Genomic DNA, 48763 nt, shown 5'->3' on the forward strand with positions numbered 1-48763 from the left:
CCCTAACAACAGAGCTTTACGATCCGAAAACCTTCATCACTCACGCGGCGTTGCTCCGTCAGACTTTCGTCCATTGCGGAAGATTCCCTACTGCTGCCTCCCGTAGGAGTCTGGGCCGTGTCTCAGTCCCAGTGTGGCCGATCACCCTCTCAGGTCGGCTACGCATCGTTGCCTTGGTGAGCCGTTACCTCACCAACTAGCTAATGCGCCGCGGGTCCATCTGTAAGTGGCAGCCGAAGCCGCCTTTCCACTTTTCCTCATGCGAGGAAAAGAACTATCCGGTATTAGCCCCGGTTTCCCGGAGTTATCCCAGTCTTACAGGCAGGTTACCCACGTGTTACTCACCCGTCCGCCGCTGATTTCAGGGAGCAAGCTCCCATCAATCCGCTCGACTTGCATGTATTAGGCACGCCGCCAGCGTTCGTCCTGAGCCAGGATCAAACTCTCCGAAAGAAGTTTGACTTGCTCATTTGCTAATTTTAAAGTGTTAGCAACTTTGTAAGAACAATGTTCTTACTAGATTTACGTTGACGTTTTGTTTGTTTTGTTCAGTTTTCAAGGTTCAATCAACCAGAAGTCTATCATACCATGACGTTTCGTCACTGTCAACTTCTGCGAAATTCATTTTTCATCGCTCCGTCTGAAGCAACTTTTATATCTTATCATCATCCGCATACTCTGTCAACAAGTTATTTTAACTTTTTAAGAGCTGCTTAAGCCGCTGTGTTTCCTGCGACGGTCTAAACAGTATAACAAGTTATTATATATGAGTCAACCGTCTTTATTAAATTTATTTCCCCTCTTATTTATCCCGTAATTACACACCAAAAAACCGGACCCTTTAATAGGATCCGGTTTCTTTTTCATTAATCAATAGAGATGATATTCTCATCTTTAGCGTTTATCTTACCTTCTTTTTCAATCGTAACAGTCTTGCCCTCTTTCAGGTTGGTAAAGATGATCGGTGTAATAATAGAAGGAGCATTATTCCGGATGTAGTCGAGGTCCACTTTCAATAGCGGCTGGCCTGCTTCGACTTTGTCTCCTTCTTTTATCAGAGACTCAAATCCTTTTCCTTCTAATTTAACAGTATCAATACCAACATGGATCAGCACTTCTTTTCCACCTTTGGATTCAAGGCCGATTGCATGCTTCGTCGGGAAGACATTGACTACCTTACCGTCTACTGGAGATACGATCAGGCCATCAGTTGGCAGGATGGCAAATCCATCTCCCATCATTTTTTGCGAGAAAACCTGGTCAGGTACTTCAGAGAGATCTTTGAGTTCCCCTGTGATAGGAGAAACAAATTTTTCGTTTTCAAAGTCTTCCTCATTTTGAAGAGCATCAGGATTGACTTCTTCAATTTGCTGTTCGACTTCCTCATCAGCATTTGTTTCTGCTTTTCGAGGCGTTTTGCCCATCATGATATCTTTGATCTGTGATTTCAGGGTATCTGACTTAGGACCGAAAATCGCCTGGATGCTGTTTCCTACTTCAAGCACTCCTGAGGCTCCTAATTTCTTCAACCTGTTTTTATCAACTTGCTTCTCATCATTTACTGATACACGAAGACGGGTGATACATGCATCCAGGTGAGCGATGTTCTCTTTTCCGCCCAGTGCTCCTAGTACATCGTTCGCCAGGTCAGAACCTGTTGAAGGCGTTCCGTCCTCGTCTTCTTCTTCATCTTCACGGCCTGGAGTAGCCAGGTTGAATTTGCGGATGGCGAATCGGAAACCGAAGTAATAGATGACCGCGAATACCAACCCTACTGGAATGACAAGCCACCAGTTTGTCTGTGGATTGATAACACCGAAAAGGATGTAGTCGATCAGCCCCCCGGAGAATGTCATACCGATTTTTACATCAAGCAAATGCATAGTCATAAACGAGAGTCCGGCAAAGACTGCATGGATCCCGAAAAGAACTGGAGCTACGAAAAGGAATGAAAATTCAAGCGGTTCTGTAATACCCGTAAGGAAAGAAGTCAGAGCAGCAGACCCCATGATCCCCGCAACAATTTTCTTTCTTTCAGGTCGTGCTTCATGGTAAATAGCCAGCGCTGCTGCTGGAAGTCCGAACATCATGAATGGGTACTTACCCGTCATGAACGTTCCGGCAGTTAATTCCTGGACGTTATCCTGGATTTGTTTCATGAAGATCGCCTGGTCACCACGGACAACATTTCCTGCTTCCGTAGTATATGAACCGAATTCGAACCAGAATGGTGAATAGAAGATATGATGCAGACCGAACGGAATCAATGATCGTTCCACAATCCCGAAGATTAATGCTGCAAATGTTCTATTTTCATTCAGCATAAAATTGGAGAATGTATTCAAACCTGACTGTACAGGCGGCCACACTATGAGCATCAATAAACCAACAATTACGGCTGATGCGGCTGTGGCTATCGGCACAAAACGTTTACCGGCAAAGAAACCTAAGTAAGACGCCAATTCTATGTTAAAGAAGCGATTGTACATATAGGCCGACAGAATACCGATAATTATCCCGCCAAACACACCTGTCTGCAGAGTCGGGATTCCCAGCACACTTGCGTATGCCGTATTATCTGCGACTTCTTCTGCTGTAATGCCCAGGGCAGCTCCCATTGTGGCATTCATAATTAAGTAACCTACAATCGCTGCAAGGCCGGCGACTCCTTCGCCACCCGCGAGACCGATTGCGACACCTACTGCAAATAGAAGCGCGAGATTGTCAAAGATAATACCGCCGGCTTGTTTCATGACAGCTGCCACATTGGCCACCCATCCCGTTTCAAGGAAAGGGGCGATGTCGAGCAGCGTCGGGTTTTCAAGTGCCGATCCAAGGGCTAGTAAAATACCGGCTGCAGGAAGAATCGCTACTGGCAGCATTAACGCTTTACCTACTTTTTGCAAAACACCGAATGCTTTTTTAAACAAAGTAATAACCTCCCAAAATTGTTTTTGATGGACAAAATAATAGCGGCAAACACAAAAAAGGCATGAGTAAAAGAGACATTGATTGTGTATAGAGATAGATTACCCCAAAATACACAAATCAATTATCTTCTTTACTCATGCCTGATCGTATCAGTAACACGTGAAGAGATAAGTTCATTATTTAACTTTATTCTGTATCCGCTGCAGATGCATCGTCAGATAGACAGCTTCCGCATCGTCCACTGGTTTTTTCAGTGTTTGCTGCATTATCTTGATTAATTTCCACGACAGATTATAGCACAACGGATATTCTTCTTTCAATAATAAAGCAATTTTTTCTGGTTCCTGTACACGTTCCCGCCTCAATACCCGCTCAATCGTGTATCTAAGATGGCGGACAAGCCTCATATATGGAACACTCTCCTTATCGATGTGAACCTGGAGGGTCTCTTCAATCATCGAAGTCAAAGTTCCTATCAGTTGAGAATGCCGGTTGACCAGCGCAAGATCTTTGTTCATCATCGCACTGTGGATATGCAGAGCAATGAACCCGATTTCACCTTCCGGCAGTTCGACGTTGGTTTCTTCATTTAAAAGAGTGATAACATCTTTGGCCACTTCATATTCAAACGGGTAGAGAGCTTTGGTTTCCATGAGGAAAGGATTGCGTATCGCCATGCCCTTCATCAGCCTGTTCATCGCAAACAATATATGGTCTGTGAGAGCGACATGGATATGTTCATTGAGAAAAGAGTTTGTTCTGTTTCTGATCAGTTCTATCGCAGAGATGATGGTATCCAGCATATCTTCCTCCAGATACGGCAGCAGCATCTTGTACTGCTCCTGCTCTTTCTGTCCTTTTAAAACAAACATCTTCTCGACGATATCATTTTCAATACGGTCTCCCTTTTTTGCTGTGAAACCAATCCCCTTTCCGATAAGCACCACTTCATCATAGCTTTCATGCTTGGCAATCAGGACATTATTGTTGAGTACTTTCTTTACTTCTATATGAACCATGCAGCTTTCCCTCTTTTTCAGGTTAGACTCTAGTATCTTATTGATTCTAACGAAAGCGCATTCTCTTTTCAATCATTGTTGTCCACAAAAGCGTAAGCGCCTTGATCAGCCCCGACAGGCAAATGTTCCAAAGAGAAAAAAAGGCGGGCTTTCCTTTTATTCTCTTTGGGTTATTTGACCCCGAGGGGCTAGGCGCTGGAGCTGGACGGATCAAAAGCGGAAGCGCCTTGATCAGCCCCTGTCAACCAAGATTAATTCAATTATTTCTTAACAATAAAAAAACAGCCCCTCCAAAAGAGATGCTGCTGTGATTTTAAACCAAGAAGATAAAATATAGAACAAAGATGGCAAACAGAAGGTACATGATCGGGTGGATCTCTTTTCCACGGCCCTTCATGAGCATCGTGATTGGATAGAAGATGAACCCGACCGCAATTCCTGTTGCGATACTGTACGTCAACGGCATCGCGATAACCGTCAAGAAAGCAGGTACGGCAATTTCGAATTTGTTCCAGTCAATCTTTCCTATCGCTGAAACCATCAGAACCCCAACGATGATTAACGCCGGCGCTGTTACCGGTGCTGTGATTACTTCAAGCAGCGGGAAGAAGAACAGTGAAAGCAAGAAGAATCCGGCTGTCACTACAGATGCAAACCCTGACCTCGCTCCTGCTGCAACCCCTGCAGAAGATTCAATGTAAGAAGTTGTTGTCGAAGTCCCTAATACCGCTCCAACCACTGTCGCACATGAATCTGCAAAAAGAGCCTTGCCCGCTCTTGGAAGTTTGTTGTCCTTCATCAGGTTTGCTTGGTTCGCTACCGCCACAAGAGTTCCAGCTGTATCAAAGAAATCTACGAATAAAAATGTTAATACAACCACCAGCATTTGAATGGTGAAAACACTTGATATGTCATTGAAAAGCGGATTGAGAGCAGCACCGAAAGTCGGCTCCAAGCTTGGAATCGCACCGAAAATCTGGTTTGGAAGTTCAACAAGACCAAAGATCATACCAACGATCGCTGTTGCGACCATTCCGAAGAAAATTCCGCCCTTGATTCCTCTTGTCATCAGAATGACTGTGATGAAGATACCGAACACAGCCAAAAGTGTAGTGCCGCTTGCCAAATCACCAAGACCCACGAGTGTAGCATCATTATTCGTAATGATTCCTGCATTTTGAAAGCCAACGAATGTAATGAAAAGTCCAATACCTGCTCCAACCGCGAATTTCAATTCTGCAGGTATGGAATTAATGATTTTTTCACGGAGACCTGTCAATGTCAGAACAATGAAGATCAATCCTGAAATCAAAACTCCTGTTAAAGCCGCTTGCCAAGTAATGCCCATTGTTAACACAACGGTGTATGCAAAGAATGCGTTCAGTCCCATACCCGGTGCCAGAGCAATCGGATATTTGGCTATCAGTCCCATAATGAGAGAACCGATTGCCGCTGCCAAAGCTGTTGCGACGAATACCGCGCCATAATCCATTCTCATACTGTCCGGCAGGTCCGGTACAGATTGTAAAGACAGCGTGATTGGGTTGACGACCAGGATATAGGCCATCGACAAGAATGTTGTTAATCCGCCTATGAATTCACGACTGTAGGTGGTGCCAAGCTCATCAAATTGGAAAAACTTTTTCATTTTCCTTACCTCCTCTAAAATGTCCGCCGTTTTGGTTAAGGTGTTCCGCCTGGACAGAAAAACGCCCTGAACGACCGTCGTTCAGGGCATGACATACTGGTATGGTAAGAAAAACTAGTTTCAAAGAATAAATGATAGCATGAATCATAGACTAGTCTTCACAAACCATCACCTCGTAGTCAAGCCATTTACGGTAGCTCGGTAGAAACTGCTGGGCCTTATCCCCAAAATTATACGACGTAATGTTAGTTATCTAATTAAGTTCATTGTTATTGTAACAAGGTGAACCGTACTAGTCAATATGAAACACGAACATTTTGATATTAATTTTTATTAACGTTCGTAAAAGGTTTTATTCCCACTCAATCGTTGCCGGCGGCTTGCTCGTAATATCATAAACCACCCGGTTGATGTGATCGACTTCATTGACAATCCTTGTGGAGATCAACTCAAGTACATCCCAAGGAATCCTTGCCCAATCCGAAGTCATTCCATCGATCGATGTAACTGCTCTGATGCCGATTGTGTAGTCATACGTGCGGGCATCTCCCATAACACCGACGCTGCGGATATCAGGAAGAACAGTGAAGTACTGCCAGATATCACGGTCAAGACCGGCTTTTTTGATCTCTTCACGAAGAATATGATCGGACTCTCTCACAATTTCAAGCTTCTCTTCGGATATTTCACCCAGCACGCGAATGCCAAGGCCAGGTCCCGGGAACGGCTGGCGCCAGACGATTTCATCAGGGATCCCCATTTCACTGCCGAGCGCACGGACCTCATCCTTGAAAAGGGTATTCAAAGGTTCGATCAGCTGGAACTGCATATCTTCCGGAAGGCCGCCGACATTATGGTGAGACTTGATTGTCTGCGCAGTCGCGGTTCCGCTCTCAATGATGTCTGTATAGAGCGTTCCTTGAGCCAGGTAATCAATTCCTTCGAGCTTTGTGGCTTCATCATCGAAAACATAAATAAATTCATTTCCGATAATCTTGCGCTTCTGCTCAGGATCAGAAACACCTTTCAATTTATTCATGAAGCGTTCCTTCGCATCCACTTTGATCACATTCATATTGAAGCCTTCGGAGAATGTCTTCATGACACCTTCTGCTTCATCTTTCCTCAACAATCCATGATCAACAAAGATACATGTCAGCTGATCGCCGATGGCTTTATGGATCAATACTGCTACCACAGAAGAATCTACACCGCCGCTAAGAGCACAAAGGACTTTTTTATCTCCGACTGTCTGGCGGATTTTCTCCATTTCAATTTCAATAAAGTTCTCCATGGACCAATCATCTGTACATCCGCAAATATCAAAGACAAAATTCTTCAGCAAGTCATTTCCGTATTGAGAATGACGGACTTCCGGGTGGAATTGAACAGCATATAAGCCTCTACCCTCATCGCTCATTGACGCAATCGGACAAGACGGGTTAGTCCCATCCACTGTGAAACCTTCAGGAGCTTCCACAACCAGATCACCGTGGCTCATCCAGACGATCTGCTCCTCAGGCAGGCTGCCGAACAATTTTGAAGAGTGCTCTACAGTCAGCTTGGCTTTTCCATATTCTCGGTGCTTAGCTCTTTCCACTTTCCCGCCAAAGTGCATCGTCATTAACTGCATGCCGTAGCAGATTCCCAAAATCGGGACATCCAAATCAAAGATCCTTTCGTCACAACGGAAAGCATCCTCTCCGTAAACACTGTTAGGACCGCCGGAGAAGATGATGCCGCTTGGATTCATCTCTTTAATTTCTTCCACTGTAATCGTGTGCGGGTGAAGTTCACTGTACACACCAAACTCACGAATCCTTCTCGTGATCAACTGATTATACTGACTGCCGAAATCCAAAACGACAATCATTTCCTGATTATGCAATTCCGCTTTTCCCGTCATCCTGTTCACCTCATAGAGTTATTTCGTTCATTTATTACACTATTTTGCCCAAAAAAGGGTTAACTGTGCAAGTGCCCTTATCGTTTAACAAACTCAAAGGCCCAGGCACTACAGCCGTATTCAGCTATCTCAACCGAATCCTGAAACGGCAAACCTCTTAAAAACATTTTCTCCCATCGAAAAAAAACCAGAATCCAGCCTTATATAAAGGCAGAATTCTGGTTTTGATCCCTCACGCTTATATCACATCAAAATGAATACTGCCTTCATAGTCAGATCATTTACGGTGACCCGGTAGAGACTTTCGAACCATATCTTCGAGGATATATGAAGGTTTGCAAACCGTATTTATTTACATTTCGACATCATTTTATAACGGGAAGGAGCGATGGTCAACCTGTTGTCCTTTTAATTAAATTTTCCCACAATTCCTGGAGCTGATTCCAATCATGCTCCGTAAGCTTTTGACCGTAAAGCGTTCGTTCATATTTGTCAGTGAGGGACGTCATCTCCCTGCTGCCAAAGAAAGAATCCACATAACGCGAATAAGCTCTAAGGGTCTGTCCTTCATCCATTTCCAGACCATAGCGCTTCAACTGATCCAGCAGCGCCAGGTAGGCTTTCGGGAAGGTATCTTCATCCTTTTTGAACTTATAATATGGGATTAGGATGTAAGGCAGCCAGCGCCTTCTCACCAGGAAAACCCCATAACCGATTATAGTAATCGCAAGGATAACCAGCAGGATTTTTTCCCAATGATCCTTAACGCTGTTCACAGTATCCTCCCACAAACCAGCGAGGGAAAAGCTTGATGAATTGCTGCCGGAAGCCTCTTCATCTTCCGGTGTCATATCCTTCTCAGGTGTCTCAGGTTCCGGTGCAGGCACTGCCGCTGTTTCATCCGTTTCAGGAAGTTCATAATCATAGTTTACGATCGTGCTTCCGGTAAAACCGACAGTAGGCTCGAACTGGACCCAGCCTTCTCCAGGGAAATACACTTCTACCCAGGAGTGGGCGTTATTGTTCGTTACTTTATACGTCTTATATTGGGTATCGACCGTTCGTTGATACTCCCCTTCTGTATAACCCTTGACCCATCTCGCAGGAATGCCAAGCGCTCGCACTAGAACAACCATGGAAGTGGAGTAGTTATCACAGTATCCCATCTGTGTTTCAAACAAGAACTGATCGACATAGTCCTGCCCTTCTTCAGGGACAGGCACTTCCGTCTGTTCATACACGAAGCCTTCCTCACTGAAATACCCTTCGATCGCTCTCACTTTTTGATACCAGTTTTCCTCATCTGCCGTGATGGTTTCCGCCAGTTCCCTTACCCTCTCCGGCAGTTCTTCCGGAAGCTGGGTATATTTTTCAAGAAACGGCTGTGTTTCTTCTGAGAACGATTCTTCCGAAACAGATTCCAATCCTTTCAGAGAGTATACAGGATTGCGGTATTGAACACTGTATTCTTCAAGCTTCACTTTTTCCTGATCTCTCAGAGTTGTGATTTTTGTAGTATCCTCACTGATGGAGAATGTCCCCTCTTCATTTCCTTGAAAAGAACTGACACCATAAGGATAAACCACATGAGAATAGGGTTCCCTTACTTTTAGTACTTCTGAATCAGGCTCCCTTTCCGGGTCAGCTTCAGTTAAATTGAGCGGCACTTCTTCCCCCGAAGCGAACGTGGCACTCTCTTCTGACTCCTCAGTACCCGTTCGCTCCCAGCCTTGGCCGGTATAGATATCCTTACTCTCGATTCTCCAATAGTGTTCCCTGACCACATCCGCATCGAACACCGTCTTCGGGTCACCCCGGAACGGACCGCCAAGACGGCTGTCATCTGTTCCATAACCGAGCTTGGAAACACCACTGCCGACACCATCATTATCATCGGCAAATGCCTTCAGGTACGGAACCGGGTCCGGCCAGACAGGATCAATCTTAGGTCCAGCAAAAGCCAGCACCGAACTTACCCCGATCATAATCACCAGCGGAATCATCCATCTCCCTGCACCCAGCCTGGAACCCCGCAGGCTCTCCTGGTCCTTCAAGCGAAGAAGGGCCAGCATTCCGAGAAGCAGGAATCCAAGAATAATGACCCGGATGATTGCGCCTTTCGCATCAAACGATGTAAAAGTATCAAGCAAACTGATATAGATGATGGTCATGATATAAAACAAGAGCATACTTTTTCTGACAGACAGCCAATAATGAATCAAATATGTCATCAGCCACAGCAGAATGAAAAACAAAAGGCTGCGGTACATATCCGAAAGCATTGACCACTCTCTGCCTATTGTTAATCCAATATTGTCCCAAAGTTCTCTTATCATTTCTTCTGCAGGATGAAGAAAAGTATCCTTTGAATATAGATGATAAAGCGAAAACAAAATAAAAATCGTTTTGATGGAAAACGACAGGAATTTATTCATATTGAAGTAATACAGTACCATCGACAGGAAGATGAATGCGACAAAATATTCTATGTTCCCTGTATCCGTAACTTCATTCAGCGGCCGTAACCATTCCCATAACAAAATGAATGCGAGACCATATAGAAGGACCCGCTGGAACTTCATGGGCTGTGCTCCGTTATTCATGCGTTCTTCACCTCCGAAAACGCAGAATCGAATTCACCTTCATAACTAACCTTCAGCCAGATACCCCTTCCGGCAGCCATTGCTTTCAAGGCTTTCTCCTCATCTGTGAGGTATGCCCCTTTTTCCTTAATTAAAAAGATGACTACTGACGAATTCCGTTTGGCATACGATCTCACCGTCGATATCAATTTTTTTGAAATGGAACTCGTAATGAACATGACTGCAGCAGATTGCTGATAATTGATCCCCTCTCCCTCAAGGACCTTGGAAAGATCATACTTGCCATCAGCCTTCACTTTCGCCAAATGATGATAAAGCTGGCGCTGGTGCTCCTCGCCCCCTCTGATTGGGAAGGAAACATGGTCTTCCCCAATGGAAAGCAAGCCTGCCTGGGCACCTTTTCTCAAAATGGCTTTTAAAATCGAAGCTGCAAAAGTGACCATCGGTTCGAAAGCCTGTGAAGATTCACGGTCAAGTACCACCAGCACGTCGTGTGACTGCCTCTCTTCAAATTCTTTGGTCATCAACTCATTTGTACGGGCAAAGGATTTCCAGTGGATCCAGGAAAAACGGTCCCCTGGCTGATATTCCTTGATTCCCGTCGCCATCGTGGTATCCTTCTGGATCTTCACATTGGAAGAAGTCATCCCCTGATCATACCGGCTTTCCATCGGGCGGTAGACCACATCAACAAAGGAAGGGTACACAAGAAGGGTGTTGGAACTCGTTACCGTCGTCTCTTTTTCAAATATCCCTAAGAAGTCACCTGTCTTTAACCGGACTGCAGAGAAATGATGCTCTCCCCGCGGCAGTTCATCGATGGTGTATCTCAAATGAATTTCCCTCCTGAAACCAGGGTAAATGATGGATTTAGCTTTTTGAAAAGAAGATCGGTAAAAAATCGAAGGAGATACGATATCGTCCGCAACCAGATAAAACAATGGAAACGGAAATTTCCTCCTGATGCGGAGTGACACTTCCATCGATTCCCCCGCTTTAAAATCGTTTGATTTAAACGTACGTTCCACTTCGAAATTGGACAGCGGGTACATCGAAACCATCAGGGAAAACAAGGCAAAAGGAACAAAGCTGTAGAACAGGAACCAGCTGACGAACCCCCCTTGAAACAATGCGTAAACAAGTGTCACTGCCCATAGAACAATGAGCAGCAGCAGCTTGCCTATCACCTTTAAAAGCTGTAATCTCTTCTTCATCTATCTCACAAGCCTTTGAACAGGCACAGGAATCCGGGCAATGACACGTTCCACTACATCCTCAGCAGTAATGCCTTCATATTTAGCTTCTGATTTCAAAATGATCCGGTGCGAGAAGACGAATGGAGCAAGATACTGAACGTCATCCGGAATTACATAATCCCTATTTTTCAAGTAGGCATACGCCTGGCAAGCCCTCATCAACGCAATCGATCCACGCGGGCTCGCTCCCAGATACACCTGGGCATGAAGTCTTGTTCTGTGGGCAATTTCCACGATATATTTTTTCAGGGTATCATCCACTATAATTTCTTTAACTTCCTCCTGAAGCATGCGAAGCTCTTCCAGCGAAATGACCGCATCCAAATCCTCTATCGGCGGATTTTTCTGAGCACGGTGAAGAATTTCCATTTCTTCCTCCATCTCGGGATAACCCATTTTCATCTTAAGAAGAAAACGGTCCAATTGCGCTTCCGGAAGAGGATATGTACCTTCATACTCAATCGGGTTCTGTGTCGCCATTACGAAGAACGGCTTATCAAGCTTACGGGTAACACCGTCAATCGTCACACTGTGCTCTTCCATTCCCTCAAGCAGCGCGGACTGTGTCTTTGGCGATGTACGGTTAATCTCATCGGCAAGGATGATGTTTCCCATGATCGGCCCCGGCCTGAAATGGAACTCACTGTCTCTCGGATTATAAATCGAAACACCGATTACATCTGAGGGCAGCAGGTCAGGCGTAAACTGGATCCGCTTGAACGATGCTCCCACCGACTTCGCGAGAGCACGGACCATCATCGTTTTCCCCACACCCGGTACGTCTTCAAGAAGCACGTGCCCATTCGCTAAAAGCGCCACCAGGCTCAATTCAGCGACGGTCCTCTTTCCGATCATCACTTTCTCAATATTATCTATCACATTCTGTAACTTTGGATTCATAACGTTTGTCGTCATTCTTTTCCCTCCTGAGGCTCTGACTGACATATACCTGTCTATTTACTTATTACATTCTCGGGAAGGGGGTGAAAACCCTTCAGAATATTTTAATAATATAGAGAATCTTTAGGTATTTTGTCTAATCTTTGATATTAATCTTTTCTTTTAGACTTCTTTACTAGGGCCCTTCTCTCATGGTTTACTGACGGATTAACAATCTGAATTTTCTGTTACAATTATATAACAAAATACATTATTTTGATATGGTGATGGGTTTGGGAATTTTTTGGTGGATAATTGATTGCTTGCAATTCTAACTGCATCTATTAGTCTTTCTGGCGGTTTGATGCTGTTAAAAGGCTCTCCTTACTACATCAAATTCCTTTTCTGACGGTTTGATGCTGTTTAAATGCTCTCTTTACTGCATTAGATTCTTTTTCTGGCGGTTTGATGCTGTTAAAAGGCTCTCTTTACTACATCAGGTTCCCTTTTTGGTGGTTTGATGCTGTTAAAAGGCTCTCTTTACTACATCAGATTCCTTTTCTGGAGGTTTGATGATGTTTAAACGCTCTCTTTACTGCATCAGGTTCCCTTTCTGGCGGTTTGATGATGTTAAAAGGCTCTCTTTACTACATCAGATTCCTTTTCTGGCGGTTTGATGATGTATAACCGCTCTCTTTACTGCATTAGATTCCTTTTCTGACGGTTTGATGCTGTTTAAACGCTCTCTTTACTACATCAGATTCCTTTTCTGGCGGTTTGATGCTGTTTAAACGCTCTCTTTACTACATCARATTCCTTTTCTGACGGTTTGATGCTGTTTAAACGCTCTCTTTACTACATCAGATTCCTTTTCTGGCGGTTTGATGCTGTTTAAACGCTCTCTTTACTACATCAGATTCCTTTTCTGGCGGTTTGATGCTGTTAAAAGGCTCTCTTTACTACATCAGGTTCTTTTTCTGACGGTTTGATGATGTTAAAAGGCTCTCTTTACTACATCAGGTTCTTTTTCTGACGGTTTGATGATGTTTACACACTCTCTTTACTGCATTAGTTTCTTTTTCTGGTCAGGTCCTTTCAATTAACTATTAAATATAATAGGAAGATCTTTTATTCCCTATCAACTGAAGATTTGCTCTCAGTACCCTCTGTATGGTTCTTTCATCTTTTATTACTCCACACCAGTCAAAAATATTTTTAGTGGTAACTTTAACATCAGGAAACAAAAACCTAAACTCCTCCACACTCCGCAATATAGCATCAGGGCTGTACTCCTTCCCTCCGCAAAACCCGCAGCAAAGGACTCTTTTAAACTCCGCATAAAACTCACCGCACCCAGGACAAACCATTCCTTTGCGCAACTCATCAAAGCGGTACTTCGGCACACTACTATAGTTAGACTCTCCAATATTGAGAGCTAATAGTTTCTCGGCTGCGCGGATATCGGCATTTCTGATTTTCGAAGAGTTGTGCAGGAGGCTATTCCGAAAGCGGTTCATTTGAGCTGGATAGACGATGGGCAGATTGGACGGGACATTGTAGAGGTGGAATTCGGGATTGATTAAAATGAGGTGAGACTTTACAGTGAGGGGGATACTGTGGTTATTGATTAGTTGGTTTAATAGGGTTTCTGTTTTATCAACTTGAATTAGGGGGTTTTTAACAGGGTTTCCTAATGGAGAAACCCATTTCCCTTTGTCTATGGAGTAGTCGCCTTCGAGGTTTTTGACTTCAAAATGATGGAGGGTGCCCGAGGAGAATCCGAATGAGTCGACTTGGAAATGGTTATTGTTTTGATTAAGATTTACGTCATTCAGGAAAATCATTTTTTCCGATACCGACAGCGGCACTGCCCACTTATCGAAGTTCATTTCCCCTTCGTATCCTTTTTCTTTGTAGAGGTAATAGCTTTCTTCACTTTCGCTGAAATTCATCCTTGGCCGAAGACCTCTTAATATTATCAGCTCCCGGGGTACACCCCGCTCTTTCATGATCAAGCAGCATCATTCCTTCCCTTCAGATATGTTAATTTTATACAATAACCTTCGGGGCGTCCACCTTTAGCTGTCGGTCATTAACACGCAATGAACCGCCGGTCTTTCCCTTGCATAACAAAAGGTCGGTAACGCCTATTTTGCCGTTATCTGGCGCAAAAAAATTTACGGAAAGAGCTTAAGCACAAAGACCGGCAAGGTATTCACCAGCCGGTCTCTTCAAAATTAAATTATTCCTTCCACCAATCATCAAACACGCTGATTGGCAGTTCGCGTTTGTGCCTTGTTTTGAGGAAGTGGCCGCTGATGATTTTAGCAGCGTGTTCTGATACTTCTTTTCCTTCAAGGTAGTCGTCAATTTCGTTATAGGTTACTCCCAATGCGTCTTCGTCAGCAAGAAGCGGGCGGTCATCTTCCAGGTCGGCTGTTGGGATTTTAGTGTATAGATGCTCAGGGGCACCTAGTTCCATAAGAAGCTCTCGGCCCTGACGCTTGTTCAAGCGGAAAATCGGCACAAGGTCTGCAGCTCCGTCACCGTGTTTGGTATAGAAGCCTGTTACCGCTTCGGCGGAGTGATCCGTCCCGAGAACCACACCATTACTCATGGCAGCCATGCTGTACTGAACCTTCATGCGTTCTCTTGCTTTTTCGTTGCCTTTGGTAAAGTCTGAGAGCGGGACTCCAGCTTCCTTCATAGCCGTTGCGCTTGCGTCGACGGCTCCTTTGATGTTGACTGTGTAGGATTTGCTTGGTTGGATGAACTCGATCGCATCCAGGGCATCTTGTTCGTCATTTTGTTTTCCATAAGGAAGGCGGACAGCGACAAATTGGTATTCATCCGTACCGTTCTCTTCGTTCAGTTCATTCACCGCTTGCTGTGCCAGCTTCCCGACTAGTGTGGAATCCTGGCCCCCTGAGATGCCGAGTACAAGGCTTTTCAGAAAGGGATACTTTTTTAAGTAATTTTTCATCAAGTCGACACTTCTTCTGATTTCTTCTTTAGGGTCGATTTCCGGTTTCACTTTCATTTCTTCAACAATTTGTTTTTGCAAAGAATCCATCTTGTGATTTCACTCTCCTGACAGGATTTTTTAACTATTCTACTATTATAATACCTTTGCACGAGAGGCTACAAACATGGAACCCTTAGCTCTTGGCGCTGTCCTGGTATTCCTGGACCTTCTGTTTGACATTCTCGATATTGCGCATTTTGTTGTTCCAGCACTTTTCACTTAAGTCCACCGGATAATCCTCGGGGTTCATCAGACGCTTATACTCATCCCAAAGGAGATCAATGCTTTCCTCTAAATAGGCCCGGATTTCCTGCAGAGACGGCAGCTTATAGACAAGCTGTCCATCCTTGAACACATCGGTATGAAGGTCTTTCGCTTCAAAATTGGTGACAAACTTACTGATGAACGTATGGACGGGATGGAACATTTTGATCCGGTCCTGCTCCTGCGGTTTTTCCTCTTCCAGAGTGATGTAGTCTCCTTCTGACTTGCCGCTCGTTCTGTTGATGATTCTGTAGACATTCTTCAAGCCGGGAGTGGACACTTTTTCGGCATTGCTAGAAATTTTAATTGTATCAGTCATTTCACCTTTTTCGTTCTCGATCGACACCAGCTTGTAAACTGCTCCAAGTGCAGGCTGATCATAGCCGGTGATGAGCTTGGTTCCGATTCCCCAGGTATCAATTTTAGCTCCCTGGGCTTTCAAGTTCATGATCGTGTACTCGTCAAGATCATTCGAGGCAACGATCCCGGCATCATGGAAGCCCGCTTCATCCAGCATCACCCTTGCTCTTTTTGATAAGTAAGCCATGTCGCCGCTGTCCAGGCGGATTCCTTTAAAATTGATCCGGTCTCCCATCTCCTTCGCAACCTGGATTGCGGCCGGCACTCCTGATTTCAACGTATCATAGGTATCGACCAGGAACACACAGTCCTTGTGGGATTCAGCATATTTTTTAAAAGAAGTATAGTCATCGCGATAGGCCTGTACCATTGAATGGGCATGAGTCCCAGCGACCGGGATGCCAAACAGCTTGCCTGCGCGGACATTGCTTGTCGCATTGAAGCCTCCAATGAATGCTGCCCTCGTTCCCCAAATGGCGGCATCCATCTCCTGGGCCCGCCTTGTACCGAACTCCATCACGACCTCATCTTGAACGACTTCCCTGATCCTTGCCGCTTTCGTCGCAATCAAGGTTTGGAAATTCACAATATTGAGAAGGGCTGTTTCCAGTAGCTGTGCTTGTGCCAGGGGAGCTTCCACCCTGATCAACGGCTCGTTTCCGAATGCCAGCTCCCCTTCCTTCATCGAACGGACACTTCCCGTAAAACGAAGTTCCTTCAAATACTGTAAAAATGCCTCATCGTAGCCAACTTCCTCCCGCAGGAATTCAATATCCGATTCACTGAAATGAAAGTTTTCAATATAGCGTATGACCCTTTCCAGGCCGGCGAACACCGCGTACCCGTTTCCAAAAGGCAGTTTCCGGAAAAATAGTTCAAACACCGCTTTTTTATCATGGATCCCATCTTCCCAATAGGTCTTGGCCATATTGATTTGATACAAGTCTGTATGTAAAGCCAGGCTGTCATCAGAATACTTATACATCCACCTTCACTCCTTCGAGTTGCGATTCTTGTTATCCTATATAAATAGACTATTTTTTATATTTTAACCATAAATGTGGGTTTTCATCGGGAATTGGGATCGTCAGCCGGATCAATTGTTCTTGCTTCTCTAGTTTTCTTCTCAATATAAAATTTTTAGAAAACGAAAAAAAACACCAGCTGCTCCTAAGCAACCGGTGTTCTCCATTAAACTAACAGCCCGAAAAGAGCCCCGACAATTCCTAATATCAATGCGAGGATAAACCACAGGATGGCCAGAATGACAATGACCCATCCCAGTCCTTTTCTGCCTGTCTGGATAAAATAAATCCCCAGTACGATCGCACCGAAAATCAGCCCTAAAATCCCCCAAAGCCACGGGTTCTTACCGCGTTTCCTGGCATCGACGAATAAATAGACGGCGATGATGATATTGATGATAAAACTCAATGAAAATTCCAAGGTCCCACTCCTTTTCTGTTTTGCGGCATTTCTTATTGCTCTATTCATACAGATTTTTGTTATCTGGAGTGCAGCTGAACGACGCTCCAGTCAACCTTACGTTAAGAATGAGAGCTAAGAACTGTATGACAAGAGAATATTTTAAGAAAGATGCCTTTCTTTTAGATTTCCCAAGGAGTGCATGGTTAAACCAGCAATCGTAAGAGTTAGCTATATGTGTATACATTTTGAGTTATTGAGTTTTCAGGTGAAATTCCTCAGCCAGCAATTCAATGACTTTTTTTCGATTCTCAATTTTGGATACATTCGGGATGATCATGATTTCGTCCGTATCAAAAGCTTCGGCAATTCTTTTGATCTCTTTACTGACTGTCGCCGCAGTCCCAATGATCATCCGGCTGCGGTTCTTTTTCACTTTGACTTCTTCGTCAGCGGTAAATCCCCGTTCTTTGGCTGTCTCGATGGAAGGGTAATAAGGCGGCTGGTTTTCCGACTCCACAAAATACAGCCACAGATCGAATGCTTTTGCCAGATCCTCAGCTTCTTCTTCTGTTTCTCCGACAACGGCAAATAGCGAAATAATTGTTTTGGGTTTGTCTAAAAATGGAGAGGGCTCAAAGTGTTTACGATAATCTTCAACGATTTTCACACCACTCATACCCGGCTTGGCGAAGTGAGCGAATACATAACCAAGGCCCTGGGACGCTGCTGCCCGCGCACCTCTTTCTCCTGTACCCAGCATCCACATTTCGGGTTTAGTTGGTATGACCGGCGATGCGACCAGTGGTTGAAAACGGTGTTCGTCCCTGGTGTTGTCTGTAAAATATTTTTTCAAGTCCTCAACTTGCTGCTCATAGGACTGCCTCTTGGTTTTCCCTTCATTCAACGCTTGATTGACCAACCGGTAGCTCGGCGACCTGCCGATGCCCATATCAATTCTGTTAGGGTGAAGGGCTTCCATTATCCGAAAATTCTCCGCTGCCTTATAACTGCTGTAGTGAGGCAGCATCACACCTCCTGAGCCGATACGAATATAGGACGTGCTGCCTGCCAAATGCATCATCAGCATCTCGGGACTGCTGCCTGCAACGGAATGGACCATATGGTGCTCGGACACCCAGAATCGTTTAAACCCGAGTGATTCTGCATGCTTCGCTAATTCCGTTGTTTCCCAAAGAGCTTGATGAGCATCCGATCCTTCATCAATCGGAGAGTAGTCCAGTATGCTAAGTGATATCATTTTGAGTCTCCTTTACTCGATATTCTTATCATGGCTTTGAGGTGGTTACCTAGAATTATACCCTCCTGCTGCCCGCGTTCTGAATATATATTCCTGCCTTGAACCACTCTCTCATGTACCCACCTTCGTGTTCTGGATACATATCTCAGCCTAAAACCGCTCACTCGTGTACCCACCTTCTCTCTCTGGGTACATATCTGGGCTTAAAACCGCTCTCTCGTGTATCCACCTTCTCTCTCTGGATACACATCTCAGTCAAGATCCGCTCTCTCATGTATCCACCTTCACCTTCTGGGTACACATCTCAACCTAAAACCACTCTCTCGTGTACCCACCTTCTCCTTCTGGATACACATCAACCTAAAATCACTTACTTATGTATCCACCTTCTCCTCCTGGATACACATCTCTACCTAAAATCACTCACTTATGTATCCACCTTCTCTCTCTGGATACACATCTCAGCCGAAAACCACTCACTCGTGTATCCACCTTCTCCTTCTGGATACACATCACAGCCGAAAACCTCTCACTCATGTACCCACCTTCTCTTTCTGGATACACATCTCGGCCTAAAATCACTCTCTCATGTACCCACCTTCTCTCTCTGGATACACATCTGGCCTAAAATCACTCACTTATGTATCCAGCCTCACCTTCTGGGTACACATCTCAGCCGAAAACCTCTCACTCGTGTATCCACCTTCTCCTCCTGGATACACATCACAGCCGAAAACCTCTCACTCATGTACCCACCTTCTCTTTCTGGATACACATCTCAGTCTAAAAACGCTACCTCATGTATCTACCTTCGCCTTCTGGATACACATCTCGGCCTAAAATCACTCACTTATGTATCCAGCCTCACCTTCTGGATACACATCACAGCCGAAAACCTCTCACTCATGTACCCACCTTCTCTTTCTGGATACACATCTCGGCCTAAAATCACTCTCTCATGTACCCACCTTCTCTCTCTGGATACACATCTCAGCCTAAAACCACTACTCATGTATCTACCTTCACTCGAAAGCTTTTAAGCTAGCCAAAAACCCGATTCCAAGTCTTGTTTTACTATAAGATGTCTAAAAAATAACCCTCTCATAGAATGCTCTCTTTAGGAAACAATACTACCTATCTTATTAAAAATTGGTGGTTATTCTATGAGAAGCTTAATCAGGATCTTAATTCCGCGGCAGTTACTGCTGCTGCTTGTCCTTGCAACCGGCTTATTGAATCATGTTATCCTAATTCCCAACCTTCTGACGGCTTCCGGAAGGGACAGCTGGATCGGGGTGATTGCCGCCTTCCCCATTTCGCTTATTTTTTTGTTCCTGATTTATTATGTTGTTAAGAATAGTCCTCCTGAAGGTTTTTTTTCCATGGTAAAACAGCGAATGGGCAAATGGCTGTACAGGCTTCTGATCATTCCGGTCATTATATTTCTTTTTTCAAGTGCCTATGTGACGCTGAAGGATTTAATCATTTGGTTAAATGCCTATTTTCTTGCAGATTTTTCGCTGCTTGTGATTACTGGTGTCATTACTGTGTCCTGTCTTCTCGTCACCATGGCTGGGATAAAGCATATTGCGATTGCCAGCGGGTTCATCCTGCCTCTTGTCATATTGCTTGGCATTATGATTGCGGCCATTAATACTAGTGTAAAGGATCCGAGCCTGCTCTTGCCGATCCTCAGCGATGGCTGGTCTCCTGTGTTAAAAGGAATCATCTATACACTCTCCGGGCTGCTAGAAGTCTATATCGTCATCTTACTGCAACCCTTCTCCCAGGAATCTTTTAAATTCAGGCAGCTGGTTATTCTGCTGGTCATTTTGACGGGGTTGATTCTCGGCCCCTTATCGGCATCGATCATGGAATTTGGTCCTGTCGAATCGATTAAGTTCCGCTACCCGGCCTATGAACAATGGCGGATTTTGAGCGTCGGGGAATATATCAATCATATGGATTTCTTCGCGTTATACCAATGGCTTAGCGGGGCTTTGGTCCGTGCTGGATTATTCATGTACTTACTGGGTGTATATTTCACTAAGGAATTAAAGCACTATCGATTGAAGCCAAGAATTGTTGTCGTAAGTTATGCGCTGTTATTCGCAGCTGTCATTTTTGTGAAATTGGATCCTTATTACTTTAGCAAATTTATCTATCGATATTATCTGCCGGGATGCTTACTGTTCTTCGTCACATATATCCTATTGTCTGCACTGCTTCTATTCATGTTTAACAGGAGGGTTGAACAAGATGTCCAAAACATCCAGGGATAAACAACTTGAAAAAGCGGACAAATTAAAGCTTCAATTTCAAAAAAGCCAGGATCTTCAATTCAAGCTTCATAAAACAGATGGAGATCCATTTGAGATTCTTTATTTTGACAGCTTGATCAACCTTCAATACCTCGATCAGTATATCCTTCCCAAACTGGGAAAAGGCAACGGTGATTCTGTTAAAGATAAGCTTCTGTCACTCTTTCAGGCAGAAGATGTCAGCAGCAAATCAATTGAAGAGTTGTCAGACCTGCTTTTTGAAGGAAGCGTCTTGTTTCTGTTTGACTCTGTCATCCTGAGTATCCGTGCATCTGAATTTCCAAAGAGGCAGCCGGAAGAATCTGCGCTGGAAACCTCGATCCGGGGACCGAAGGATGGCTTTGTCGAGGATATCAAAACGAATATTTCCTTGATCAGACGGAGGCTTAATACCCCTTCCTTGTGCTTGGAAAAATACACTATTGGAAGAAGAAGCAAGACAAAAGTGGTCCTGATGTATATCGAGGATATTATCGACCCTAATGTTCTTGGGGAGATTCGGAAGAGACTCGAGAAGATCGACCTTGATATATTGACGAATATTTATGATCTTGAAATGTATGTGCGCGACCGTCCTTTCTCTGTCTTTCCAACCCTGGATTATACGGGAAGACCTGACTTCATCGTTCAAGGACTAAATCAGGGGAGATTTGCTCTTATAGTGGATGGAAATCCGACGGTCTCCTTTGCTCCTATCAACTTGCTATTGCAGACCAAATCTCCTGAGGACACGTATAATAACTTTGCCTATGTTTCAATTGAAAGGGTCATCCGGCTCTTGGGACTGACGGTTGCCGGTTTTTTGCCAGGACTGTGGATTTCTTTTTCCGCTTTTAATATTGAGCAGATTCCCTATTTGCTTGTCGCCACCATATCTGTATCCCGTTTCGGTCTGCCATTATCTGCTCCAATCGAGATGTTTGTCATCCTGTTTTTATTTGAATTGTTTAATGAAGCGGGTGTCCGCCTGCCGCGTGCCATCGGACAGACGGTTGCCGTTCTTGGCGGGTTGATCGTCGGGGATGCTGCCATCCGGGCGGGGTTAACCTCCCCGACGATGCTGGTTGTTGCTGCCATCACCTACATTTCTTCTTTTACCTTAGTGAATCAATCGCTGAGTTCCACCTTCACTATCATTCGATTTACTGTGTTGCTAATGAGTACTTTTTTCGGTTTATTCGGAGTCACCATAGCTTTTTTGCTCACACTTTTCTATATGGCGACCCTGTCATCTTTCGGAAGCCCTTACCTTGGGTCGGTGGCACCTATCAGTTTTACTGAAGCCGTCAAATCAATCCTGCGGGCGCCCCGCCAATATTTTAAATCAAGAACTTCCCTGACAAGCCCGGAAGATCCTTCAAGAGGGGGCGGCGAGTCATGAGAATGAAGATCCTCCTGATCGTTTTTCTCAGTATCTCCAGCTTATCTGGATGCTCGAGTTTGAAAAATATACAGGATTTAACCTATATCGTGAGCATGGGAATGGATTACGACGAGGAAAGCAAGGAATTTAAAGTATTCATTCAGGGGCTTAACTTCGCCAACGTTGCAAAGCAGGAAGGCAGCAGGCCAACTGAGCCTGTCCCTATATTTGTTGCTACTGCCAGCGGAGAAACCTTGAACTTGGCAGTAAGCAAGCTATATAAAAAATCAGAGCCGCCGCTTTTTTTCGGCCATGTGGTCACCCTTGTACTAACCGAGAATGTCATGAAGGAAAAATTCCAGGAGGTCATTAACGAAATTGGCCGTAACCGGTCCCTCCGCCCGACTCTCCGGGTTGTCATCTCTAAGGAAAAGCTTGAGGATACCTTGACCACAAAGGCTTTATTTGACTATCCTGCTATTTACACTGTCTTATTCAAAGGGAAAGGAAACGAACTGTCACAAGATGAAATCAAGCCGATGATTCTGATGAATTTTTTAAGGGACTTTTATGAGCCGATGGGAGTAGCGAAAGTACCCACGGTAAAAATTGACAAGGAATCTTGGGAAGCCGATAAAGAATTCCCTGTCTTATATTTCGATGGCTACGCAGTATTTCAGCATCAGGAATACAAAGCAAACCTGGAGTTCGAGGATGCCTTGCTCACTAATTGGATTTCCGAAAAAGGGGTTGCGATCGATCACAAGGTCGAGCAGGACGGAGAATTAATTGCTGCGGTTAAGCTCAGTTCGCCCAAGATGAAAGTAAATTATGAAGAAGATCCAGATAATCCTAAATTTTCCATCACCCTCGCCCTGCAAGGAGATTTACTGGAGAAAGTGAAAGATATTCCTTTAAAGGACCTGGAAGCTATCATCATAAAGGACTTTAAAAAGAAACTGATTTCCCTTTATGAGACAGGTGTTGAGAATCAGATAGATATCCTGGATGCAGGCGAAAAATGGTACAGGGAACACCCCCAGAAGTATAAGGAGTTGAAAGAAAGTAAAAAATTCTATTTGAGCAAGGATTCTTTAACCGATGTAAAGGTGAGTGTGACGATGGTCCACTTTAACAGCTATAAATATGACACAAAATATGATGAGGGTTAATAATACACACTTCAACACATTAAAGCGCTAAAAGGGACAGTCCCTCTTAGCGCTTTAGTGTATTAAAACATTATTCCTAATAAGTGCCTTCATTTCTTTTCCTCAAGCTGAGCACCATGAAATCAATGATGACAATGATCAGGATGGACAGTCCTACAAGAGGCATAAGGATTCCCAGGACAGCCAGGATGGCAATGACTCCCCACTTCACTTTCGCATCATTCATGGCAGCCGGCACTCCAAAGGTTCCCTTCGGCTTTCGCTTACGCCACATGACAAACGAACTGAAGACCATCAGCACGATTCCGAGGCAGGTAATCGCACCAAGAATCTGGTTGGCCAAGCCGAACAGCCTTCCTTCATGGAGGGCAATTCCGACTGTAATAGCTTTGGCTATCAGTCCGTAATCAGCAAAACGGACATCACTCAAGACTTCACCTGAATATTGATCGACATTCAGAGTTGCGTTATCGCCTGGCTTTGTATGGGAGGTTGCCAGGGTGTATACCCCTTTTTCGCCTTGTGGCAATGAGATGGTATAGGGCTTCTGGACTTCATTCCTATCCGCCGCCTGATTGATTTCGTCCAGGGTTTTACTGTTTCCGCTCCCGGCAGAGGCCGGTACTTCCATATTCTCTGTTGCCCACGGACCGTCTCCAATAACGTCTTTCGTAGTCAGGACAGACTCTGGTTTAGGGCCGAACGATAATGCGTATTGAGGGTAACTGTTGGCAGCGGTCGCTAATTTGTTGATCTGTTCCCCGACGACACTTGTCCAAGGCAGCCCTGTTAAAATAAGAATCGTGATAAAGATAGAAAGCCAAAAGGCAGGAACGGCATGAAGATCTCTCCAGAAAACCCGCCCTTTTTTCCCAAAACGCGGCAGGACCGTTCCCCATATCTGGCTTTTCTTTTTCGGCCACCATAGATACAATCCTGTCAGCACAAGGATCAAGGTCCAGCAGGCCGCAAGCTCGACAAGGAGATTCACAAAGGTTCCGCCGGCAAACCATTCACTGTGGACTCTCTTGAAGATACTTGAAAATGTTTCATCCGCAGCCAAAGAGCCCTGGTAACCTCCGGTATAAGGATTGATGAAGCCGTACATCATAGTGCCATTTTCCATATAGCTCAGCTCGGTTGTTCGCAAGGGGTCATCATACTGCTTGACCGACAAAATCGATGCTCCCTCTCCAAGCTCCCTATTGGCTGCTTCCGTCTGCTCCCCTAAAGTCAGGGCTGGTTTTCCTTCCGACCCGCCTTCGATAAAAAAGTGTTCCTGGTACAAGTTTGCTTCAATCTGGGGTTTAAATAAGTAAAGCCCGCCGCTGATTGCCAGGACGATGAGAAAAGGAGCCGTAAAAATCCCTGCATAAAAGTGCCATCGCCATACTGCCCGGAAAATCGCCGCTTTCCTGCTTGGTTTTCCTTCTGGTTTGCTGTCATAGCTGTGATGTATTCTTTCTTCCATGTCGTTTCTCCCTCTAAAACTGGCCTTATTTTACAGTCAGTATTTTTTCTTTATGCGTGTGCAGTTCGCCTTTTTCGATGTGAAGTTTCACATGAAACATCCCCGCTTCTGTAAAAGTATGGGAGGCTTTATATTCACCTTCACTCACTTCTGAAGCATCGATGAAATCATGCTTCTCTTCGCCTTCTTTCCATACTTCAAACCGTACATCTGCCTCTGCCAAAGGATGATCTCCATTCATGGCATGTCCGGTCAGCTCCACTTCGTCTTCTGCTTTCACCGTATCTGCCATCATAATGTGGCCTGAAACCTCTTCCCCATGACTGTGGGAATCCTCATGGCCCTCATCATGAGCATGTTCTGTTTCTTCTATATCACCGATCGCAAGCTCTAACTTCGGCATGGTATGCATATCTCTTGCCGTAACATGGGAAACCACATAATAAATACCCGGCTCGTCCACTGTCTTTTCGATAGAGTAAATCCCTTCTCCTTGGGATTCGCCTTCAATCATTTCGTGCTCTTCTGTTTCTTCGCCTTTTTTCCAGAATTCAAATTCTACTTCTTTAGCATCATCAACGGTTTCATCTCCATGAGTGACTTTCGCCTCGATGGTGAAGGCCTCTCCGTCCTGAAGTTCATCCGGCCCAGGCTGTGTTGTGAGTTCCACTTCCAGCGCATGTAAGGCTTCACCTTCTTCATGCTGGTGAGATCCACTCTCATTTCCCTCATTCTGTTCCCCGCATGCTCCCAGGATGAGTACACCACTTAGTGCAATTGATATCCCTAATTTTTTTATACTCATATTCTTCCTCCCATTCCAGTTTCCGGCACTCCGGGCAGCTCTCATCACTCATTGCCAAGCGCTATGGATTTAAACGCCAGGCTGATTGAGGTTCCTTTTCCCGGAGCAGACTCTATATCTATTTTCGCTTCATGCTTCATAACAATTTGTTTAACGATAGCCAAGCCCAGTCCGGAACCGCCTTCGTTTCTGGTTCGTGATTTGTGAACCCTGTAGAAGCGGTCCATAATATTGGCCAGGTCCTCAGATGGAATCCCCGGGCCTCTATCCTCGATAGTCAGCACCGTCCATTCTTCTCTTTGTTCCATTTGGATAAAAATCTTTTCTCCCTCTGGTGAGTAACGAACCGCATTATCCAGGAGGTTGCCTATCACCTGCTCCAGCCTGTCGGGGTCACCTTCAATGATGGCCTCTTCATCCAGCTGCAGGTCAAGTTGAATCCTTTTTTGCTCTAGAGGCAGCTTGAATCTTTCGGTAACATCCAGCACCAGCTGCCCAAATGGAATAGGTTCCATCTTCATCGGATAAGAATCGCCTTCGAGTTGCGCGAGGTCCAGTAAATCATTGACAAGGCGGGATAAACGGGCTGTTTCTTTATGAATAATTCCAAGGTATCTCTGCCTTTCTTCTTCACTCTCCACGACACCCTCGAGCATCGCTTCCGTATACCCCCTCATATAACTCAGCGGGGTCCGGAGTTCGTGCGAAACATTCTGCAGGAATTCCCTTCTATTACTCTCGACTTCTTCCAGCGACTTCGCTAATTGATTGAATGACCGTGCCAGCGCCCCCATTTCGTCCGAAGCGGATGCCTCGATCCTTTTTGAAAAATCGCCTGCGGCCATCCGTCCTGAAATCATCTCCATTTTCTTCAGCGGCTGAATCAGCTGGGAGGCAATTTTTCTGCCTGACCAAACGACCACAAGCAATATCAATAGAAGGAGCCCGGCCAAAATATATCGAATCGATTCAAAAGGAGCATATACATCCTCTAAAGGCATATAAAGAAAAATCGCACCGGAGAGCACATCGCCATCCAGCAGTGGAATGGCCACAGCCAGGATGTCCTGATTAAAAACAGGATGCTGCCGGACCATAGTCACCGTTTCACCATTCAATAGCTGCTGCCTTTCTTCAAAGGTGATCAGCGTTTCACTCTCTGCACCTCCGTATGGAAGAGACGCACTCAGCTTCATTGGATCTTCGGTAAAAATCACATCTGCCTCTGAATTGTCTGCCGTCCATTTCAGCCTCTCCTGGAAACTCTCCATATTACGCTCTTCATAATACGCTTCTTCCAGGCTCCGGCCTTGCAGGAGGAGGAGGTCTTCTTGCTTGTCCACATACAACTTTTCGTATAAATAATAGGTTAGCCCGATGGTAATCAGGACCGTGAGCAGCGCCACAACGGCAATGGTGAACCCTATTTTCTGCCGAAGCCCGATCCTGGTCAGCCGGTTTCTAAATGAATTTATAGCCAACACCCCAAACCGTTCCGATATATGGTCCGGCTGTTTTCAGCTTCAGCCTCAAGGTTTTGATGTGAGTGTCCACCGTCCGCGCCGTTCCTTCACTTTCCAATCCCCACACTTTATCCAGAAGCTGCTCCCTGCTGAACACCTGCCCGCGGTTTTGAGCCAATAACGAAAGGATCAGAAACTCTTTTCTAGTCAGGTTCACTGTCGCTCCATCGACCTTCACCACATGTCCTTTCAAATCAATGGACAAACTTTCATGAGTAATCGTCTGGCTTTCTGCGCCAGGACTGCGGTATCCCTTAGACCTTCGGAGAGCCGCTTCGATCCTCGCGACAAGCTCTTTTGGACTGAACGGTTTGACCACATAATCATCTGCTCCGATCTTCAGGCCGGTGACACGGTCATCTTCGCTCCCTTTCGCTGTCAGCATGATGATCGGGACATCAGAAAAAGTGCGGATTTCCCTTGCTGCTTCCAATCCATCCATGACCGGCATCATGATATCCAGCAGCACTAGATCGATTTGCTCATTTCGCAGCACCTCAAGCGCTTCCCTGCCATTTCCTGCCGGAAAAACAGAATAATCATGAGCCGTTAAATAGGAGGTTAAAAGCTGAATCATATCTTTTTCATCGTCGGCCACAAGAATATTCATTGAACTCCCCCTCCCTCGATAATCGCAACCGGACCGCCGCTGATTTCCATTTCCGTTTTCACTTTAAATGTTTGAAGATCTACTATAAATAGAGAATTGCTGTCTATGCTCGAAACATATAACGTCTCCTCATTACCGGTCACATCATACGGATTGGCTCCTGCACTGATTTTTTCCGTGCTTTCTCCGCCAATCTTGTAAAGTTCATGAGAGCCATGGCAGACGACGTACACATCCCCGCCTGATGGAGGACTGAAAAATTTGACCGGCATCAACCCGACCTCTATACGCTGGATCTCCTCCCCGCTTTCCGGATCGATCACATACACATACCTGTTCAATTCCCCATGGACGGGACCATGTCCGCCGATATAAAGCTTTGAATCCTTAACCAGAATTCCTTCCGGGAGATAAGGCACGAGCATTTCCTTTTTCACCTGCAGCGTATCCACCTCAATGGCAGAAATGGAAGAACTCTTCTGATTTACGACATATAGAAGTTTCTCCGTCTCATCCAGAGCCATTGACAGCGGGAACTTTCCTACCGCAATCTCTGAAGTCATTTCTTTCTTTTTTAAATCAAATACTCTCACTCTGTTTTCCCCACTGTCTGCGAGAAATAATTGATGAGTACGCTCGCTGTACAACAGCTCATTTATGCCTTCACCACTACCCTCCCATTGCTCCAAATCACCGTTTTCCGTATTCAGAAGGGAGAGAGAACCGTCTTTACTGGTAAAAGCAATATGAACATCATCTACGCGGACCATGTCCACAATAGGAGAACTCAATTCAATCGAATCTATCACCTTCTGTTTTTCTTTATCAATAAAAGTCAGCCCGGCGTCCTTCAAATGGGAAACCATGACAGCCTCTTCCGCATTCTCCGGTACAGCCAGCGACTCTCCCTGACAGCCCGAGACCAACAACAACATACTGATTAACATTAAAAATATCATTTTATTCATAAAGGACCTCTAATCCTTTCTTTTAGTTAGAGTTTTTCCCAACGCTATCTAGTATAAAAGATAAATTTGAAATCTTTGCGAAGTATTGGGGAACGATTTGTGAAATAACAAACCACTTAAATATAGCGCTGACTCATTTGTATCATTTCCCTGTTTCAGCTGCCAATCAGCTATATTACGAAAACAACAGTTTTATGATGTGCTTACCTCATCCACCCAATCTAAATCAATAGTTTTGAATATAGTAGTAAATGAAGACATATCTAGGAGGTCACTTATGAAAAGACAAGTTCTTTTAGAGAGAATACAGATAGTGGAGTTTGCTCTGTTAGATTTACAGTTGTATCTTGATACACACGCTGCCGATAAATTCGCTTTGGAACAATTCAATCAATTATCCTCTTTGTTACAAGAGCTGAAGGAACAATATGAAAGGAAATTCGATCCCCTGCTGGGAAATGGATTTTCTCAATCGAAGATGACTTGGCAGTGGCTTAATAGTCCCTGGCCATGGCAAATAGACAGGAGGTGTTAAACATTGTGGATTTACGAGAAAAAACTGCAGTATCCTGTAAGAGTAACCAAAACCGATCCAAGAACAGCCAAACTTCTATATGAAGCTTACGGCGGCCAAGACGGAGAGCTGTCAATGGCTCTGCAATATTTAAACCAGCGCTACACCATGACATATGATAGAGTCATTGCTCTATTAACTGATATCGGTACAGAAGAATTGGCTCACGCTGAACTCATAGCATCCTTGATTTATCAGTTAACCAAGGATGCAGCACCGGATCAACTTGAAGAGGCCGGCTTAGCTCCTTCTTTCGCCACTCATGGAAAATCACTGTTCTATCAAAATGCCGCGGGTGTTCCCTGGTCAGCACAATATATCCAGGCAACCGGTGATCCCATTGCTGATCTGTCCAGCAATATTGCCACGGAAGAAAGAGCACGGGTCCTCTACCAGCATCTACTGGAGCTGATTGATGACCCGGAGATACTGGATACTCTGCGCTTTTTAAGAGAGAGGACTATCGTTCATTCTGTTAGATTCAGAGAAGTTTTGGAGCTAGTAAGAGAGGAAACAGACTAATCTTTGATTTTTTCTTTTTGAAGTAAAAGAGGACAAGCACGTTTTAATATTTTTCTCCCTCCTGCCATCTAATAAATAAATCCTTCAAATCTGGTTCTTCTACTAAAAAAATGCTCTCAATAGGTAACGGGTTTGTCTTTAAGTACAACCTTCTAATTAGCCAAAGTAATTGTTGAGTGATTTGCCCCCAAAAACAATGTCTGTTGATTTCCACTCCAGGTGCGTGACTCCGCGGGGCGTGCGGTGAGCCTCCTCGGCTTCGCCTGTGGGGTCTCACCTGTCACGCTAGTCCCGCAGGAGGTCGCGCACCTTCCGTTCCAATCAAATCATTGCTAGATTTTTATAATTAACAACTCTTTTCATATTAATATGGGATTGAAAGTATATAGGAAATTGTGCCTCAAATTAGGGTCCATTTGTATTACCAATTGAACAGAATTACCAACAAGAATACCGCTAAATCAACAAAAAAAGAGTGTCAAAATCAATGCGATTGGACACTCCTTTTGATGTGTAATTTTTAATTCCACTCGAAAACAGAACCCCTTACTCCACAGTTTCTCCATTTCTCCCGGAATAGCTTATCCTTTTTCTGAATTCCAGAAATGAGAATGCATTATGACGAATATACTGTACCAATTGAAAAGAATTCAGGGAGGGCAGGCCATGAATACTTACATTGAAGTGGAGCCAGGAATAGAATTATTTGTACAGGATACCGGCAGCGGCGATCCCATCGTCCTTATTCCGGGTTTTACTTTTACTAGAGAAGTCTTTTCCGAGCAGGTGAAGCATTTCTCCAAAACCCACCGTACAATTGTAATTGATCCGAGAAGCCACGGGAGGTCTACAATGACAGTCCATGGGAATGACTATGTTACCCATGGAACGGATTTGCAAAAAGTGCTGAAGCAGTTAGGGGTCAAGAATGCGACACTTGCCGGCTGGTCCTTCGGATGCTTGACGGTCTGGGAATACATCCGCCAGTTCGGAACAGAAGGCATCAAATCACTTGTCTTGATTGATATGCCTCCAAAGTCTTTATCTCTGCAGCAGGATCAGGAATGGGTGGAAGGCCCGCTTGATGATATGGCTGCCGCTTACACCAACTACCTTCGCAATCCTAAAGGACAACGGGATTTCATTTCTGCTTATGCCAAAGGAGTCATGGTACAGCGAAATCTGAAAGAAGAAGAATTAGAATGGATCGTTGAGCAGTCTCTTAAAACACCTTACTATATCGCAGCTAATTTGTTTTCTTCGGGGCTTTTCTCCGACTATCGTGTTGAAGCAGCATCGAGCAGTGAAACCCTCCCCACTTTATATGTTGTCGCAGAGCACTGGGCAGAAACCGCGACAACATATTTAAGCAAGCTTACTCCTAAAGCTTCGGTGGAAGTACTGGGCGGGCATCTTATGTTTTGGGAGCATAGTGAGAAATTTAATGATATTATTGAGAGATTTTTAGAATGAGGTAAGTAACTTAGCGCCTTTTTTATCTTATTCGGGAGCAGACTAATAGTCGACAAACAGGGGAGCTTTATCCTGAAGAAAATCAAAAACCCGCGATGAATGAGCGAATTCCACGCGGTTTTTTGATTTTGGCTCTGTTAGTTATTATTGTTGTTAATAGATGTTTTGGGTTCATGTACCATTAAGAAGGCATCCACCATTAAGAACAAAAGAATGGGGGTTAATCAATTTGCTGGTCCAATAAATGCTATTGTGAATCTACCCTGCTTTATATAGAAAAATTGATTCTTCCAATTTACAATGGATTCTCACTTCCTCTGGATATGTTGACTGGAGCGGAGGGTGTGCGAGCTCCTGCGGGACTAGCGGGACAGGTGAGACCCCGCAGGCGAAGCCGAGGAGGCTCACCGCCCGCCCCGCGGAGTCGTGCACCCGGAGTGGAAGTCAACATAACCTTTAAAAAACAACAACACCCTTTAACAAAGCCTTGATTTCAAGAAACTGTTATTAACCTGTATACTTTCCAATAATAGGAGAATTACTACTACCACAATAGAATGAGAGTTACACCTGTGCCAGGCTGCGGTGTTCTGCCTATTCTCCTATAACATGCAGCTGCTTTTGAAAATGAGAAAGCAGAAATGTGTTAGAAAGATAGCAGATGGGTAAATGCTTCATATCCTCACATTTTACTATTTGGCTAAGGTATATGAATGTGCATCTGCCTTGCTTGATAGTAGGATTTGAAGCTAACCTGGATGTTAAGGAGTTTTTCATCACCATGACCTGGATATATATCAGTATTTTTATCATTTCTGCGATCATCTCTTCCCTGTCTGCTGTTCATTTATCTAAACACGCGGATACGATAAGCAAACAAACTAAGATGGGGGGATTTTTGGCCGGCACCATTCTCTTAGCTGTCGCGACGTCTCTCCCCGAGTTAACGACGACGGTCTCGGCGAGTGTTATCGGAAGCGCCGATATTGCGGCAGGTAACGGGCTGGGCAGTATATTATTCAATACTCTTGTGTTGTTTTTATTAGATATTCACTTCCGCAGCAAACGTTTATTCCTCCGCGTCTCCCACACTCATATCTATACAGGGGCCATCGCTCTCCTGCTTTGTGTGGTCTCTGCTGGCGGCTTACTCATTAATCATTCTTTTTCAGTACTGAATATCGGGCTCACTAGTTTTATTGTTGCGGTTATTTATGGGGGTGGAATGTGGCTGCTCTCCAAAACCAAGATTGAAGAACCATCTTCAGAAGACACTGTAAATAAGGGTTCAGAAATTACGTCTATTCGCCAGGCGGTACGAAAATTCATACTGTTTTCCATCGCCATTTTTATTTTCGGAAGTGCCCTTTCTCTATCTGGAGATGCTATATCCCGAAGTACAGGCATAAGTGCCACGGTTATCGGGAGCTTCTTAGTTGCCCTCGCGACCTCACTGCCGGATGCCATGGGAGTCTTTATGGCCTTGAGACTAGGCAACATCAATATGGCGATTGGAGCAATCCTAGGCAGTAATATCTTTAATATCTTAGTTGTTGCTATTGGAGATGTATTTTACTTCGAAGGAAGTATATGGCAGGATACAAGCAATGACATTATTTACATTTCATTTATTGGGTTTGTATTAACCGCCATTGTGATGATCATTATAAAAAGAGATCGTACACGCAACTCTTTCACCTATATTCTACCTTCTTTGACCGCCGTCGTTTCTTATCTGCTGGTCATGGGATTTCTTTTTTTCTGAGAACCAGAGAGACAGAAGGAATCCTAAACTAAAAAGGCTTCCGGTTTCAAGGAAATTACCGGAAGCCTTTTTTACGCAGAAAAGCAGGCACTCACTTCTTATAAACAAGAAATTTCTCTTCAATAGGTGTGCGCGGCCTTGGTGCAGGGGCTTCTTCAAAATATCCCATATGAAGAAAAGCTACAATCTTCTCCCCAGACTGCACTCCTAATGCCTCACGTGCTTTTGGATCATAATTGTGAGGATTCGTTTTCCAAACAACTCCGAGCTTCTGTTCCCACGCAAGCAGCTGGAAGTTTTGGATCATGCAGCTCACCGCTCCATAATCTTCGTCCCATTGCTTCTGCCTTGGATCTTCTTTCATGACCACAATTAAAAATGCTGACGGCTGGCTGAAGTAATTCCGTCTATTCTCCTGCATCCCTGCTGGAAACCATTGTACAGCTTCCTCTACAAACTCTTCTTTTCGTTCTGTCGGCACAAAAAGAAAACGCCATGGCTCTCTTAATCCGTGATTGGGTGCCCATACCGCATCACTCAATATTTCTTTCACAACCTCTTCTGTAACTGGTTTGGCCGTATACCCCGTTTTGATGGACCTTCGTTCGCGAATTGCTTTTGCTATTGGTGATAGTACCTTCTCCAATTTTATATCCTCCTTTAAATTTTTCTATGTAGACAAACAGTCCGTAACAGCACTAACGTTATACAGAAAAATCGTTCTCTGATATAGAGAACGACTATTACATTGAGCAGAAGAACAAGAAGGATAACCTGACTACAGAGATACCTTCATATTGCTATCTGCCGCCGCTGCCAGCTTCTCTCTATACTCTTTTACCTCTATCCATTTCTCTGCTGCCTCTTTAAACTTTCCCTCATCATTAAGGTCAAGAGCTTTATTTACGCAAAAATTTAGATAATTAATTTGAAGCTCAAGATCCGTTTCTGTATAAAATAAGCCTTGTAAATAATAGTGAGTTAAATCCTCGACAGCTATATGAAAACTGGAATGATTCACTTGGACTAAAACATACCAGCCGTTTACCATGTTATATGTACGCTCATATTGAAAGCTGATGATATCTCCCTGACTGACCTTTATCTTATCCGAATGTTCCTTACCTGGACAAAAGCAATCAATCTTGTGAACAAATGATTGTACGGCAATATAATGATTCACCATTCTTTTTCCTCCATTTAGAATAGTACTCTATCGTTTACTCATCTCGAGCTGCCCCTTCATTAAATGGTATCTGTTCTAAACAATTTTTCGAACCACAGCATGGACAGTGCTCACCATCAACGCTATATTCACCTTCATCAAGTTCCTGTGTATAGACATAAAAGCACCATTGGCACATTATAAATTCGATTTTCCTCGCCTGCCTTTCCAGCCTCTTTACGTTTTCAAAAGTGGGTTCTTATATAAGTTTCTTATTGCCTCTATATAAGAAGCAATAAGAAACCGGCATATGAACCTGATAAAAGAGGGGGTATCAAGTTCTAAGCGCAGGGAACAAATGAGAACTGTTATCATTTGTGATTTTATTATATATGATAATGATTCTCAATGTCAACTGTGTATCATAGACTTTTATAAACCTTATTGCGGCTCAGGGATATATAGGCAATGGAACCTTTGCAGAAGAGCCTTGGGACGTTTCTACAGACAAAAAAGAGTGCCTGACCCCAGGACGCTAAAGTATTAACACACTGGGGGACAGGCACTTTAATTTATTCAAATATTTGATTTAGATCTATTTCTAATCTATTCAAAATATTTACGGTAATTGTATCAACTTTTGTGTAGACTCTTTGAAACTTGTATTGATCATTGATTAATAGATACATTTCTACAGATTCGTTCACCGGGTCAACAAGCCAGTACTCTTTCACCCCTGCTTTTTCATAGAGCTGAAACTTTTTCCAGCGATCTAACTTAACAGATGAAGGGGAAAGGATTTCAATGATAATATCAGGTGCTCCATTGCACCCCTTCTCATCAAGCTTTTTCCGATCACACACAATCGATAAATCAGGTTGAACAACATTATTTATATCATCATCTTGTTTATTTTCCACTAATAGCCTTACATCAAATGGCGCAAAAAAAACTTCACCTTCTTCTTCTCGCAAGAAAATCGAAAAAGCTGTAGATAGCTCTCTGAGAACCTGTTGATGCCTGCGTGATGGAGCAGGAGACATTACAAAAACAACAATCTTTGTGAAAATAGCCATTAATATAAAGAAAGAGGCTTCTCAATAAGTTTAATCAACTAATGAGAAGCCTCTTTTATAAACCGAATGTTAGCATTTTGTTAGCAGATGACTTGAAAACCTAATCATTTCAAGGGGTGAAGCGGTTTATTACATCATTCCGCCCATTCCACCCATTCCGCCCATGCCGCCCATATCAGGCATGCCGCCGCCGTTTTCTTCAGGAATGTCAGCAACAACTGCTTCAGTTGTTAAGAACATTGCTGCAACGGAAGCTGCGTTTTGCAGTGCAGAACGAGTTACTTTTGTTGGATCTACGATACCGGAGTCGATCATGTTGACCCACTCGCCAGTAGCTGCGTTGAATCCTACGCCAACTTCTTCTTTTTTCAGGCGCTCAACGATGATAGACCCTTCAAGTCCAGCGTTGTGAGCAATTTGACGGATTGGCTCTTCAAGCGCGCGAAGAACGATCTTGATACCTGTTTTCACATCGCCTTCAGCTTCGATAGCAGAAACTTTGTTGTATACGTTCACTAGGGCAGTACCACCACCGGAAACGATACCTTCTTCTACAGCCGCACGAGTTGAGTTCAATGCGTCTTCGATACGAAGTTTGCGCTCTTTCAATTCTGTTTCAGTAGCCGCACCAACTTTAACTACCGCTACACCGCCGGCAAGTTTTGCAAGGCGCTCTTGTAATTTTTCACGGTCAAACTCAGAAGTTGTTTCTTCCATTTGAGAACGGATTTGGTTTACGCGGGCAGAGATTTGATCCGGCTCGCCTGCACCTTCAACAACTGTTGTGTTTTCTTTTGTAACAACGATTTTCGCTGCGCGTCCAAGCTGTGTGATATTCGCAGATTTAAGATCCAATCCAAGATCTTCTGTGATCACTTCACCGCCTGTTAGGATGGCAAGGTCTTCAAGCATAGCTTTTCGACGGTCACCGAATCCAGGAGCTTTTACAGCTACTGCATTGAATGTTCCGCGAAGTTTGTTCACTACTAATGTAGCAAGTGCTTCACCTTCAACATCTTCAGCAACGATCAATAGTGGCTTGCCTTGTTGTACGACTTGCTCAAGTACTGGAAGGACTTCCTGGATGTTTCCGATTTTCTTGTCAGTGATCAAGACATACGGATTTTCAAGGACTGCTTCCATTTTGTCAGAATCTGTTACCATGTAAGGAGATGCATATCCGCGGTCGAACTGCATACCTTCCACAACGTCAAGCTCTGTAGAGAATCCTTTAGACTCTTCGATTGTGATGACGCCGTCGTTTCCAACGCGCTCCATAGCTTCAGCAATCAATTGTCCAACTTCTTCGTCAGCAGCAGAGATAGCCGCAACTTGTGCGATGGACTCTTTGCTTTCGATTGGTTTAGAGATTGCTTTCAGCTCTTCGATTGCAGATTGAACCGCTTTTTCGATACCTTTACGGATACCTACAGGGTTCGCACCAGCAGTAACGTTTTTAAGACCTTCACGGATCATCGCTTGTGCAAGAACCGTTGCAGTTGTTGTACCGTCACCGGCGATTTCGTTTGTTTTGCTTGCTACTTCAGCAACAAGCTTCGCACCCATGTTTTCAAAAGCATCTTCAAGTTCGATTTCTTTCGCGATTGTCACACCATCATTAGTGATTAGCGGAGAACCGTATTTCTTCTCAAGTACCACGTTGCGTCCTTTTGGTCCAAGAGTTACTTTTACTGCGTTTGCTAATTGATCTACACCGCGAAGCATGGAACGGCGTGCTTCTTCGCTGAATTTAATATCTTTAGCCATTTAAAAAGACCTCCTTATATTGGTTAGGTATATTTTCAGATAAAGATTAATTATTCGCCGATTACAGCCAGAATGTCACTGTCACGAAGGATCAGGTATTCTGTGCCTTGGTATTTCACTTCTGTACCAGCATATTTTGAGAAGATGATTTTATCGCCCGCAGCCACATCAAGAGCTGCACGCTCACCATTATCAAGAACCCGGCCTGCACCTACAGCAATAACTTTGCCCTCTTGTGGTTTCTCCTTAGCTGAATCCGGCAGAACGATACCGCTTGCTGTCTTTTCTTCTGATTCTACTAGCTCAATAACGACGCGATCACCTAGTGGTTTTAACAAGTGAAACAACCTCCTCATATATTATGTAAGTATTCGTATTTATTAGCACTCGTTAAGGTTGAGTGCTAACACAACTATTATAATAAATAATTCGAATCCATTTTGCAAGAGTCCTGCTTAAAATTTTTTTCGTCAAATTTCCTGAAAAAACACACCTTCTTATTTTATGTCGCAGCTGGTATTTTATGCCTCTCAACCGGATTCCTGCAGAAAATCGGAAGTTAAGGCTCTGCTTTGGCGGCCTTAGTAAGGCTCGGCTCCCTATCGAAAAATGGTTCTTATTCTGCCTGCTCTTTCGTATAAAAGAAAGAAAAGCTCTTTCTTTGCGAAAAGGGCTCTTTATTAGTAGAATTGTAAGGAAAAGCGGAAGCTAATAAGGATTGCAATGACAGATTCAATATAAGGAGACATCACGTTGAAAAAACAATATGGATATGTTCTTATAGCCTATATCACCATGCAGCTCTCGAGCATCCTCGGGATTCCTTTGTTTTACCACGCAGCCGTCAATTGGTTCAACCAGTCAAGCGATCAGGCAGAGGCGGTTGTACCCGGTTACTGGCTGGTTTTTTCATTCTCGATTACGCTGCTTATTGTCTGGGCTATTTTACGAAAATCAGAAGCATCCACCCGCCTGGAAAGAGAAGCTCCCATGTCGCCTGTGTTCTCGGCACTATGGGCGATAGCCGGTATATTCATGGCTTTCTTCGCACAGGCTATAGCCATCAACATCGAGCGCCTTCTTGGAATTGAGATGGGCTCGGAAAATACAGAAAATATTGTCAGGATCATTGATTCTGTGCCTTTGGCAATGATTGTGGCTGCTGTCATCGGGCCAATTCTGGAAGAGATTGTGTTTCGAAAGATTATTTTCGGTGCTCTTTATCAGCGTTTTTCATTTATCCTTTCCGCGCTGATCAGTTCGGTCATCTTCGCATTTGCACACTTCGAGCCGGAACACGTCCTTTTATATTCGGCCATGGGCTTCACCTTTGCGTTCCTTTATGTTAAAACCAAAAGGATCATCGTGCCGATTATCGCCCACGTGTCGATGAACTCCCTCGTCGTGCTGATGCAGTCCATTTTCAGGGAAGATATCGAAAAAATGATTGAAGAAGCGGAGAGAATTCAAGGATTTATAGGAGGATTATTTCTATGAGGAGATCACCTTTGTTCAGCGGCATTCTTTACATCCTCCTCGGAGTTTTGTTTACGTACTTTGCCGTTATCAATGTAAACGACAATGGCTGGGGATTTTTCGCTTACCTTATGGTGCTGCTGGCCACCCTTGATTTCGGATCCGGAATCAGAATGGTTGCCATGCATTTTAAAATTAAAAAACAGTTGAATGATAAGAAATAGTGGAAGCCTTTAAGAGGGCTTCTTTTTTATGCTGTTTTCCAGTCTCTTTTCATAAACTCTGCTGCTATTTGACACACTATTTCAGAAGAAAATAATTATAATTCACCGAAATAACCTGGTAAACATGAAAAGAAAAGAGCTGCTCTTCAAGATTCGAGCGAAAACCCTTAGTATCTGGAGAAAATTTTTTTCCCAAAAGCAACAATGTATGCGAAAACAGCCTTTTTCTAAAAGATTGCCTCTTTTTGAATCCATCTTACAGGAGGATATTTACTGCAAGCCTGCGGGGACCAGGCGGGAAGTTGAGAATGAGGTTACATACCAGCTGGAAACGGACAGCTCCCTCATTGTTTCACAACCAGTCGATGCACCCCACATGGAACAGTGAGCAGCCGCTATATCAGTTTGGAGGCATGGATCTGGATTCTCGCTAGTAAATAAGGGGAAAAATTCCCTTTATTTTACGAAATAGCTTTCGAAACAGCTTAAATAGAGGGAGAAATTCCCCTTAAATGTTATAAAAACTAGAAAATAGGCGCTTCTGCTTTAGATAAGGGGAAAATTTCCCCTTATTCAGCATCGAAATAGGCTCAATATGCATTTAGCGGGAATTTCTCCCCTTATTTTTTCATATGATTACTCAATTTATGACTCATTCGGAGTCGTTCGACTGTAGAGGAAATTCATAACTCTTCAACACCCCCGCCAACCTAAGGACATAAAAAGAGCTTCTCCCATTAAGGAAAAGCTCTTTTCACCACCTAATAGTAAGGATACGGATAATAAGGGTATGGCGGGTAATAATAGGGTCTTGGAGTCAATAAGGCCCCTGCCGCCAGCCCGGTTATAAATGGAAGTCCGAAACCGAAGCCGAAACCTGGCCGCCCAAATCCAAAGCCGGGGCGTCCGAAACCAAAGCCAGGACGGCCAAAGCCGAAACCGGGACGTCCGAAGAAAATTCTTTGATCGTTAGGATTAATTCCATGGTGATTCACGAACATCTTCCTCCTCATTCTCTAGTCTAATGTCACTTACACTATAAAATATGAATGAGACAAGGAAGCCTCTTGGGTATTCGCCCCAGATTTCCTATATTTTCAACAAAGTTCCCACACACTTTAGCCCTTTAACGTACGAAGAGGGACTGTCCCTTTTTGCGCTTTAAAGGACTAAAGCAACCAGTTCAAAAAAAGGAACAACCAATTAAGGTTATTCCTCTCTTTTTCTTTCTTCTTCATAGAGTTCTCTCTGCAGCTGTTGTTCTGCCTGGAGCACCTTTTTATAGCCGATTTTGGAAACCCAGATGCTGATTTCATAAAGAAACAGCAGCGGTACTGTCACCATCAAATGGGATACAATGTCGGGTGGCGTGATGAGCGCTGCGATCACCAGCAAGATGAAATACGCATAGCGTCTCATTTGCCCCATAAACATTGGGGTGATGATGCCCAGTCTGGTCAAAAACAGCATGACGACCGGCAGTTGAAACAGCAGCCCGAAAGGAACGGTCAGCTGGAACAGGAAATGGAAGTATTCATTGATTCCGATGACCTGCTGTATATCCAACTGATCGGACAAATTCATCATGAAGCCGACCACATACGGAAAGAGAATGAAATAAGCGAAAGATAATCCTCCCAGAAAAAGCAGCAGGGATATCGGGATATAGCTTAAGGTTACTTTTCGTTCTCTTTCCAGCAGACCCGGGCTGATGAACGCCCAAAATTGGAATAAAATCAGCGGAGAAGTCAGGATCAACGAGATGAAGACCATCATCTCCAAATAAATTTTCAATGGATCTGTCAATCTAAAAGCATTCATGGTCAGCTCTTTCGCTTCATCCGCATGCTGAAGATATCGTATCAGGGGCTCTGCGAGAAAGAAGCTGCCCAGGAAGGCCAACATGAAGAAAACGACTACAAACATGAGCCGTTTCCTGAGTTCTCCTATATGTTCATAAATCGTCATTTCGTTATGACTCATAGCGTTCAATCCTTACATTTACTTAGCATCTTTATCTTTGCTGTCATCATCATCTGCTAAGCCTTTTGTTGCGTTTTTAAACTCACGCAATGTATTTCCCATTGCTTTGCCCAATTCCGGCAGTTTCTTCGGTCCGAAAATCAATAGAGCTACAATTGCGATCAATATGAGGCTACCTGGTCCTAGTGGCATAACGCTCACCTCCTTGTTCTATCATAACTTATCGTTTTTATTTTTGCTATCATGTTCTATTTTCTTCTTGTGACATTTCGGTGTCTTCTTCAGAATAGTTTTTCAGGAAATATACCAGCGACTGAAGTTCTACCGCCAGATCAATATGATGTATCCTGATATGATCTGGTGCTGTCAGCCGGGCAGGTGTGAAATTCAAGATTCCTTTAATGTTGGCCTCGACAAGCCTGTCGGTAATGTTTTGGGCCGATCCAACAGGAACAGTTAGTATCGCTACCTCTATATCATTGTCCTCCAGATGTTTCTCCATATCATCGAGACTGTATACCGGTACGTCACTGATGATAGATCCCACCTTTTCAGGAGCGACATCAAACGCCATCTCTATTTTTGTATTATTATTTTTGATAAAATTATAGTGAAGAAATGCGGTCCCCAGGTTTCCTACACCGATCAGGACGACCTTCGTCAACTCATCCTGGTCGAGCGTTTTGCTGAAGAATGAGAGCAGATAGTTAACATTGTAACCATACCCTTTCTTTCCTAACGCACCAAAGTAAGAAAAATCCCTTCGGATTGTGGCGGAGTCTACCTTTACTGCTTCACTCAGCTCCTTCGAAGAAACCCGCTGTTTTCCCGAGGAGTGTAAATTCTTGATAAATCTATAGTATAACGGCAGCCGTTTAGCTGTCGCTTGTGGAATCTTTGCACTTTCCTGATTCATTACCATTCCCCCACAAATTGATTCGCTTGAGCTTTAAGCTTACCTCTCACTTCATCACACTGATAACGCTTCCATATGAACGTGGGAAGTCATCTTTCCATTTTGTGCTTGTTGACGCCATATGTCAATTCCTTTTCATGGAAAACTTAATCTAACTACACCATGCGACTCTAAGCTTATTTCCGTCCACACTATCATACACTATTTTGCCCTTCCTGTCTGTCCGTTCGACAGGGTGTAACACCCTTAACATTGCCGTCGCTGTTGATTTTGCGATACACTATACTAATAAGCATTCCGTTAAATAAAGCTTGCTTTTGCGCTCTTTTCCACGCAAAAAAAGAGCCTACTATATAGAGGTGAATGAAATGATATTATTACAAGTCAATCAAATCGTTAAGTCCTTCGGGGCTGACGTGATCCTGTCCAATATAAAGCTCGAACTTCAGAACCGCGACAGAGTAGCTCTTGTCGGAAGGAACGGAGCGGGTAAATCTACATTATTAAAAATCATTTCCGGACAGCTTTCCTATGATTCCGGCGATATTATCAAGCCTAAAGAAACGACCATTGGATACCTCGCCCAGCATACCGGCCTCGAATCCGGTTTATCCATCTGGGATGAAATGCTTTTGGTCTTTGATGACCTGCGCAAGATGGAGGAAGATTTAAGGAAGCTCGAGCAGCAGATGGCGGATCCTGCTGTTTATGAAAATGAAGAAAAATACAGCAGGGTCCTGAAAGAATATGATAGTACGCAGGTAAAATTCAAGGAATCAGGCGGTTATCAATTCGAAGCGGATATCCGTTCCGTCTTGCATGGCTTGAACTTTGCCGGCTTTGATTATAGTACACAGATTTCCACACTAAGCGGAGGGCAAAAAACCCGCCTGGCTCTCGGAAAGCTTTTACTGACAAAGCCTGATATTCTGATTCTGGACGAGCCTACCAATCACCTTGATATCGATACACTATCCTGGCTGGAGCAGTATCTCCAAGGCTATGAAGGGGCGATCCTCATCGTCTCCCATGACCGTTACTTTTTAGATAAAGTCGTGAATCAGGTTTACGAAGTTTCCCGCTCCAACTCGAAGAAATATCACGGCAATTACAGTCAGTTCCTTGAAATGAAGGCGGAAATGTTCGAAAGAGAGATGAAACAGTTTGAGCGCCAGCAAGAAGAAGTGGCTAAACTGCAAGATTTCATCCAGAAAAACATTGCCCGCGCTTCCACGACAAAGCTCGCGCAAAGCCGACGAAAGAAACTGGAGAAAATGGATATCATGGACCGCCCCCAAGGCGATGAAAAATCCGCAACCTTCTCCTTTACCATTGACCGTCCAAGCGGAAATGATGTTCTTAAAGTCAATGACTTGGCAATTGGATATGGAGAGGATGTCATTTCCTCTTCCTTAAACATGTCCATGTCAAAAGGTGACAGTGCCGCCCTTGTAGGTCCAAATGGGGTCGGAAAATCAACGCTTTTAAAAACCTTAATCCAAAGGCTGAAACCTATTAAAGGAGACTTCACCTTTGGCTCCAATGTTTCCATAGGCTATTATGATCAGGAGCAGGCAGAACTCTCATCCAATAAAACCGTCTTAAATGAACTGTGGGATGAATACCCAATGAAAGATGAGAAAGACATCAGAACGGTTTTGGGCAACTTCCTCTTTTCCGGTGAAGATGTCTTGAAGCCTGTATCTACTCTTAGCGGAGGGGAAAAAGCCAGACTGGCCCTTTCGAAACTGATGCTGCAAAAAGCGAACCTGCTGATCCTTGATGAGCCAACCAACCACTTGGACCTGGACAGCAAAGAAGTGCTGGAGTCCGCCCTGATAGATTATCCGGGAACCATCCTATTTGTTTCGCATGACCGTTACTTCATTAACCGGATTGCTACAAAGGTGGTCGAGTTATCACAGAATGAAGCAACCGAATTTCTTGGAGATTACGACTACTATATTCAGAAAAAGAACGAGATACTTGAACTTGCCCAGCTTGAGCAAAGCAATTATGTTAACAGTCCTGCTCCTTTAAAAACAGAAAAACAAAACTATCAGCAGGATAAAGAAGCGAAAAAGCTGGAGAGACAGCGTAAAAGACGGGTAGAAGAACTCGAAGAACTAATGGAAGAACTTGAGGGGGCCATAAGCAGGATAGAGACTGACTTATGTGATCCTGATATCTTTCAAGACCATGAAAAAGTAGTGAAGCTGAACAGCGAACTGGAAGAAGCAAAACAATCACTAGAAGAATATATGGAAGAGTGGACCGAAATCGAAGAGCTCCTCCAAACTTAAAAAAACTGCTTCAGGTGAATATCCTGAAGCAGTTTTACTTTTTTATAAATGCTCTTTTATAAACTCTGCTGTGCAACCAGATGAAAGCCCTCTTACTCAGAAGATCCAGAATTCTATTTCAGTCATGGTATTCCACATAGTTATTCACAGAAAAAATGTTATTTTCTCTTTATTCACACCACTTTTCCACATAATCCACAATTTAATCCACAGTTATCCCCATTACTAACAAAAAAATAGGAAAATTTTCCTTGTTCTTTTACACAAGGAAAACGATAGTTATCAACAAGTTGTCCACAGACTGTGTACAAAACACATGTTCTTATTAAGGCATACTCATCCGTTTACTTATACCCCTTATTTTTCTCGGAGTAACCTTTTCTTCACCAATAGTTATCCCCGAAGTGTGGAAATCCTGGGGGTATCTTTATGTTTTTGAGAATATTAAGCTCAGATGGCCATACTAGTTTTCCACATCATCCTGTTATCCACAAGGTTTTAAGTATGATGCCAATAAAAGATTCACCTTAGATTGCTTGAATCAAGGGTCTCTTGAACGATCCTGGAGACACTCTACAACTCAAAACACGGTTTCCACTGGTCTCTTAGACACTCCTTGAGACCACTTCATCTCGAAATTCGCATTCTACGGGTCTCTTGAACACTCATTGAGACCCTCTAAACTTTGAAAGAGAGATAGGTTATGGTTCCCCTCCTTCTTCTTACATATTGTGAGGGAAAACCAACTGCTCATGACCGAAGTTCACGTAGCCTCGTACATATCTTGATGAAAAACCATCCTCTTCCGACCGAAGTTCCCACAACTTCATACACTACTTATAAAAAATCATCCTCTCCCTACCGAAGATATCTTAATAGCTCCCCAAACTTAAATACGCTCCCCCACTAATCATCAAACAAAAAAGCCTGAGAGATTTCTCCCTCAAGCCTAAAAACTTTCTATATCAAGACCCGGATTGGCATTCATCGCCATCGAGCCCCGCTTCCCTTTATCAAACTCAATTGTTCCCGCAGCCGCAATCATCGCAGCGTTATCTGTACATAGCGACAAAGGAGGCACGACAAGCTCCACTCCATCAAGAGCACCAAACTCTTTTTCCAATGTACTTCTTAATCCTCTATTGGCTGCAACGCCGCCTGCCAGTAGAACCTGTCCAACTCCGTACTGCTTTGCCGCCTTTAGAGTCTTAGTGACAAGTACATCAATGACACTCGCCTGAAAACTCGCAGCAAGCGTTTCCTGAGCAATGGTTTCCCCACGCTGTTCAGCATTGTGGACAGTGTTGATAACAGCTGACTTCAGCCCGCTGAAACTAAAGTCAAACGAGTCCGCTTCCAGCCATGCTCTCGGCAGATTAATCTCCGGTTTTCCTTCTGCTGCCAGCCGGTCGATATGCGGACCTCCAGGATAAGGCAGGCCAAGTGTCCTTGCTACTTTATCATAAGCTTCTCCAGCAGCATCATCCCGAGTCTCTCCGATCACTTCATAAGATCCATGCTCTTTCATATATACCAATTCTGTATGGCCGCCGGATACAACTAAGGAAAGAAGAGGAAATTTCATGTCTGTCACTAATCGGTTTGCATATATATGTCCGGCGATATGATGAACACCGATAAGCGGAATGCCGTGAGCAAAAGCCAATGCCTTAGCTGCATTTACCCCAATTAGCAGGGCACCTACAAGGCCAGGCCCTTCCGTAACAGCGATCGCATCCAATTCCTTTAAACTCATTCCAGCCTGATCGAGCGCTTCCTCTATCACAATCGTGATTTGTTCCACATGATGGCGTGAGGCAATCTCTGGAACTACTCCACCAAATCGCTTATGGCTTTCGATTTGAGAAGCAACAACATTTGATAGAATCTCTTTACCGTTTTTAACAATGGAGACCGCTGTCTCATCACAGCTCGTTTCCATTCCTAGGATATACGTATCTTTACTCATATAATTTCACCCACATAACTAATGCATCCTCTTGGTTGTCAGAATAGTAATTTTTGCGGATTCCGCCTTCCGAGAATCCGAACTTCTTATACAAAGTTTGAGCAGGAGTATTACTGACCCTTACTTCAAGCGTCATGGTCACTGCTCCCATTTCCTTTGCGATTTCAATCATGCTTTCCATCAATCTATCTCCAAGGCCTTGCCCTCTGTAAGAAGGAAGGACAGCGATGTTGGTAATATGGGCTTCATCCACGATGATCCAAACTCCGCAATAACCGATGACCTTGCCTTTGTCTTCAATGACGATATATGTCGCAAAATGGTTCGTCTCTATTTCATTGAAAAAAGCATCCCTGCTCCATGGAATGGTAAAAGACTCTGTTTCCACTTCCATGATATCATCTAAATCTTCCACACTCATTAATCTTATTGTATAATCGCTCATTTGCCATTCCCCAATAACACAGCTATTTTTGTGATTCTCTCCACTTAGCTTCTGCTTCTGCAAGCCTGATATAGTTCGGTACAAGACCGTGAACATTTTCTTCAGAACGATCCATTCCAAGCCTGATCAATTCAGATGGACGTGGATTATGACTTGCCATGTCCCCAAAAACGGCTTGATCCGCCAATCTGCTATGAAATACTTCGTGATGAATTTTCACATCATGTCCTACAAACAAAACCTTCTGCTCATATTGGCTCATCATTTCAGCCCATTGCTCAGCCGGCAAATTGGCATCTTCTATTATGCACTCCAACTTTCCTTCACTGAACTTGTAAAGCCCAGTATATAACTGCCCTCTCCTCGCATCAAACAAAGGAGAGATCAACCCGTCAAAGTACCTTCCTGATGACGCCAGTACAGCCAGCGATGAAACACCAACTACAGGAATATTCAATGACCACGCCATAGTTTTGGCAATGGTCACACCTATTCTCACACCTGTATAAGACCCCGGGCCATTAGCCACTACAATTTTATCCAAATCAGCTGGTGCAATTCCGCAGTCCTTCATCAGTATATCCACTGCCGGCATTGCCCTCAGAGAGTGGTTCTTCTTGATATTCGTTATAAACTCACCAATTACTTCATTGCCATCCACCAGCGCGATGCCCAATTGGTAATTGGAAGTATCAATCCCCAAGATCTTCATTCAAAAATCTCCTTACATAACATTTCATATCTGTCGCCCGACGGCTCCAGTATAATCTTTCTTTCTTCTTCAGATATCCTCATTATCGTGACAGCCAGCCTTTCTTCCGGAAGCTGATCCTTAATCAAATGTGCCCACTCAACGACCGTCACACCGCCGCCATCAAAATATTCGTCAAAGCCAAGATCCTCGAAAGAATCATCCAGGCGATAGACATCCATGTGATATAAAGGCAGCCGCCCCTGATATTCTTTAATGATCGTAAAGGTCGGACTATTTACATTGCGTTTAACCCCAAGACCCTTTGCCAGTCCCTTGGTAAACGTTGTCTTTCCGGCACCAAGATCGCCCTCTAAGGTTAAGACGTCATTTTCTATTAGCATCCCGGCAATCCGTCCGGCAAATTCGCCTGTCTGCTCCGGGCCGCTTGTTATAAATTCATACGTAGCCATAACTATCTCCTTTAATGTATAAAAAAACCTTAGGATACAAGTCACTTCCTAAGGATGCAGTATATATGTAGTTTACCCGATTTCATCTGGTTGAGCAAAAAAACCGGCATAAAGACAAAAAAAATAACGAAACATCGTTTCGCTAAACTTCTAAAGTAATAGATGGCGGTCCGGACGGGACTCGAACCCGCGACCTCCTGCGTGACAGGCAGGCATTCTAACCAACTGAACTACCGGACCAAGGATTTTTGCTAGCAAGCAAAATATCCTTCATTATTGTAAGGACTAATAAATACTTTTCAAAATATCTATCCTTAAAATGAAGGGTAATATTTTGTTGCTATACAAAATGGTATTGCGGGGGCAGGATTTGAACCTGCGACCTTCGGGTTATGAGCCCGACGAGCTACCGAACTGCTCCACCCCGCGACAATAATAATGATACATAATATGCAGCCTATTAAGAAAAGTTCCTCTTTTCAGCCCATATTATTGGAATTCATTCCAGCCTGGCGACGTCCTACTCTCACAGGGGGAGATCCCCCAACTACCATCGGCGCTGAAGAGCTTAACTTCCGTGTTCGGCATGGGAACGGGTGTGACCTCTTCGCCTTAATCACCAGACTGTATGAAATTGAAAGAACATTGTTCTTTCAAAACTAGATAAAGTATTAGAAGAAAGAAGAAAGTATTCCGAGTTTCGCTGTTATTTCGTGGTTAAGTCCTCGATCGATTAGTATCTGTCAGCTGCACGTGTCGCCACGCTTCCACCTCAGACCTATCTACCTGATCATCTTTCAGGGATCTTACTCACATAAAGTGATGGGAAATCTCATCTCGAGGGGGGCTTCATGCTTAGATGCTTTCAGCACTTATCCCTTCCGCACATAGCTACCCAGCGATGCCTTTGGCAAGACAACTGGTACACCAGCGGTGCGTCCATCCCGGTCCTCTCGTACTAAGGACAGCTCCTCTCAAATTTCCTGCGCCCACGACGGATAGGGACCGAACTGTCTCACGACGTTCTGAACCCAGCTCGCGTACCGCTTTAATGGGCGAACAGCCCAACCCTTGGGACCGACTACAGCCCCAGGATGCGATGAGCCGACATCGAGGTGCCAAACCTCCCCG

40 protein-coding genes, 2 tRNA genes, 3 rRNA genes and 2 riboswitches are annotated in these 48763 nt (G+C 44.1%); of the genes, 10 read left to right on the forward strand and 35 right to left on the reverse strand.

The annotated features are described in order from the left end of the window. The 13 genes from FZC79_RS21505 to FZC79_RS21570 form a co-directional block, all read right to left on the reverse strand. Positions 1-453 (reverse strand): 16S ribosomal RNA (locus FZC79_RS21505); the annotation flags it as partial. 413 nt (positions 454-866) lie between these two features. Further along, positions 867-2930, reverse strand: coding sequence for a glucose-specific PTS transporter subunit IIBC (ptsG, locus tag FZC79_RS21510; protein WP_148948694.1), 2064 nt, complete (start codon positions 2928-2930; stop codon positions 867-869). Between the two features lie 177 nt (positions 2931-3107). Beyond that, positions 3108-3950 carry a glucose PTS transporter transcription antiterminator GlcT gene (gene glcT, locus FZC79_RS21515; protein ID WP_148948695.1) on the reverse strand — a complete coding sequence of 281 codons (843 nt, stop codon included), beginning with the start codon at positions 3948-3950 and terminating at the stop codon, positions 3108-3110. Between the two features lie 313 nt (positions 3951-4263). Beyond that, a complete protein-coding gene (locus tag FZC79_RS21525; protein ID WP_148948696.1) occupies positions 4264-5598 on the reverse strand; it encodes an NCS2 family permease in 1335 nt (444 codons plus the stop codon). A 156-nt stretch (positions 5599-5754) separates the two neighbouring features. After that, a riboswitch (purine riboswitch) is annotated at positions 5755-5856 on the reverse strand. Between the two features lie 94 nt (positions 5857-5950). After that, positions 5951-7504 carry a glutamine-hydrolyzing GMP synthase gene (gene guaA, locus FZC79_RS21530; protein ID WP_148948697.1) on the reverse strand — a complete coding sequence of 518 codons (1554 nt, stop codon included), beginning with the start codon at positions 7502-7504 and terminating at the stop codon, positions 5951-5953. Between the two features lie 249 nt (positions 7505-7753). Next, positions 7754-7855, reverse strand: a riboswitch (purine riboswitch). A gap of 41 nt (positions 7856-7896) precedes the next feature. Then, positions 7897-10107 carry a DUF4129 domain-containing transglutaminase family protein gene (locus FZC79_RS21535; protein WP_148948698.1) on the reverse strand — a complete coding sequence of 737 codons (2211 nt, stop codon included), beginning with the start codon at positions 10105-10107 and terminating at the stop codon, positions 7897-7899. Next, positions 10104-11321, reverse strand: coding sequence for a DUF58 domain-containing protein (locus tag FZC79_RS21540; protein WP_148948699.1), 1218 nt, complete (start codon positions 11319-11321; stop codon positions 10104-10106). The genes FZC79_RS21535 and FZC79_RS21540 overlap by 4 nt, the downstream gene beginning before the upstream one ends. Beyond that, positions 11322-12278, reverse strand: a complete 957-nt coding sequence (locus tag FZC79_RS21545; RefSeq protein ID WP_148942247.1) for an AAA family ATPase — start codon at positions 12276-12278, stop codon at positions 11322-11324. A gap of 1070 nt (positions 12279-13348) precedes the next feature. After that, on the reverse strand, positions 13349-14194 hold the full coding sequence (locus tag FZC79_RS21550) for a nuclease-related domain-containing protein (protein WP_148948700.1): 846 nt from the start codon (positions 14192-14194) through the stop codon (positions 13349-13351). Positions 14195-14484: 290 nt separating this feature from the next. Continuing rightward, positions 14485-15315: an ammonia-dependent NAD(+) synthetase gene (gene nadE / locus FZC79_RS21555; RefSeq protein WP_148948701.1), complete on the reverse strand. Its 831-nt coding sequence runs from the start codon at positions 15313-15315 to the stop codon at positions 14485-14487. Between the two features lie 85 nt (positions 15316-15400). Beyond that, on the reverse strand, positions 15401-16876 hold the full coding sequence (locus tag FZC79_RS21560) for a nicotinate phosphoribosyltransferase (RefSeq protein WP_148948702.1): 1476 nt from the start codon (positions 16874-16876) through the stop codon (positions 15401-15403). Positions 16877-17082: 206 nt separating this feature from the next. Then, positions 17083-17337, reverse strand: a complete 255-nt coding sequence (locus FZC79_RS21565; RefSeq protein ID WP_148948703.1) for a hypothetical protein — start codon at positions 17335-17337, stop codon at positions 17083-17085. A 232-nt stretch (positions 17338-17569) separates the two neighbouring features. Next, entirely contained in the window at positions 17570-18577 is a 1008-nt protein-coding gene (locus tag FZC79_RS21570) for an LLM class flavin-dependent oxidoreductase (RefSeq protein WP_148948704.1), read from the reverse strand. A gap of 1163 nt (positions 18578-19740) precedes the next feature. Here FZC79_RS21570 and FZC79_RS21575 point away from each other — a divergent pair. Genes FZC79_RS21575 through FZC79_RS21585 form a run of 3 tightly spaced genes read left to right on the forward strand, consistent with a single transcriptional unit; the run spans position 19741 to position 23433 of the window. Next, positions 19741-20859, forward strand: a complete 1119-nt coding sequence (locus tag FZC79_RS21575) for an endospore germination permease (RefSeq protein ID WP_148948705.1) — start codon at positions 19741-19743, stop codon at positions 20857-20859. Then, positions 20837-22279 (forward strand): spore germination protein, encoded by a 1443-nt coding sequence (locus FZC79_RS21580; protein WP_148948706.1) that lies wholly within the window; start codon positions 20837-20839, stop codon positions 22277-22279. Before FZC79_RS21575 ends, FZC79_RS21580 begins: the two co-directional genes overlap by 23 nt. Then, positions 22276-23433: a Ger(x)C family spore germination protein gene (locus FZC79_RS21585; protein ID WP_148948707.1), complete on the forward strand. Its 1158-nt coding sequence runs from the start codon at positions 22276-22278 to the stop codon at positions 23431-23433. Before FZC79_RS21580 ends, FZC79_RS21585 begins: the two co-directional genes overlap by 4 nt. 76 nt (positions 23434-23509) lie before the next feature. Here FZC79_RS21585 and FZC79_RS21590 read toward each other — a convergent pair whose 3' ends face one another. The 5 genes from FZC79_RS21590 to FZC79_RS21610 are packed head-to-tail and all read right to left on the reverse strand — an operon-like array spanning position 23510 to position 28810. Continuing rightward, positions 23510-24904, reverse strand: a complete 1395-nt coding sequence (locus tag FZC79_RS21590; protein WP_148948708.1) for a PepSY-associated TM helix domain-containing protein — start codon at positions 24902-24904, stop codon at positions 23510-23512. Between the two features lie 25 nt (positions 24905-24929). Next, a complete protein-coding gene (locus FZC79_RS21595; protein WP_187442921.1) occupies positions 24930-25709 on the reverse strand; it encodes a FixH family protein in 780 nt (259 codons plus the stop codon). A 44-nt stretch (positions 25710-25753) separates the two neighbouring features. Next, positions 25754-27190, reverse strand: coding sequence for a sensor histidine kinase (locus FZC79_RS21600; RefSeq protein ID WP_252183428.1), 1437 nt, complete (start codon positions 27188-27190; stop codon positions 25754-25756). Then, positions 27171-27842 carry a response regulator transcription factor gene (locus FZC79_RS21605; RefSeq protein ID WP_148948710.1) on the reverse strand — a complete coding sequence of 224 codons (672 nt, stop codon included), beginning with the start codon at positions 27840-27842 and terminating at the stop codon, positions 27171-27173. The genes FZC79_RS21600 and FZC79_RS21605 overlap by 20 nt, the downstream gene beginning before the upstream one ends. Continuing rightward, the gene (locus FZC79_RS21610) at positions 27839-28810 is read right to left on the reverse strand and encodes a YncE family protein (RefSeq protein WP_148948711.1); all 972 of its coding nucleotides are present in this window, start codon (positions 28808-28810) and stop codon (positions 27839-27841) included. The genes FZC79_RS21605 and FZC79_RS21610 overlap by 4 nt, the downstream gene beginning before the upstream one ends. Before the next feature lie 277 nt (positions 28811-29087). Between FZC79_RS21610 and FZC79_RS21615 the strand changes: the two genes are divergently transcribed. The 4 genes from FZC79_RS21615 to FZC79_RS21630 all read left to right on the forward strand — a co-directional run bounded on the left by FZC79_RS21615 (position 29088) and on the right by FZC79_RS21630 (position 33144). Further along, complete coding sequence (locus FZC79_RS21615) at positions 29088-29345, forward strand: spore coat protein CotJB (RefSeq protein ID WP_148948712.1); 258 nt, start codon at positions 29088-29090, stop codon at positions 29343-29345. A 3-nt stretch (positions 29346-29348) separates the two neighbouring features. Next, positions 29349-29906, forward strand: a complete 558-nt coding sequence (locus tag FZC79_RS21620) for a manganese catalase family protein (RefSeq protein WP_148948713.1) — start codon at positions 29349-29351, stop codon at positions 29904-29906. 666 nt (positions 29907-30572) lie between these two features. Further along, complete coding sequence (locus FZC79_RS21625) at positions 30573-31379, forward strand: alpha/beta fold hydrolase (RefSeq protein WP_148948714.1); 807 nt, start codon at positions 30573-30575, stop codon at positions 31377-31379. Positions 31380-32160: 781 nt separating this feature from the next. Then, positions 32161-33144 carry a sodium:calcium antiporter gene (locus tag FZC79_RS21630; RefSeq protein ID WP_187442922.1) on the forward strand — a complete coding sequence of 328 codons (984 nt, stop codon included), beginning with the start codon at positions 32161-32163 and terminating at the stop codon, positions 33142-33144. A gap of 91 nt (positions 33145-33235) precedes the next feature. Here the strand turns inward: FZC79_RS21630 and FZC79_RS21635 are convergent, their stop codons facing one another. The 5 genes from FZC79_RS21635 to groES all read right to left on the reverse strand — a co-directional run bounded on the left by FZC79_RS21635 (position 33236) and on the right by groES (position 37490). Beyond that, positions 33236-33790, reverse strand: coding sequence for a nitroreductase family protein (locus FZC79_RS21635; RefSeq protein ID WP_148948716.1), 555 nt, complete (start codon positions 33788-33790; stop codon positions 33236-33238). Between the two features lie 132 nt (positions 33791-33922). Then, positions 33923-34330: a hypothetical protein gene (locus tag FZC79_RS21640; RefSeq protein ID WP_148948717.1), complete on the reverse strand. Its 408-nt coding sequence runs from the start codon at positions 34328-34330 to the stop codon at positions 33923-33925. Between the two features lie 551 nt (positions 34331-34881). Beyond that, positions 34882-35385 carry a Uma2 family endonuclease gene (locus FZC79_RS21645; protein ID WP_148948718.1) on the reverse strand — a complete coding sequence of 168 codons (504 nt, stop codon included), beginning with the start codon at positions 35383-35385 and terminating at the stop codon, positions 34882-34884. 129 nt (positions 35386-35514) lie between these two features. Then, entirely contained in the window at positions 35515-37152 is a 1638-nt protein-coding gene (groL, locus tag FZC79_RS21650) for a chaperonin GroEL (RefSeq protein ID WP_148948719.1), read from the reverse strand. A gap of 50 nt (positions 37153-37202) precedes the next feature. Beyond that, positions 37203-37490, reverse strand: coding sequence for a co-chaperone GroES (gene groES / locus FZC79_RS21655; RefSeq protein ID WP_148942392.1), 288 nt, complete (start codon positions 37488-37490; stop codon positions 37203-37205). Positions 37491-37905: 415 nt separating this feature from the next. On the opposite strand from groES, the gene FZC79_RS21660 reads away from it, so the two are divergent. Both FZC79_RS21660 and FZC79_RS21665 read left to right on the forward strand, forming a co-directional pair. Beyond that, positions 37906-38649 carry a CPBP family intramembrane glutamic endopeptidase gene (locus tag FZC79_RS21660; protein WP_148948720.1) on the forward strand — a complete coding sequence of 248 codons (744 nt, stop codon included), beginning with the start codon at positions 37906-37908 and terminating at the stop codon, positions 38647-38649. Beyond that, positions 38646-38852, forward strand: a complete 207-nt coding sequence (locus tag FZC79_RS21665; RefSeq protein ID WP_148942394.1) for a YdiK family protein — start codon at positions 38646-38648, stop codon at positions 38850-38852. Before FZC79_RS21660 ends, FZC79_RS21665 begins: the two co-directional genes overlap by 4 nt. A 761-nt stretch (positions 38853-39613) precedes the next feature. Here FZC79_RS21665 and FZC79_RS21670 read toward each other — a convergent pair. The 4 genes from FZC79_RS21670 to FZC79_RS21685 form a co-directional block, all read right to left on the reverse strand. Next, complete coding sequence (locus FZC79_RS21670; protein ID WP_148948721.1) at positions 39614-39853, reverse strand: spore coat protein; 240 nt, start codon at positions 39851-39853, stop codon at positions 39614-39616. Positions 39854-40061: 208 nt separating this feature from the next. Further along, positions 40062-40835, reverse strand: coding sequence for a twin-arginine translocase subunit TatC (tatC, locus tag FZC79_RS21675; RefSeq protein ID WP_148948722.1), 774 nt, complete (start codon positions 40833-40835; stop codon positions 40062-40064). 18 nt (positions 40836-40853) lie between these two features. Next, on the reverse strand, positions 40854-41027 hold the full coding sequence (locus tag FZC79_RS21680) for a twin-arginine translocase TatA/TatE family subunit (RefSeq protein WP_148942397.1): 174 nt from the start codon (positions 41025-41027) through the stop codon (positions 40854-40856). Positions 41028-41076: 49 nt separating this feature from the next. Next, positions 41077-41751, reverse strand: coding sequence for a redox-sensing transcriptional repressor Rex (locus FZC79_RS21685; protein ID WP_148948723.1), 675 nt, complete (start codon positions 41749-41751; stop codon positions 41077-41079). Between the two features lie 368 nt (positions 41752-42119). Between FZC79_RS21685 and FZC79_RS21690 the strand changes: the two genes are divergently transcribed. Further along, positions 42120-44054: an ABC transporter ATP-binding protein gene (locus FZC79_RS21690; protein WP_148948724.1), complete on the forward strand. Its 1935-nt coding sequence runs from the start codon at positions 42120-42122 to the stop codon at positions 44052-44054. 949 nt (positions 44055-45003) lie between these two features. On the opposite strand, the gene tsaD is transcribed toward FZC79_RS21690, so the two are convergent. From tsaD to FZC79_RS21730, 8 genes are all read right to left on the reverse strand, one after another. After that, positions 45004-46023, reverse strand: a complete 1020-nt coding sequence (gene tsaD / locus FZC79_RS21695; RefSeq protein WP_148948725.1) for a tRNA (adenosine(37)-N6)-threonylcarbamoyltransferase complex transferase subunit TsaD — start codon at positions 46021-46023, stop codon at positions 45004-45006. Then, positions 46016-46468, reverse strand: coding sequence for a ribosomal protein S18-alanine N-acetyltransferase (gene rimI, locus FZC79_RS21700; protein WP_148948726.1), 453 nt, complete (start codon positions 46466-46468; stop codon positions 46016-46018). The genes tsaD and rimI overlap by 8 nt, the downstream gene beginning before the upstream one ends. A 22-nt stretch (positions 46469-46490) precedes the next feature. Further along, positions 46491-47180, reverse strand: a complete 690-nt coding sequence (gene tsaB / locus FZC79_RS21705) for a tRNA (adenosine(37)-N6)-threonylcarbamoyltransferase complex dimerization subunit type 1 TsaB (RefSeq protein ID WP_148948727.1) — start codon at positions 47178-47180, stop codon at positions 46491-46493. Beyond that, positions 47177-47632 (reverse strand): tRNA (adenosine(37)-N6)-threonylcarbamoyltransferase complex ATPase subunit type 1 TsaE, encoded by a 456-nt coding sequence (tsaE, locus tag FZC79_RS21710; protein WP_148948728.1) that lies wholly within the window; start codon positions 47630-47632, stop codon positions 47177-47179. The genes tsaB and tsaE overlap by 4 nt, the downstream gene beginning before the upstream one ends. Positions 47633-47795: 163 nt before the next feature. After that, positions 47796-47872 (reverse strand) — tRNA-Asp (locus FZC79_RS21715). Between the two features lie 115 nt (positions 47873-47987). Further along, positions 47988-48061, reverse strand: a tRNA-Met gene (locus FZC79_RS21720). 78 nt (positions 48062-48139) lie between these two features. Continuing rightward, a 5S ribosomal RNA gene (rrf, locus tag FZC79_RS21725) occupies positions 48140-48256 on the reverse strand. Positions 48257-48345: 89 nt separating this feature from the next. Further along, positions 48346-48763 (reverse strand): 23S ribosomal RNA (locus FZC79_RS21730); the annotation flags it as partial.

It is taken from the genome of Rossellomorea vietnamensis (genome assembly GCF_008180615.1).
GTDB classification, from domain to species: domain Bacteria; phylum Bacillota; class Bacilli; order Bacillales; family Bacillaceae_B; genus Rossellomorea; species Rossellomorea vietnamensis_D.

Bases quoted from the DNA above. Each gene is read 5' to 3' on its own strand.
- glcT (WP_148948695.1), bottom strand. From the start codon at position 3,950: ATGGTTCATATAGAAGTAAAGAAAGTACTCAACAATAATGTCCTGATT.
- FZC79_RS21525 (WP_148948696.1), bottom strand. From the start codon at position 5,598: ATGAAAAAGTTTTTCCAATTTGATGAGCTTGGCACCACCTACAGTCGT.
- guaA (WP_148948697.1), bottom strand. From the start codon at position 7,504: ATGACGGGAAAAGCGGAATTGCATAATCAGGAAATGATTGTCGTTTTG.
- FZC79_RS21535 (WP_148948698.1), bottom strand. From the start codon at position 10,107: ATGAATAACGGAGCACAGCCCATGAAGTTCCAGCGGGTCCTTCTATAT.
- FZC79_RS21540 (WP_148948699.1), bottom strand. From the start codon at position 11,321: ATGAAGAAGAGATTACAGCTTTTAAAGGTGATAGGCAAGCTGCTGCTG.
- FZC79_RS21545 (WP_148942247.1), bottom strand. From the start codon at position 12,278: ATGACGACAAACGTTATGAATCCAAAGTTACAGAATGTGATAGATAAT.
- FZC79_RS21550 (WP_148948700.1), bottom strand. From the start codon at position 14,194: ATGAATTTCAGCGAAAGTGAAGAAAGCTATTACCTCTACAAAGAAAAA.
- nadE (WP_148948701.1), bottom strand. From the start codon at position 15,315: ATGGATTCTTTGCAAAAACAAATTGTTGAAGAAATGAAAGTGAAACCG.
- FZC79_RS21560 (WP_148948702.1), bottom strand. From the start codon at position 16,876: ATGTATAAGTATTCTGATGACAGCCTGGCTTTACATACAGACTTGTAT.
- FZC79_RS21570 (WP_148948704.1), bottom strand. From the start codon at position 18,577: ATGATATCACTTAGCATACTGGACTACTCTCCGATTGATGAAGGATCG.
- FZC79_RS21575 (WP_148948705.1), top strand. From the start codon at position 19,741: ATGAGAAGCTTAATCAGGATCTTAATTCCGCGGCAGTTACTGCTGCTG.
- FZC79_RS21580 (WP_148948706.1), top strand. From the start codon at position 20,837: ATGTCCAAAACATCCAGGGATAAACAACTTGAAAAAGCGGACAAATTA.
- FZC79_RS21585 (WP_148948707.1), top strand. From the start codon at position 22,276: ATGAGAATGAAGATCCTCCTGATCGTTTTTCTCAGTATCTCCAGCTTA.
- FZC79_RS21590 (WP_148948708.1), bottom strand. From the start codon at position 24,904: ATGGAAGAAAGAATACATCACAGCTATGACAGCAAACCAGAAGGAAAA.
- FZC79_RS21595 (WP_187442921.1), bottom strand. From the start codon at position 25,709: ATGAGTATAAAAAAATTAGGGATATCAATTGCACTAAGTGGTGTACTC.
- FZC79_RS21605 (WP_148948710.1), bottom strand. From the start codon at position 27,842: ATGAATATTCTTGTGGCCGACGATGAAAAAGATATGATTCAGCTTTTA.
- FZC79_RS21610 (WP_148948711.1), bottom strand. From the start codon at position 28,810: ATGAATAAAATGATATTTTTAATGTTAATCAGTATGTTGTTGTTGGTC.
- FZC79_RS21615 (WP_148948712.1), top strand. From the start codon at position 29,088: ATGAAAAGACAAGTTCTTTTAGAGAGAATACAGATAGTGGAGTTTGCT.
- FZC79_RS21625 (WP_148948714.1), top strand. From the start codon at position 30,573: ATGAATACTTACATTGAAGTGGAGCCAGGAATAGAATTATTTGTACAG.
- FZC79_RS21630 (WP_187442922.1), top strand. From the start codon at position 32,161: ATGACCTGGATATATATCAGTATTTTTATCATTTCTGCGATCATCTCT.
- FZC79_RS21640 (WP_148948717.1), bottom strand. From the start codon at position 34,330: ATGGTGAATCATTATATTGCCGTACAATCATTTGTTCACAAGATTGAT.
- FZC79_RS21645 (WP_148948718.1), bottom strand. From the start codon at position 35,385: ATGGCTATTTTCACAAAGATTGTTGTTTTTGTAATGTCTCCTGCTCCA.
- groL (WP_148948719.1), bottom strand. From the start codon at position 37,152: ATGGCTAAAGATATTAAATTCAGCGAAGAAGCACGCCGTTCCATGCTT.
- FZC79_RS21665 (WP_148942394.1), top strand. From the start codon at position 38,646: ATGAGGAGATCACCTTTGTTCAGCGGCATTCTTTACATCCTCCTCGGA.
- FZC79_RS21670 (WP_148948721.1), bottom strand. From the start codon at position 39,853: ATGTTCGTGAATCACCATGGAATTAATCCTAACGATCAAAGAATTTTC.
- tatC (WP_148948722.1), bottom strand. From the start codon at position 40,835: ATGAGTCATAACGAAATGACGATTTATGAACATATAGGAGAACTCAGG.
- FZC79_RS21680 (WP_148942397.1), bottom strand. From the start codon at position 41,027: ATGCCACTAGGACCAGGTAGCCTCATATTGATCGCAATTGTAGCTCTA.
- FZC79_RS21685 (WP_148948723.1), bottom strand. From the start codon at position 41,751: ATGAATCAGGAAAGTGCAAAGATTCCACAAGCGACAGCTAAACGGCTG.
- FZC79_RS21690 (WP_148948724.1), top strand. From the start codon at position 42,120: ATGATATTATTACAAGTCAATCAAATCGTTAAGTCCTTCGGGGCTGAC.
- tsaD (WP_148948725.1), bottom strand. From the start codon at position 46,023: ATGAGTAAAGATACGTATATCCTAGGAATGGAAACGAGCTGTGATGAG.
- rimI (WP_148948726.1), bottom strand. From the start codon at position 46,468: ATGAGCGATTATACAATAAGATTAATGAGTGTGGAAGATTTAGATGAT.
- tsaB (WP_148948727.1), bottom strand. From the start codon at position 47,180: ATGAAGATCTTGGGGATTGATACTTCCAATTACCAATTGGGCATCGCG.
- tsaE (WP_148948728.1), bottom strand. From the start codon at position 47,632: ATGGCTACGTATGAATTTATAACAAGCGGCCCGGAGCAGACAGGCGAA.